Annotated in this window: 45 protein-coding genes and 1 pseudogene (1 of these 46 running past the window's edge); 25 read left to right on the top strand and 21 right to left on the bottom strand. The window is 69.1% G+C overall.

Annotated features, from left to right (window positions below; translation table 11 throughout):
* Both ACLQ23_RS29140 and ACLQ23_RS29145 read right to left on the bottom strand, forming a co-directional pair.
* Positions 1 to 283: hypothetical protein (locus tag ACLQ23_RS29140; RefSeq protein WP_425881382.1), on the bottom strand; the 283-nt coding region annotated here is incomplete at its 3' end.
* Between the two features lie 565 nt (positions 284 to 848).
* Positions 849 to 1,064, bottom strand: coding sequence for a hypothetical protein (locus tag ACLQ23_RS29145; protein ID WP_167944454.1), 216 nt, complete (start codon positions 1,062 to 1,064; stop codon positions 849 to 851).
* Positions 1,065 to 1,665: 601 nt separating this feature from the next.
* On the opposite strand from ACLQ23_RS29145, the gene ACLQ23_RS29150 reads away from it, so the two are divergent.
* Together ACLQ23_RS29150 and ACLQ23_RS29155 are read left to right on the top strand one after the other, a co-directional pair.
* The gene (locus ACLQ23_RS29150; protein WP_245241320.1) at positions 1,666 to 2,331 is read left to right on the top strand and encodes an LmbU family transcriptional regulator; all 666 of its coding nucleotides are present in this window, start codon (positions 1,666 to 1,668) and stop codon (positions 2,329 to 2,331) included.
* Positions 2,328 to 3,617 carry a cation:proton antiporter gene (locus ACLQ23_RS29155; RefSeq protein WP_167944453.1) on the top strand — a complete coding sequence of 430 codons (1,290 nt, stop codon included), beginning with the start codon at positions 2,328 to 2,330 and terminating at the stop codon, positions 3,615 to 3,617. Before ACLQ23_RS29150 ends, ACLQ23_RS29155 begins: the two co-directional genes overlap by 4 nt.
* A 51-nt stretch (positions 3,618 to 3,668) precedes the next feature.
* Here ACLQ23_RS29155 and ACLQ23_RS29160 read toward each other — a convergent pair whose 3' ends face one another.
* The 6 genes from ACLQ23_RS29160 to ACLQ23_RS29185 form a co-directional block, all read right to left on the bottom strand.
* Positions 3,669 to 4,292: a hypothetical protein gene (locus tag ACLQ23_RS29160; RefSeq protein WP_167944452.1), complete on the bottom strand. Its 624-nt coding sequence runs from the start codon at positions 4,290 to 4,292 to the stop codon at positions 3,669 to 3,671.
* A 181-nt stretch (positions 4,293 to 4,473) separates the two neighbouring features.
* Positions 4,474 to 6,177 carry a tryptophan halogenase family protein gene (locus ACLQ23_RS29165; protein ID WP_167944451.1) on the bottom strand — a complete coding sequence of 568 codons (1,704 nt, stop codon included), beginning with the start codon at positions 6,175 to 6,177 and terminating at the stop codon, positions 4,474 to 4,476.
* Positions 6,174 to 7,586: a TfuA-like protein gene (locus tag ACLQ23_RS29170; RefSeq protein ID WP_355597380.1), complete on the bottom strand. Its 1,413-nt coding sequence runs from the start codon at positions 7,584 to 7,586 to the stop codon at positions 6,174 to 6,176. The genes ACLQ23_RS29165 and ACLQ23_RS29170 overlap by 4 nt, the downstream gene beginning before the upstream one ends.
* Positions 7,583 to 8,824, bottom strand: coding sequence for a YcaO-like family protein (locus ACLQ23_RS29175; RefSeq protein ID WP_167944447.1), 1,242 nt, complete (start codon positions 8,822 to 8,824; stop codon positions 7,583 to 7,585). Before ACLQ23_RS29175 ends, ACLQ23_RS29170 begins: the two co-directional genes overlap by 4 nt.
* Positions 8,821 to 9,039, bottom strand: a complete 219-nt coding sequence (locus ACLQ23_RS29180) for a hypothetical protein (RefSeq protein WP_167944446.1) — start codon at positions 9,037 to 9,039, stop codon at positions 8,821 to 8,823. The genes ACLQ23_RS29175 and ACLQ23_RS29180 overlap by 4 nt, the downstream gene beginning before the upstream one ends.
* Complete coding sequence (locus tag ACLQ23_RS29185) at positions 9,036 to 10,220, bottom strand: lanthionine synthetase LanC family protein (protein WP_355597384.1); 1,185 nt, start codon at positions 10,218 to 10,220, stop codon at positions 9,036 to 9,038. The genes ACLQ23_RS29180 and ACLQ23_RS29185 overlap by 4 nt, the downstream gene beginning before the upstream one ends.
* Before the next feature lie 712 nt (positions 10,221 to 10,932).
* Here ACLQ23_RS29185 and ACLQ23_RS29190 point away from each other — a divergent pair.
* From ACLQ23_RS29190 to ACLQ23_RS29265, 16 genes are all read left to right on the top strand, one after another.
* Positions 10,933 to 12,768 (top strand): ABC transporter ATP-binding protein, encoded by a 1,836-nt coding sequence (locus ACLQ23_RS29190; protein ID WP_167944444.1) that lies wholly within the window; start codon positions 10,933 to 10,935, stop codon positions 12,766 to 12,768.
* A 1-nt stretch (position 12,769) separates the two neighbouring features.
* Positions 12,770 to 13,636, top strand: a complete 867-nt coding sequence (locus ACLQ23_RS29195; protein ID WP_167944442.1) for an LLM class flavin-dependent oxidoreductase — start codon at positions 12,770 to 12,772, stop codon at positions 13,634 to 13,636.
* The gene (locus tag ACLQ23_RS29200; protein ID WP_355597387.1) at positions 13,633 to 16,542 is read left to right on the top strand and encodes a lantibiotic dehydratase; all 2,910 of its coding nucleotides are present in this window, start codon (positions 13,633 to 13,635) and stop codon (positions 16,540 to 16,542) included. Before ACLQ23_RS29195 ends, ACLQ23_RS29200 begins: the two co-directional genes overlap by 4 nt.
* Positions 16,539 to 17,054, top strand: coding sequence for a flavin reductase family protein (locus ACLQ23_RS29205; protein WP_053657746.1), 516 nt, complete (start codon positions 16,539 to 16,541; stop codon positions 17,052 to 17,054). Before ACLQ23_RS29200 ends, ACLQ23_RS29205 begins: the two co-directional genes overlap by 4 nt.
* Positions 17,055 to 17,109: 55 nt before the next feature.
* Positions 17,110 to 17,811: an ABC transporter ATP-binding protein gene (locus tag ACLQ23_RS29210; protein WP_053657748.1), complete on the top strand. Its 702-nt coding sequence runs from the start codon at positions 17,110 to 17,112 to the stop codon at positions 17,809 to 17,811.
* A complete protein-coding gene (locus tag ACLQ23_RS29215; RefSeq protein ID WP_167944438.1) occupies positions 17,811 to 20,372 on the top strand; it encodes an ABC transporter permease in 2,562 nt (853 codons plus the stop codon). The genes ACLQ23_RS29210 and ACLQ23_RS29215 overlap by 1 nt, the downstream gene beginning before the upstream one ends.
* A gap of 240 nt (positions 20,373 to 20,612) precedes the next feature.
* Positions 20,613 to 22,538: a RiPP maturation radical SAM C-methyltransferase gene (locus ACLQ23_RS29220; protein WP_355597389.1), complete on the top strand. Its 1,926-nt coding sequence runs from the start codon at positions 20,613 to 20,615 to the stop codon at positions 22,536 to 22,538.
* The gene (locus ACLQ23_RS29225) at positions 22,538 to 23,485 is read left to right on the top strand and encodes a TauD/TfdA family dioxygenase (protein ID WP_053657755.1); all 948 of its coding nucleotides are present in this window, start codon (positions 22,538 to 22,540) and stop codon (positions 23,483 to 23,485) included. The genes ACLQ23_RS29220 and ACLQ23_RS29225 overlap by 1 nt, the downstream gene beginning before the upstream one ends.
* Positions 23,475 to 24,728: an MFS transporter gene (locus ACLQ23_RS29230; RefSeq protein ID WP_231640111.1), complete on the top strand. Its 1,254-nt coding sequence runs from the start codon at positions 23,475 to 23,477 to the stop codon at positions 24,726 to 24,728. Before ACLQ23_RS29225 ends, ACLQ23_RS29230 begins: the two co-directional genes overlap by 11 nt.
* Before the next feature lie 33 nt (positions 24,729 to 24,761).
* On the top strand, positions 24,762 to 24,995 hold the full coding sequence (locus ACLQ23_RS29235) for an MbtH family protein (RefSeq protein ID WP_167944434.1): 234 nt from the start codon (positions 24,762 to 24,764) through the stop codon (positions 24,993 to 24,995).
* Positions 24,992 to 25,240 (top strand): hypothetical protein, encoded by a 249-nt coding sequence (locus ACLQ23_RS29240; protein ID WP_167944423.1) that lies wholly within the window; start codon positions 24,992 to 24,994, stop codon positions 25,238 to 25,240. The genes ACLQ23_RS29235 and ACLQ23_RS29240 overlap by 4 nt, the downstream gene beginning before the upstream one ends.
* Positions 25,241 to 25,267: 27 nt before the next feature.
* A complete protein-coding gene (locus ACLQ23_RS29245; RefSeq protein ID WP_355597392.1) occupies positions 25,268 to 27,844 on the top strand; it encodes a non-ribosomal peptide synthetase in 2,577 nt (858 codons plus the stop codon).
* Positions 27,841 to 34,680 carry an amino acid adenylation domain-containing protein gene (locus ACLQ23_RS29250; RefSeq protein WP_355597394.1) on the top strand — a complete coding sequence of 2,280 codons (6,840 nt, stop codon included), beginning with the start codon at positions 27,841 to 27,843 and terminating at the stop codon, positions 34,678 to 34,680. Before ACLQ23_RS29245 ends, ACLQ23_RS29250 begins: the two co-directional genes overlap by 4 nt.
* A complete protein-coding gene (locus tag ACLQ23_RS29255) occupies positions 34,677 to 38,513 on the top strand; it encodes a non-ribosomal peptide synthetase (RefSeq protein ID WP_355631307.1) in 3,837 nt (1,278 codons plus the stop codon). Before ACLQ23_RS29250 ends, ACLQ23_RS29255 begins: the two co-directional genes overlap by 4 nt.
* Before the next feature lie 368 nt (positions 38,514 to 38,881).
* Entirely contained in the window at positions 38,882 to 39,676 is a 795-nt protein-coding gene (locus ACLQ23_RS29260; RefSeq protein WP_157552730.1) for a Tat pathway signal sequence domain protein, read from the top strand.
* Between the two features lie 249 nt (positions 39,677 to 39,925).
* The gene (locus ACLQ23_RS29265; protein ID WP_053657770.1) at positions 39,926 to 40,333 is read left to right on the top strand and encodes a transposase; all 408 of its coding nucleotides are present in this window, start codon (positions 39,926 to 39,928) and stop codon (positions 40,331 to 40,333) included.
* Between the two features lie 102 nt (positions 40,334 to 40,435).
* On the opposite strand, the gene ACLQ23_RS29270 is transcribed toward ACLQ23_RS29265, so the two are convergent.
* The 3 genes from ACLQ23_RS29270 to ACLQ23_RS29280 all read right to left on the bottom strand — a co-directional run bounded on the left by ACLQ23_RS29270 (position 40,436) and on the right by ACLQ23_RS29280 (position 42,262).
* Positions 40,436 to 40,858, bottom strand: a complete 423-nt coding sequence (locus ACLQ23_RS29270) for a (4Fe-4S)-binding protein (protein WP_425881383.1) — start codon at positions 40,856 to 40,858, stop codon at positions 40,436 to 40,438.
* Between the two features lie 31 nt (positions 40,859 to 40,889).
* Entirely contained in the window at positions 40,890 to 41,195 is a 306-nt protein-coding gene (locus ACLQ23_RS29275; protein WP_425736045.1) for a GNAT family N-acetyltransferase, read from the bottom strand.
* 350 nt (positions 41,196 to 41,545) lie between these two features.
* Complete coding sequence (locus ACLQ23_RS29280; RefSeq protein WP_355631316.1) at positions 41,546 to 42,262, bottom strand: alpha/beta hydrolase family esterase; 717 nt, start codon at positions 42,260 to 42,262, stop codon at positions 41,546 to 41,548.
* Positions 42,263 to 42,369: 107 nt separating this feature from the next.
* Here ACLQ23_RS29280 and ACLQ23_RS29285 point away from each other — a divergent pair, with 107 nt between their 5' ends.
* Complete coding sequence (locus ACLQ23_RS29285; protein WP_355597405.1) at positions 42,370 to 43,524, top strand: sensor histidine kinase; 1,155 nt, start codon at positions 42,370 to 42,372, stop codon at positions 43,522 to 43,524.
* Positions 43,521 to 44,123, top strand: coding sequence for a response regulator transcription factor (locus ACLQ23_RS29290; RefSeq protein ID WP_355597407.1), 603 nt, complete (start codon positions 43,521 to 43,523; stop codon positions 44,121 to 44,123). The genes ACLQ23_RS29285 and ACLQ23_RS29290 overlap by 4 nt, the downstream gene beginning before the upstream one ends.
* Positions 44,124 to 44,373: 250 nt before the next feature.
* Here the strand turns inward: ACLQ23_RS29290 and ACLQ23_RS29295 are convergent, their stop codons facing one another.
* Positions 44,374 to 44,553, bottom strand: coding sequence for a MerR family DNA-binding transcriptional regulator (locus tag ACLQ23_RS29295; RefSeq protein ID WP_425881385.1), 180 nt, complete (start codon positions 44,551 to 44,553; stop codon positions 44,374 to 44,376).
* 273 nt (positions 44,554 to 44,826) lie between these two features.
* Between ACLQ23_RS29295 and ACLQ23_RS29300 the strand changes: the two genes are divergently transcribed.
* Together ACLQ23_RS29300 and ACLQ23_RS29305 are read left to right on the top strand one after the other, a co-directional pair.
* Positions 44,827 to 46,326, top strand: coding sequence for an alpha/beta hydrolase (locus ACLQ23_RS29300; RefSeq protein WP_377674270.1), 1,500 nt, complete (start codon positions 44,827 to 44,829; stop codon positions 46,324 to 46,326).
* A gap of 376 nt (positions 46,327 to 46,702) precedes the next feature.
* Positions 46,703 to 47,353, top strand: a complete 651-nt coding sequence (locus ACLQ23_RS29305; protein WP_425736039.1) for an NAD(P)H-binding protein — start codon at positions 46,703 to 46,705, stop codon at positions 47,351 to 47,353.
* Here ACLQ23_RS29305 and ACLQ23_RS29310 read toward each other — a convergent pair.
* Entirely contained in the window at positions 47,301 to 47,600 is a 300-nt protein-coding gene (locus tag ACLQ23_RS29310) for a hypothetical protein (RefSeq protein WP_425736047.1), read from the bottom strand. The genes ACLQ23_RS29305 and ACLQ23_RS29310 overlap by 53 nt on opposite strands.
* Here ACLQ23_RS29310 and ACLQ23_RS29315 point away from each other — a divergent pair.
* Positions 47,511 to 47,810 carry a hypothetical protein gene (locus ACLQ23_RS29315; protein ID WP_425736048.1) on the top strand — a complete coding sequence of 100 codons (300 nt, stop codon included), beginning with the start codon at positions 47,511 to 47,513 and terminating at the stop codon, positions 47,808 to 47,810. The genes ACLQ23_RS29310 and ACLQ23_RS29315 overlap by 90 nt on opposite strands.
* Before the next feature lie 12 nt (positions 47,811 to 47,822).
* Here ACLQ23_RS29315 and ACLQ23_RS29320 read toward each other — a convergent pair whose 3' ends face one another.
* From ACLQ23_RS29320 to ACLQ23_RS29345, 6 genes are all read right to left on the bottom strand, one after another.
* A complete protein-coding gene (locus ACLQ23_RS29320) occupies positions 47,823 to 48,494 on the bottom strand; it encodes a hydrolase (protein ID WP_425736041.1) in 672 nt (223 codons plus the stop codon).
* A gap of 29 nt (positions 48,495 to 48,523) precedes the next feature.
* On the bottom strand, positions 48,524 to 49,381 hold the full coding sequence (locus tag ACLQ23_RS29325) for an NAD(P)-dependent oxidoreductase (protein ID WP_355597419.1): 858 nt from the start codon (positions 49,379 to 49,381) through the stop codon (positions 48,524 to 48,526).
* A 259-nt stretch (positions 49,382 to 49,640) separates the two neighbouring features.
* Positions 49,641 to 50,306, bottom strand: coding sequence for a GOLPH3/VPS74 family protein (locus ACLQ23_RS29330; protein WP_053659576.1), 666 nt, complete (start codon positions 50,304 to 50,306; stop codon positions 49,641 to 49,643).
* Positions 50,307 to 50,356: 50 nt separating this feature from the next.
* On the bottom strand, positions 50,357 to 51,196 hold the full coding sequence (locus ACLQ23_RS29335) for an alpha/beta fold hydrolase (RefSeq protein WP_355597422.1): 840 nt from the start codon (positions 51,194 to 51,196) through the stop codon (positions 50,357 to 50,359).
* Between the two features lie 72 nt (positions 51,197 to 51,268).
* A complete protein-coding gene (locus ACLQ23_RS29340) occupies positions 51,269 to 51,988 on the bottom strand; it encodes an ABC transporter permease (RefSeq protein WP_053659588.1) in 720 nt (239 codons plus the stop codon).
* Positions 51,989 to 52,004: 16 nt separating this feature from the next.
* Positions 52,005 to 52,901, bottom strand: a complete 897-nt coding sequence (locus tag ACLQ23_RS29345; protein ID WP_053659585.1) for an ABC transporter ATP-binding protein — start codon at positions 52,899 to 52,901, stop codon at positions 52,005 to 52,007.
* Positions 52,902 to 53,240: 339 nt separating this feature from the next.
* Here ACLQ23_RS29345 and ACLQ23_RS29350 point away from each other — a divergent pair, with 339 nt between their 5' ends.
* Positions 53,241 to 55,976, top strand: a complete 2,736-nt coding sequence (locus ACLQ23_RS29350; protein WP_355631324.1) for an AAA family ATPase — start codon at positions 53,241 to 53,243, stop codon at positions 55,974 to 55,976.
* Between the two features lie 455 nt (positions 55,977 to 56,431).
* Positions 56,432 to 56,536 (top strand): annotated as a pseudogene (locus tag ACLQ23_RS29355) (pectate lyase); the annotation flags it as partial.
* Positions 56,537 to 56,676: 140 nt separating this feature from the next.
* Here ACLQ23_RS29355 and ACLQ23_RS29360 read toward each other — a convergent pair.
* The gene (locus ACLQ23_RS29360; protein WP_355597427.1) at positions 56,677 to 56,865 is read right to left on the bottom strand and encodes a hypothetical protein; all 189 of its coding nucleotides are present in this window, start codon (positions 56,863 to 56,865) and stop codon (positions 56,677 to 56,679) included.
* Positions 56,866 to 57,067: 202 nt separating this feature from the next.
* Positions 57,068 to 57,671 carry the 3' portion of an NAD(P)H-binding protein gene (locus ACLQ23_RS29365; protein WP_355597429.1) on the bottom strand. Its footprint extends 47 nt past the window's final position, so the window shows 604 of its 651 coding nt (coding positions 48-651); the start codon falls outside the window, past its right edge; it ends in the stop codon at positions 57,068 to 57,070.

A 57,671-nucleotide genomic window follows, 5' to 3' on the forward strand; every position in this document is an offset into this window, starting at 1 on the left:
GGCCCTCACGGTCGGCGACGCTGAACTCGCGGCCCGGCTCCGGGGCGACCCGGACCAGGGCGTCCACGCCGTGCGCCAGCGCTGGATCCGGGCCGTCCGTGCCGGCGGCCCGGGAGATCACCGCGAGCGCCACCTCGGTCCGCCGGCACCGCTGTTCGTCCAGGCCGGTGGCCTCCGCGTGGGCGGCCAGCGCCCAGTAGAGGGCGTAGTAGCGGGCGTAGTGGCTCAGCGTCGAGACGCCGGGGACCAGGATGTCGACGCCCGCCATGACTGGCGCCTCCACGGCCAACGGGTATCGGCCGGCACGCGCCGTCAGCCCCGGCTCGCCCCAGGCCGGGCCCTCTAAACGGCTATCGAGGATGCGATCACGGTCAGTGTCCCCTCGCTGACATTTCGCCATTGTCGCCCGTCCGGACCGCGTATCACATCCGCCGAGCGGGCGACCACTATGGATGGGGACGGTGCGGCTGCCGGCGGCATCGCCGAGCTGCATGTCCGCGGATGGAGGGAGCCACCGCGAGCATTCGCCGGTCGTCCTGTTGAGGCCGACTGCGGGCAAGGCTTAACTTCGGAACCTACTTTTGAGGTACCAGCGAAGAAGATCCAGATCAGACGTTTTCGGCCGAAGTCAACGGGTTCCTGCTGAACGACCTCGGTGAGCTTCTCGAGGAAGTCGTCGCACCAGCCGCGGGGCAGATACAACTCCCGGTCATGAGCGGTTTCTGCCCCGGCCTTGACAACCGTGCCGTCGCTCCAGTTGATGTCCACGGTGTCGCTAGACTTGCGCGAGCTTGAGAGTCGTGCCGAGCGTAATCGGCGGTGGGGCAATGGTTCGTGTCTCGGACACATTATTTCCCCACGAAGCGTGATTTCTCTTCGCGTTTCGAGCGATCCCCGTCCCGTTGGGCGGGGATATTTGCTGTGCGGGTCAGGGCGTTCGTCGGGGCGGTGAGCGGGAGGACCGCCGTGTCGGTTTCGATGGTCCAGGCGTCGTGGTCACACACGATGATCATGTTGTTGAGCCGCAGGTAGCCTGCGACGCTGTCTGGATCCTGGTCGCGCATCGCCGGGTGGTGCCGACGCAGGCAGCTGTCGTGTCGAATCCTGTCCAGGAGATGGTCCTCTCGGATGTAGAGGGTCTTCTGTCGTCTCGATGACTGCGCCCGGGGGCGGCGGTGTCGGTGGAAGGCTTGCGCACGTACGAATTTGGCGGGCCACCTGCGGCGACCAGCTGAACTCAGGAAATCCATCGATGCGCATCTTGCTCGACATCGTATCGACGGTCTATGGTGGACAGGTGTGCAACTCGTGATCATCTCGGCCGCAGCTAAACGCATTGGGCAAGCGGCGATTCTGAGAGTTGCTTGAATATCACATGTCCACACGCTCATCTACGGGGGGATGGAGCTATGGTCAACTCTTCGCTGCAATGATTGCTGCCGGCGCGGCGCCCCTTTCCCTGGTGCGCTCGTAAACCGCTGTGTGCCAATGACCTCTGTACGACAGCGAGCCGGTAGTTCTTTCGGTCGACAGGCTGCCCACCATGTACTCCGGCCGTGCCGTGCTGCACGGAGCCCCGGAGTGCAGTGGCGCCGTAGCCAGGTCGCCTTACCTTTATTACCGGGTTTCCGGCTGCGTCGTGCACATCGATGACACGGAGGAGTAATGCCGACAGCAGCCCGCCGGAGTTCCGTTTCCAGGCAAGGTGCTACCCATGCTGTTAACCCCGATCTCGCCGTCATGCGCCGGACCTCTCTGCACATACGGGCGAACCTGCCGGTGGAGGAGTGGAAGCGCATCGGCCTGCGGATCGGGGCGATCTCAGAATCGTCAGTCTGGTGGCTCGGTGACTGGCTCGTCTACGGCCAACGCACCTATCCGGACCGCTATCAGCGCGCGATCAAGGAAACCGAGCTCGACTATCAAACCCTGCGCAACTACGCCTGGGTGGCGGGCCGATTCCAGGCCGGCCGGCGCCGGCACACCCTGTCGTTCCAGCACCACGCCGAGGTCGCCGCGCTGCCGCCGCCCGACCAGGACAAGTGGCTCGACAAGGCGGAGCGCCTCAAGTGGTCGAGAAACCAGCTGCGCAACAACCTGCGCGAGGCCCGGGCCAGCGAGGCCGGGACAAGCCGCGCCTCGGCGGTCCGGGTGTCGGTCAACATCCCGCAGGAACAGGCGCAGGCCTGGCAGGAGGCGGCGAAACGTGCCCAGCAGGAGCTGCCTCAGTGGATCGCCAGCGTGCTGACTGAGGAAGCCCAGCGGAACGCCGCAGTCGACTCGGCTCAGCGCGGCGTTGCGGCAGGTGAGGCGATCGAGGCACACGGGTGACGCCGCTGGCGCCGCCCCTTGGCGGCGACCAACTGCTGTGGTTTCTCGTGCAGATCGCGCTGCTGTTGGCGGTGGCGACGCTGCTCGGCCGGCTCGCCATGCGTTGCGGGATGCCCCCGATCGTCGGTGAGCTGTGCACGGGGGTGCTGCTCGGCCCGTCCCTGCTGGGCAGCGTGGCTCCGGGCGTCGCGGAGCGGCTGCTGCCGCGGGGTGCCGAGGCGGCACATCTCGTTGACGCGGTCAGTCAGATCGGCGTGCTACTGCTGGTCGGGCTCGCCGCGACACAGCTCGACTTCACCGTGCTCCGGCGCCGCCGGTCGGCTGCGGTGTGGGTCAGCGGGGCGGGTCTGGTGGTGCCGTTCGTGCTGGGCCTGGCGCTCGGTCACGCATTGCCGGGCGAACTGCTGCCCGCCGGGGTGGACCGCACCGTCTTCGCGCTCTTCCTGAGCGTGGCGATGTGTGTCAGTGCCATCCCGGTCATCGCCAAGACGCTGACCGACATGCGGTTGCTGCATCGCGATGTCGCCCAGCTGGCGCTGATGGCGGGAACGCTCGACGACGTGATGGCCTGGTTCATGCTCTCCGTCGTGGCGGCGATGGCCGCGTCCGCGCTGACAGCCGGGGCGGTGGCGACATCGGTCCTGGTGCTCGTCGCGTTCGTCGCTGTCGCTGTGGTGGTGGGCCTGCCGCTGCTGCGCCGACTGTTGGTGCGGATCCACGCGTCCGACGAGCCTCGGCTACGAATTCCGGCCATCGTCGTGGTAATCATCGTGGGTGCGACGGTCTCGCACGCGCTGGGGCTCGAGGCCGTGTTCGGAGCGTTCCTCGCCGGTGCGCTTGTGGGCCGGGCAGGTGGTTCCGGGGGGCTCGGTGCGCTGCGCACCGTCGTCCTCACGGTCCTCGCGCCGCTGTTCCTCGCGACAGCAGGGCTGCGGGTCGACTTCACGACCCTAGCCGGCGGAAAGATGATCGCCGTCGCGGCGGCAGCGCTCGTCGTCGCGATCGTAGGGAAGTTCGCGGGTGCCTATCTCGGCGCCCGGCTGAGCCGGCTCGGGCTGTGGGAGGGCACCGCACTCGGTGCCGCGATGAACGCCCGCGGGGTGGTGGAGATCGTGATCGCCACGGTCGGACTGCGGCTCGGTATTCTCGACATCCGCTTCTACACGATCATCGTGCTGGTCGCGGTGGTGACCTCGATCATGGCGCCGCCGCTGCTGCGGATCGCCATGCGCCGCATTGAGGAGACCCCTGAGGAGCAACGGCGGGCTGTACTACAGGACGCTTGACTCGGCCGAAAGGGCCACCGGAGATCCGGTGGCCCGTTCGGCATCCGACGGTCAACCCAGGTCGGGTGGGTAGGGAAAGGCGTCGAAGGCCACGTCCAGCTCGTCCGGGGTCAGCCGCGACCAGTGCCGCTCCAGCTTGCGGGCGACCTGCCGGTCCAGGGGAGCGTTAAGGGTCTCCGGTTGCGGCTTCGCGATGCTCTGGACCGCCCACGCCATGCCGGTGAGCTCGTCGATCCTGCCCCAACGTTCCGGGCTAATCTCAAGCATGATCATTGCGCGGTTGTAGGCGTGCCAGGTGTGCCAGTTCATCGGCGGCTCACCGTTGGGCCCGGTGTTCATCATGTGCACGTGATAGCCGTCCGCCATCCGAGGGTCGTAGAGAGTGCCCTCGCCGAGCAGCCTGAAAGCGCGGGCAAGGTCCCGGTCCGTGCGGCACCATCTGGTCAGGATCTCGAGCTGTGCCCTCGACAACACCTGATAGGCGGCCTTCGCCGGCGCGACCCGGGTGTAGAACTTGTCGGGGTAGGTGCCGGCCTGCCGGGTCAGCAGGAAGACGTTGTAGAGCCCTTCCGCCGAGCCACCGAACGCGTCGCCGACGGCTGCATAAGCATCCTGGATCTCCTGGCTCGGATCGTAATAGAAGACCATCTCGTACTCGTACCACAGCTCGTTCATGACCCGGTCTCCGTGCATTCCCGGCACCGGGGGCAGGGGTCGTGGCCGGGCGGTGGCCGAAGCGGGCCCGGCGTCGACGCCGACTAGCCCGGCCGCCGCCACGGTGCCGGCCGCCATCCTGAGTAGCTGCCGTCGGTCCACAAAGAACATCGTTGTCTCCGATCGTGAGAGATGGTTGTGATCAGCCGAACGCGAGACCGGGCCGGGCCCAGCTGTCGGAGTCCTCGAGGAGTTCGTTCAGCAGGCGGGGCTCGGTGTCGAAGGCCGCGAGCGCGTCGGCGTGCGGCAGTGCGTGACGTACCAGGGCCTCGGCGCCGGCCTTGCGGCGCCGCCAGTGCTCCAGCGGCTCGGCTGGCGGGACCAGCCGGGCGGGGACCTTCTGGCCCAGCAGGATGGTATCGATGCCGGCGATGCCGTAGAAGGTCGGTGCGGACCCGTTGGCGAAGCTGAGCGTCAGCTTGTCCCGGAACCGCAGCGGCGCACCGGCCGCGTATACGTCCAGCAGCGGTTGCAGGCCGGAGATGTCGGTCCGTTCCCGGACGTCCTTCCAGAACGGTGTATCCAGGCGGGTGTTGAAGCGGTAGTGCACTGCCAGGAACCAGCGGATCGCGTCCCATCGGTCGGCCATCGCCGTGTTGACCAGGGCCTGCGGCTGCGGATCAGCCCAGGAGGCTGGCAGCGTGGAGACCAGCGCCATGATCGCCCAAGTGATCATCAGCAGGCCGCTGGACTCGAGGGGCTCGACGAAGGCGTAGGAGTTGCCGACACCCATCACGTTGCCGCGCCAGATCTGCTCGTGCCGTCCGGTCCGGAAGCGCACCTGCCGGGGCTCGCTCACCCCGGGGAACCGTCGGGCCAGCTCGTCGGCGGCCGTCTCGTCGGACAGTGCGGCTGAGGAGTACACGTACCCGAGGTGATTGCTCTCCCTGGTCGGGATGCTCCAGCACCACCCGGCATCCATGGTCTTCGCCGTGGTGAACGGGTTGAGATGCCCGCCGTGGTCGACGTTGCCGGTGACCGCCGAGTCGGTGAAGAGGCTGTCGGCAAAGCTGCGATACGGCGTGCCGAGCCCCTTACCGAGCAGAACCGACGGAAAGCCGGTGCAGTCCACGTACATGTCGAAGTTGAGCGTCCGCCCGTCGGCCATCCGCAGGTGATCCACCCAGTCGTCGGCGGAGCGGACCACCTCGGCGATCCGGGAGTCGATGTGCCGGACCCCGTTGGCCAGGGCCAGCTCGGTGAGGTAGGCCACGAAGCGCGCGTTGTCCAGGTGGTATGCGAAGGGCAGATACTTCATCAAGGAGAGGTACTCGCCGTCGCCGAGATCGAAGACCGGGGTTCGGCCCGCCTTCATCAGCAGCGCCTGCACCGACGAGGCATTGATGTCGCCCTGCGCCGCTAGCGAGCCGCGGATGCCGATCGAGTTGGTGTCCCAGTCGAAGGGCGCCTGAAAGCCGTCCGGATCCGGACCCCACTCGAAGCGGATTCCCTGCTTCCAGGTGGGCCGCACCTTCTGGTAGAGCTCGTGCGGGTCGATGCCGAGATAGTGGTGCAGGAAGGACACCATCGCCGGGGTGGTGGACTCGCCGACGCCGATGATCGGTATCGACGTCGACTCCACCAGGGTCACCTCGAGCCAGGGTCGCTTCGCGCGCAGCGCCAGGGCGGTGAGATAACCTGCGGTGCCACCGCCGATGATGCCGATGTGGCGAACTGCCTGCGGGTCGTCGGCACGAGGGCGGGGCATCGTGTCGGCCGTGCGCTCGCTGCCGGCGGACAACCGCCGCACGTTGAGGCCGCGTGAGTCGCTGAGCCAGCCACGCACTCGGGTCGCCCCGTCGGCGTCCATCATGGAGATGAGTAGGTCGAGCTGACCATCGGTCATGTCGCCGGATCCTTTCTCGGTGCCGGGGTCGGCGTGGAGTGCTCGGCTGCGACGGCAGCCAGGAGGCTGGCGAGCAGACGGCCGCGCAGCCGCTTCGCGACGACAAGCGCGGACAACAGGTGCAGACCGGAGTTGAAGCCGGCCTCCTCGGCCAGGTTGCCAAGCTCGGTATCGACCGGTTGCCCGCCCCACCAGGCGTGTTCGCCGACCAACTTGGTGATCTCGTCATCGGTCAACGGGGCCAGGTCGTCCGCGTCGGGCTCCGCGTTGTGACCGGCCGCAGCGCGTGACCATCGCTCGTATTCGTCGTTCCAGCGCAGGTGGTCCAAGGTGAGCCGGGTTGTGCGTTCAACGTGCCGGGAGTAGACCAGCCAGCGCCGCAGCGCCCGCCGCCCGGCCGCGTCGCGGGCCAGTAGTCGGAACTCCTCGGCGCTCTGATGGTTGCGGCTCAGCCAGGCGGCAAAGTCGGCGTCCCCGGTTTGGTGGTGCCGAATCCGCCACCGGGTGATCTCGAGATCGACCTCGGCGGGGGTCGGCTCAATGTGCAGGAGTTGGTCGAGGGTCGCGGCCAGTGCCCGGTCGAGGACCGCTTCGTTCAAGGCCGCGGCATTCGGATGGTGCACCTGCACGAACTCCGCGATCGTGTCGAGGGCGATGCCATGCCCGGACACGGGAACCCGGCGCTCGCGGTCGTAGAGGGCATCAAGGCTGCTGCTGCGGGCCAGTTCGAACGTGGGTAGCCGCGGTGGAGGAGGCGCGGCGGCGAAGCTGCACAGCAGGCTCAGCAGCAGACGGGCATCGTCGGCTTTGACATCCACGGCGGAGTCTCGCCAGAAGTCGGCCAGGCCTGCCAGCTGATCCTGCGGTACGTCCTCGCCCTGCAACCGGCGTAGCACAGCGGGTCGGGAACGGTGTGGGTACGGCAGATCCTTCGCGTGTTTCTCGGCGAGGTCGCGTACCGGAGCTGAAATGACGCCCGCCAGCTCCGCCGCCGCAAGTGTCGCGCGGACATTGACCATTGGTTCGGAGAGGTGAACGTAGTCGCCGTCGTCCTGGTGGTAGACCAAGGCCACCTCGTCATCGTCGATGAGCTCGCCCGAGGCGAACTGGTCGAAGACTTGACCGACGCCGGCCATGCCGAACTGCTCGAGTTCGGCGGCCCGCAGCGCACCCATGCTGGAGGACCCGAAGACGTGCACGCCCCGGTCGAGTACCAGCAGGATCTCCTTGTGCCAGACCGAACGCGACTGGTGGAACTCACCGTCGATGAGCCCGATCGCGGCGGGCGGCTCCGCCAGCCAGGACGCCATGTCACCCTGCCGGGCCGGCGGCAGGAAGGTGGCGGCCGGCAGGATCCGGCGGGCTTCGTTCAACGGCAGGCTGGGGCCGAGGAAGACGACGACTGTCATGCCGCGCCGCCCGCTGTCCGTGCGAACGCCACGGCGCGGTGGCCCGGCGCGAAATTCTCGAAGCGGTAGCCCTCCAGGCCCGGCACCACGACCTTGACGACGTTCACCGGGCACCACGGGACGCTCAGGTCGACGACGACCACCCTCCGCAGGCCGGCGTCGCCCAGCAGGGCGATCAGCCGACGCACGTCTTCCTCGAATGTGTGTGCGGCCCGCGACTGCGGTGCTGCGGCGGCCGGGCGTTGCGCGGCGGCCCGCAGGAAACCGGCCTGCTTGGCACCGGCCCGCCGAGTCAGCTCGCGGTGCCGGTAGAGATCGTCTCGGGAGCCCGCGATGGTGACGGTATGCGCCTGCACGGCCTCGGTGATCGCGCGGATCACGGCAACCTCGGGGTCGAGATGGGCGCCGTAGCCGGTGAAGCGCCCGGCGGTCTGCTCCTCGTCGTCGACGACGGTCGCCCGGAACACCGGCACGCGGGTGTCGACGGTGCAGTCGGTGACCACGATGTCCATGCCGGTCTTCTTGATCCGCTCTAGCAGCTCCTGGACCGTGCGGTGGGCCAGCACGTCCGGGTGGGCCGGCGGCGGGGGCACGCCCCGCTCCCAGCGCTCGGCATGACATGTGGTGGCGTCGCGTTCGATGACTTCCAGCAGGCCGGAATGGATGGCTTCGCTCAGGGTGTTGCCGGAGGCCAGCCCATTCGAGGTGATCTGGAACGAGAAGAGGTCGAAGATCCGGCTCTGCCGGTTACCCATGTGAATCATCGACAGCGGCAGGGCCACCTTCTCGCCAGCGACGATATCCCAGCCGCACACCCACTGGTAGGGCCAGTCGTGGGGAAACGGCGCCGAGCGGGCGAGCGGCAGGTCGGCCGGCTCGGGCACCGGCATCTCGCCGCGGATCTCCTCGTACGTGCGGCGCACGGTCGCCGGCTGCCACAGCACCTCGGCGTGGTGCAGCTCGAGGGCCTCCATCGCCCCTGATACCAGTGCCGCGGGCAGGGTGAGCCCTTTGCCGGAGCCGAGGCTGAGCACCCGTCCGTTGGGCCTGATCGAGAGGGTCACCGGGATGCCGATCCGGTCCAGCCCCGTGATGTTCGCCAGCCGTGTCACTCCCATACGGGGCAGCACCGGCCTGATCCGCTCCAGCGTCACGTCCACCGGCACACTACGCTGCCCGCCGGGCCCGTGACCTTGGGGAGTTTGTCCCGCGTCGAGCAGCTCGGAGAGTGTGGTCACGCTCCGGCCTCCTCGGGCGTGCCGGGATCCGCGCCGCCACGCGCGACGATCAGCCCACGTAGCTCGGCCTCCGGCACTCCGGCCAGGCCCAGCTCGGCGATCAGTGGGCCCCGCCGCTCGGGGTCGGCCAGTTCGCGGGCCAGGCCGGGATCGATCAGCAGGCGGGCGAGCGCCGCGCGAACCACGGCGGGCAGTCCGGCCACGGGATCGGTCATCGCGAGGCCCGGGTCACGGGCCCGCCCAGGAGCCGATCCTCCCAGGCAGCCGGCTGTCCGGTGCTCTCCTGCAACAGGGCCAGCGCCACCCCGAGGTCTCCGTCCAGGAAGGAGGGACGGCGGGTCACACCTTCGGCGGTGAGATAGTGCAGCGGCCCCTGGGCGCGCTCGTAGCGGACGTAGTCGACCCAGTAGGCGCTCAGGCGGTCGGCGCCCGGCAGGTCCCACTGCTGGGCGGCTCGGCGCCCGTACCAGCAGAGGCCTGCGGCGCCGTGGCACAGTCCGGAGTCAACGACCTTGGCGCGGTTGCTCGGCCGGGCGATGACTACGGCGGCCGCCTCGCGGGCCATCGCGTCCGCCTCACCGGAGCCGGTCGCCGTCGCCGCGGCCGCCAGCGCCAAAGAGACGCCGGGATCGCCGTAACACCAGGCGGACCGCGACGGTTCGTAGCGGCTCTCGACGGTGTGCGGGAACAGCGCGTCGCCGAGCTCGCTGCGCTGTCGCATCAGCCAGCTCAACGCGGGCCGCAGCAACCGGGCCGCCTCACCGGCGCTATCCAGCCCGCTGACCGTCACCCGGCTGAGATAGGCGACCAGGCCGGCGTTGCCGTGCGCCATGCCGAGATCGCGCTGGCCGATCGAGTGCGGCTTCATAATCTCACGGAAATCTGTGGCCGCGACCCGGATGAAGATCCCATCGTCGTCGTGCTCGACCCGCCGCTCGATCGCCCGCACCGTCTCGGCCGTCATCTTCTCCGCGACGTCGGCGTTCGGGTGGCCCAGCGCGTAGACGCCCAGGCCGAGTAGGCCGCTGGGCAGGTCGACGGCCTCCCTGGCTGGGAAGTCAACGATCCAGCCGAGGATCATGTCATCGAGCCCGTCGAGGCCCCGGATCGGCAGCCCTGTGCTGTGGGATACCTGCACCGCTGTCCACGCCGCGTGGGCGGCACCACCATAGAGCCACGGCGGCAGGTCACGGTAGTGCCGAAGCAGGTCGATGGCCTCGAAGAAGGTGTCCCGGGCAGCGAACCCGTCGCCGGTCGCGCGCTCGAACTCCAGCCCGGCGAAGGACAGGTCCAGCATGTCTGCGAAATTGGGCCCGTCCTGGATCATCGAGCGCGCGTCGTCATAGATGAGGCGGGCCAGGTCGAAGGTCTCGGACGTGCGATGATTTTCGGGCACGATAATCCTCCCAGCCGTCGGTCGGGCAGGCTCGGTAAAGGGAAACGTCGGCATTGAGACGACGTAGCAAATCGCCACGGGAACGCTTGATGAAATGTGCTACGTACGCCATGAATTGTCAAGTAAATGCGCGACCCCACTCACTGTCGGTTAGACGCAGTGCCTGCTCAAGGCTGTCCTCGTAGCCGGGTTCGTCTCGCCGGCGGGACGGCGAGTTGCCCGGCCCGGTTGCCTCGGAATCCTCGTCGAAACCGTTGTTGCACGTACATGAACGCTTTTCGGTGGCCGGGTATTGCCTTTGGCCTGAGTCGTTTCGTATGGTTCCGCTGTCGCTTCCTAAAGGGCGGCGGCATCGACATTGGGAGGAGGTGAAAGAATGGCTAAAAATGTTGTTGAGGCAATCGACCTTGCGGTCGACGTGGAGGTTTTCTCCGCTCCGAACAGCACCAAGCAGGCTCCGCTGACGATCCAGTCGCCGGAGGCCGGTGGCTGGACCACCACGACCACGTGCTGGAGCTGCACCGCGACCTGCGGTTCAGTGTGTGACGCCTCGACGTGTTCCTGCTGATCGAATACCCGCGTACGGGCCGCTGAGACGGTCTCGTAAGGGATTCGGCTGGGCGGGCGGCGCATCACACGATGCGCCGCCCGCCCATCATGGATTTGCCGGCAGCGGCATCGCAACCATCAGTGCACGTTGGGAAGGACACGCATGGCACTTCGTGACCCGGGTTCGCGGCGCTCGATGCCGGCGAACATTGCCGGCGCATTGCAGCTCAGCTGGCTGGCCAGCCGGTCGCTGTTCAGCTTCGTCCTCATTGTCCTGCCGGTGCTGGAGGGTCTGCTCGGGGTCGGACTGCTGCTGATCTTCCGGGGCGGGGCCGGCGTTTTCCTGACCAGCACCAGCATGGCCCGGCCGTCATTGGGGCCGCTGCTGCCCTGGCTGGTTGGCGCAGTGTTGGTCACTGTGCTGGTGCAGTTCCTCAACAACCTGAGATACACCTTGGAAGAGCTGCTGCTGGAGCGGGTCCGGCAGTTCAGCGCCGTTCGCATGCATCAGGCCATCGGCTCGCTCGAACTGGCCGACTTCGATGACCCGATCGTGCACGACCGGATCAGCCGCGCCGAGACGACAGCCGACTACAAGCCGCGCCAAGTCGTACGCGGGGTGACCGGCCTGGTCGCCTCCATCTTCCAGATCCTCGCCGTCGCCGCGCTGCTGGTGGTGCTGGAGCCGCTGCTACTACCGATTATGCTGATCGCGGCCGCGCCCATCATGTTGATCTCGTCTGCGCTGGCCGGCGACAGATTCAGTTACTTCCAGAACATCACCCCGTTGGAGCGGCGCCGCCGGTATCTGGGCCAGCTCATCATCGGCCGTCAGCCCGCCGCTGAGGGCCGATCGTTCCGGCTGACCGGCCACTTCGCGGAGCAATACCGGCAGTTGTCGGTCGAGCGCTATGCCGAGCTTCGGCAGATGATGGCCCGGCAGTGGCGCAAGCACGCGCTCAGTCAGATCACCGTCGGACTCGTGCTGTCCGTCGCGATCGCGACTCTCGCCTGGTTTTACACCACCCGTTCGATGGACACGGCCACCCTGCTGACCACGATCTTCGCCTTGAGCCGGCTGGCTGCCGCCGTCGGCGGGTTGGGCGGCCCGATCGCCGAACTGTCCGAGGCTGGTCTCTTCCTCGGCGATCAGCAGGCCTTCTACGACCAGGTCGAGCAGGCGAAGACCAGCCGGAACAGCGAGCAGCGCCCGGAGCCCCTGCGCCGGCTTGAGGTCCGTGACGTGACGTTCGCCTATCCCGGTGGCGACCGGACCGCCCTGGACGGCGTCTCCCTCACGATCCGTGCGGGAGAGCTCATCGCTTTCGTCGGGCCGAACGGTTCCGGCAAGACGACCCTGGCCAAGATCCTGGCCTTCCTGTACGAGCCGGCGGACGGCACGGTGCGCTGGAACGACGTCGACACCGGCGACCTGGACCGTGAGGGTCTGCGCGACCGGGTCACCGCTGTGTTCCAGGACCACATGACGTATCACTTCTCGATCGCCGACAATGTCGGGCTCGGCGACATCGGACGCGACCGCGACAACGGCCGGCTGCGCGAATCGCTGGCCGCCGCCGGAGCAGACGACCTCGTCGGCAGTCTTCGACAAGGCATTGACACCGCGCTCGGGCCCGAGTTCGGCGACGGCACGTCACTGTCCGGCGGCGAGCTTCAGCGCCTGGCCATCGCCCGCGCCGTCTACCGCGACCGCGAACTGGTGATCATGGACGAGCCGACCTCCGCGCTCGACGCGCACGCCGACCACGCGTTGCTGAGAGGTCTCCGCGAGGTGCTGCGTGGCAAGACCAGCATCCTGGTGTCGCACCGCTTCTCGAACGTCCGCGACGCCGACCAGATCTTCGTTTTCGACGCCGGCCGGATCGTCGAACGCGGCACGCACGACAGCCTGATGGCGGCGGGCGGTCTCTACGCGGAGATGTACACGCTGCAGGCCAGCGCCTACCAGGTGACGCCGACGGCGGGAACGGTGTCGTGACATGACAAAAGCCCCGTTGGGAGTCCTGGAATATCTGGACCTGTCCTGCGGCACGGCCGTGGCGGACAAGCACCGCACCGCCTTCGCCGGGGCAATGGCGGCCGAAGCGATCGGATACCGGCGGATCTGGGTGCCGGAGCACCACGGCCCCGGCTCGGCCAGCACCAATCCCCTGCCGATCGTCGCGGTGCTGGGCAGCCACACCACCCGGGCTCGGGTCGGCACCGCGGTCAGCCTGCTGCGGCTCCGGGACCCGTCGTTGACAGCCGAGGACTTTGTGACCGCCGCCGCGTTCTGCGGCCCCCGGCTCGACGTCGGCATCGGGCGCGGGGCGAGCGCGGAGTTCCTCAGTCGGCTAGCCAAGGACGACCAGCAGCTTGACCGCGCGGTCGAGGACCTGCTCAGCACGCTAGCGACGGGCAGCGAGGTCACCGGGCCGCTGACCGAGCCGTACGAACTGTGGATGCATGGCGCGGGCGGAGGTTCGGCCGGTACGGCTGCCGACGCCGGGGCCAACTACTGCCACGGCCTGTTCCTCAACCCCGATCTCGATACCTGCATGCGCGCGCTGGAGAAGTACCGGGCCAGAGGTTCCTCCGGAAGCACGGCGGTCGCCGTCGCGGTGGCCGCGAATGCTGATCCCCGGCGAGCCCTCGTCGACGCGGACCGGCAGCCGTATGCGGTGACCACCGGCACGGCGGCGGACTGCGCCGAGACCATCGCCAACGTTCTGCGGCTGACCGGCGCGGACGAAGTGATCCTGATCGAGACGTCGAGCCGGCGGGACGACCACCTGCGGGCGCTTCGTGAGATCTACGACCTGGTTTCCGCCAGGCCCGAAACCACGGAACGGAGCCCGCGACGATGACCACCGATTTCGCCATGGCGCGGATCCCCCTGCTCAGCGTCGAGGAGGCCGCTGACCTGCTCGCCCGTGACGACACTGGCGGTGACCTGGTCCGGTCCGTCGTCGACCTGGCGTGGAGTTCGCCGGAGGGCATACCGGGCGAGCAACCGCCCCGGCCGCACGAGACCACGATGCGCTACATCGCCAGGATGGGCGGCCGCGCCACCCCGTTCGGGCTGCTCGCCGGCACGCGGCACGTCAAGGTCGGCGCGGACCGGCGCATAGAGCTCGGCCCGCGGGAGCGGCACCGGGCGGGGATCCGGGTGGATTTCGAGCTGCTCGAACGCTTGGTCGCCGAGGCGATCGCCGTGGCGGACCCCGACCGTCGGCCGTTACGCCGCAACCGCACCCTGCGGCGGCAGGCCGGTGGCTTGCGCTACATGAAGGCAGGGGACGCGACCGCCGACATGATGAGCGTGCGGGGCACCGCGGCCATCGACACCGTGCTCGACATCGTCGGCGAGAAGACTCTGCTGGCCGGCGAACTGCTGGATGCACTCGAGGGTCGCTTCCCCGGGACGTCGCGCGCCGCGCTGCGATCCTTCGTCGATCGTGCGGTGCAGAGCGAACTGCTCACCACTGCCATCGATCTTGTGCGCCCGGGTGACGAACCATTCGACCTCGCCCTGTCGACCCTGGATCGGATCGGTGACCAGCTCCGCGCCGGTGCCCTGGCAGGGCTCGGTGCTGAGGTGCGCACCCTGCGCCGGATCGAGCCCGCACTCGGAGGCCGTCTGGAGGCCGCCTTCCGGCGCTTCGTCGAGGAGGTCCCGTCGCTGGCGGACGTGCCACCGAACCGGCGTTTCCATCTCGACCTGGAGATGGACCTCGCGGCCGCGACGCTCGATCGGCGCACGGTGCAGGACCTGACCGACGTGGTCCGGCGGGTCGAGAAGCTATTCGGCAGGCAGGTGCTGCTGACCGAGTTCCGCAAGGCGTTCCGGCGCCGCTACGAGGACGCCGAGGTGCCACTGCTCGAAGCGCTGGACCTCGAGAACGGCGTGCTGCAGCCCGGCGACCGCAACGTCTCGCCGCTGGCGCAGCAGGCCGAAGTGACGATGCAGCATTCCCGTCCTCTGGTCGAGGTGCCCCGGGAACTGCTCCGGTTGTTCGGCGAGTGGGCCCAGCACGGCGGCGAGATCGACATCTCCCAGCTGCCGGGTGTGCCTCGGACGACCAGCCGCGGGCTGCTCGCGTCCTTGCTCGACAACCACGAGGGCCGCTTCGACAGCATGCTCACGGCCGGCTACCAGCGGACGTCGCTGGCGCTGATCGCCCGGTTCGTGGTCGGGCGCGAGGAGACGACCGAGGCGGTGCGCGCCTGGTCCGAGGCGACTGCCGAGGATGCCGACGATCCAGATGCGCCACTGCATGCCGAGCTGGTCTACTCGCCGGGCGGTCGGGTGAGCAACGCCCTGGTGCGGCCGCGGGTCTTCCGGCACGACGTCGCCCTCGGCGGCGGCGGCGACGGATCACTTTCGCTGGACCGGCTGCGGCTTCGCCTGGATGGCGAAACGCTGCGGCTGCGCGACAGCGTCACCGGGCGGGACGTCATCCTTGAGATGAACGCCGCCCACAACGTGACCGCGCCGGGCCTCGATCCGATCTACAGTTTCCTCGGCATGATGGTGTCACCGGGCGCCGTGGGCTGGTCCTGGGGCGCGCTGAGCCCTCAGCCGCACCTACCCCGGGTCGTCTGCGGCCGGGTGATCGTCGCACCGGAGATCTGGGCGCTGACCGGTGCGGCCGTCAAGGAGGTGCTGGTCTCGGACGACCCGTCCGCGGAGCTGCGCCGCCGGTTGCCCGGTCTGGGGAAGCGGCGCTTCGTCGGTGTCGGGGAGGACGACCGCCTGCTGCCCGTCGACGTCGACTCGGCCCGATCGATCGCGCTGGCGCTGACCCGGCCGGCAAAGAACGAACGCGTGGAGCTGACCGAGCTGCCGCACATCGAGAGCCCGACGGCCGTCGGACCGACCGGGCGGCACGTGTGCGAGGTGACCATCCCGCTGCGCCGGGAGGAGAAGCTGCCGCGACGCCGGCTGCCGGTGGCACCTTTCGACCCGCGGGCCGGGCTCGCCTGGGTGTACTTCAAGCTCTACTGCGGATCGTCGGCTGCCGACGCGGTGCTCGCCCGGATCGCCAGGCACGTCGAGCGGCTCGGCGAGGCCGGCCTGATCGACGACTGGTTCTTCCTGCGCTACCTCGACGAAGGCTTTCACCTGCGGGTCCGGATGCGCCCGGCCGGGCCGGAGCACCGGCCGGGCGTGTTGACCGCGATGGACGCCTTCGCCACCGCGCTGCGCGCCGAAGGACTGATCACCCGAGCCGTGATGGACGAGTACATCCCCGAGGTGGCCCGCTACGGCGGACACTCCTCGCTGCGCAAGGCCGAGGCGCTGTTCACCGCCGACAGCGCAGCGGTGGCCCGGCTGGTGGCTTCGGGTACGCCCGAACAGCTCCGCCTCTACCAGAGCGTCGCCGACATCCTCGCCTGGACCGGCAGGCTTACCAGCACCCTCGATCAGCAGCACGACTTCCTGTGCCGCTGCCGCGACGGTCTCGGCCTGGAATACGGCGGCACCCGCAACGTGCGCGGCAGATTCTTCCGGAGACATCGGGCCGACCTGGATGCCTACCTCGCCTCGGCCACCGTAGACGGGGTGACGTTACTGCGGCTGACCGACCTGATCGCCACCAGTGGCGGGTCGCTGCCGATGCCCATTGCCGCCTCCGTGCTGCACATGCACTGCAACCGCTTGTTCATGGTGGATGGCCGGCGCCTCGAATTCCTCGCCTACGACCTCGCCGACCGCAAGGTGCTGGAACGCCGGGCCCGATCCGTTGACACGGCGGGAGCGCAGCAGTGACCACGACCCCGGTGACTGCGACGGGCAGCGCCCAGACCTACCGCAACTTCATGCGCGGCTTCCCGACCGGGGTCGCCGTCGTGACCGCGCTGGACGGCCGAAGACAGCCGGTCGGCTTCACGTGTTCGTCGCTGAGCGGGCTGTCGCTCGAGCCGCCGATGCTCCTCGTCTGCATCAGCAATGTGAGCACCACTCTCGCGCAGATCCGCGTGGGTGGAATCTTTGCCGTAAATCTGCTGAGTCAACGGGGCCGGTCCGCCGCTGATCAGTTCTCCGCACCCGGCCATGATCGATTTGCCGGCACCGCCTGGCGCCCGACCGCCACATTGGCGCTGCCGTGGCTGGTGGAGGCCGCGCACGCGGTTAGTGAATGCCGCGTCGTTCGGATGGTCGAAGCGGGCGATCACACCATTGTGGTCGGCTCCGTCGAGGCGGTCACGACCGTTGATGACGACCCGACACCGCTTTTGCACTGTTTCGGACGGTATAAGGTGTGGCCTAAATCGGCGTAGCCTTGGAGGAAGATCAGTGCAGACCGTCGTCCCTTCCGCCCTTGTCGGCACGGACATGTGCAAGCGCTTTGGATCAGGCGAATCCACAGTCCACGCATTACGGGAGGTGAATGTCGATTTCCCCTCGGGCGTCTTCACCGCGGTGATGGGACCGTCCGGCTCCGGGAAGTCCACCCTGCTGCATTGTCTCGCCGGGCTCGACAGCCTGACCTCCGGCTCGGTCCGGATCGCGGATATCGACATCACCGGTCTCGGTGACACCGAGTTGACCAAGCTGCGCCGCGACAAGGTGGGCTTCATCTTCCAGTCGTTCAACCTGCTACCGGCCCTGACCGCGCGGCAGAACATCCTGCTGCCGCTCGGCCTGGCAGGGCGCAAGGCGGACCAGGAGTGGTTCGACCGGGTGGTCGGCGTGTTGGGGCTCGCCGACCGGCTCGGGCACCGGCCGGCCCAGCTTTCCGGCGGCCAGCAGGTCCGGGTGGCCACCGCGCGGGCCTTGGTGACCCGGCCGGCGGTCGTCTTCGCCGACGAGCCCACCGGCAGCCTCGACACCAGGTCGGGCGCCGAGGTCCTGGGCTTCCTGCGGACGTCGGTCCGTGAGCTCGGGCAAACCGTCATCATGGTCACCCACGATCCGGTCGCGGCCAGCTACGCCGACCGGGTGTTTTTCCTGGTCGACGGCGCCGTCGTCGTCGAGCTGACGCAGCCCACCGCCGAGCTGATGTCGGACACCCTGAAGAAGCTGGAGCAGCGCTGATGTTCGGGCTTGCATGGGCCAATGTCACCTACCGGGTGTCGCGGCTGCTGCTGCCCGGCCTCGCCGTGGCGCTCGGCGTCGGCTTCGTGTCCGGCACCCTGATGGTCACCGACACCATGCGGCAGGTGTTGCTCGACCAGCTCAGCAGCACTCCGGCCACGCTGAGCGTTGTGGTCGAGCGCAAGACGGACGACCTGGCCGGCAGCGCCAAGACGGTGCCGGCGGCGTTGCTCGAGCAGGTCGGCAGGATCGACGGGGTCGCGGCGGCGCGCGGGCAACTCTGGGGACCCGTCGCCGCGAACGGCCCGGACGGGCGGCGCCTGGCCGCTTCCCCGAATCGCTCCATAGTCATCGGCATCGCCGACGAGCCTCGGCTGCGGGACGTCACCTTCGTCTCGGGACAGGCGCCGAGCGGCCCCACCGACATCGCGCTCGACTCCGACACCGCCGTCGCACAGCGGATCGACGTGGGTCAGCAGCTCAAGGTCGGCGGATCCGGCGGGGGCGAGGAACGCACGTACACGGTCACCGGGCTCATCGACGTGAGCGACCGCCGCGCCGAGTTTGGCGACTCCGCGGTGGTGGGTCTGCTGGACAGCGCAGCCGCCGCCGTGCTCAGAGCGACCGCGTACGGACGCATCGAAGCCCTCGCCGTCGCGGGATTGAGTCAGGAGCAACTGCGCAACCGTGTGGCCCAGCAGGTCGGCGACCAGTATTCGGTGCGTACCGGCGAGGCCGTGCGCGCGCAGGAGGCCAGCGACGCCGCGCGGGATCTTGACTCCTTCACCAACGCGCTGATGTTGTTTGCCGGGGTCTCGCTGCTCATCGCCGGCATCGTCGCCTACAACACCTTCTCCGTCGTCGTGGCCCAGCGTCTGCGGGAGACGGCTCTGCTGCGCTGCGTCGGAGCGACCCGGCGGCAGGTCTTCGCCGGCAACCTGACCGAGTCCTCGGTGCTCGGACTGCTCGCCTCCGTGGTCGGCCTGATCTTCGGCTTCGGCGCGGCGCTGCTGATGCTGCGGTTCTTCGGCGGTAACGACGGCATCGACACCGGCGGCGCGCCGATCCAGTTCGAGCCGCGCACCGCGGTGGTCGCCCTGCTGGTCGGCCCGCTGGTCGCGACGCTGGCGGCCCTGGTCCCAACGGTACGAGCGGCCAGGGCTCGCCCGATCTCCGCGTTGCGGGACGCCGCGACCGGGCCGGTCCGGGGCGCCGGGCGGCGGCGCCTGGTCGCCAGCGTGTTCGCCACGCTCGCCCTCGTGCTGCTCGCCGGTGGGGTCGTCGCGGCCCGCGTCGCCGACGAGCCGGGGCGACCGCCGCTCTATGCCGTCCTGGCCGGCGCGCTGTTGCTCACCGCGGCGGTGCTGATCGCCGCACCGCTGGCGATTCCCCGGCTGGGTGTGCTCGCCACCCGGATCCTGGGCCCGCTCGCCGGTCACCCCGGCCGGCTGGCGGCGGAGAACGCCCGGCGCAACCCGGAGCGGACGGCGACCACGGCGGCAGCGCTCTGCATCGGCCTGACCCTCGTCACAGTGGTCAGCACGATCGCCGCGGCCGCCACCACCTCCGTCGAAAGCAGCTTCGCGCGCAACTTTCCGTTCGCCTACACCTTGCGGTTGGACGGCGCGAATACGGGCGCTGCCCAGGTCATGACCGATCTGCAGGGCCGCTCCGAGGTCGGCGCCGTCGTCGGCGTGCGTGGCCCGAGCGCCGCCACCGAGGTGACCGTCAAGGGTCGGGAGCTGCGGATGAAAGGCGTCGACGACACCATTGGGCTCGCCGCGCCCGACGCGGTGGCGAAAGGCACGCTGCGCGGCTTCGGCGTCGGCAAGGTGGCGCTCGACGAGGCCCTCGCCGATCAGCTCAAGGTGACGGTGGGGGACCGGCTTGACGCCAAGGCAGCCGGCGGGCAGGCAGACCTGCAGCTGACCGTGGTGGCGTTGTTGGACAACATGTCCCCGCTGGGCCCATTCGCCGTGGCGGCCGGGGATCTTGCCCGCGTCGCGCCGCAGGTGCCGGTCTCAGCGGTACAGCTGACCAGGGCAAAGGGCGTCACCGACGCCGCTCTGCAACAGGCGGTTACCGACGCGGTCGCCGGTCACCCCGAGGTGACACCGGTCAGTAGCGCCCAGAGCGTCAAGCAGTGGAGCGACGCGGTGGGGACGCTGCGCAGCCTGCTCATGTCCCTGCTCGGCTTGTCGGTGCTGATCTCCTTCTTCAGCGTGGCCAACGCCCTGTCGCTGTCGATCGTAGAACGCACCCGGGAGTCCGCGCTGCTGCGGGCGCTCGGTCTGACCCGACGGCAGCTCAGCCGTACGCTGATGGCGGAGGGAGTCTTCGTCGTCGCTCTGGGTGCCGCCGCGGGCATTACGCTCGGTGTCGGCTTCGGCTGGGCGGTGGCTGCGGCGATGGGCTGGAGCGCCGCGGCGGTCTTCTCCTTCCCGGGTCTGCAGATCGCGATGTTCGCCGTGCTGGCCATCGTCGTGGGCCTGGGCGCCACGCTGGTCCCGGCCCGCCGCGCGGCCCGCCTGCCGATCGTTCGGTCGCTCGCTCGGGAGTAGCCGCTGAGCCCCGCCCGCGTCGGGTGCGTCCCGCCGGCGGGACGCACCCGACGCGGGCGGGGCTCAGGTTTTTTGTGGTTAATACATGCCTCTATAAGCCCGGCAGAATTTCCTTGCCGGCGCCGCGAGCGGCGTGGCAGGATCTTTTTAAGAGAGATATGTCCACGCCGATCGTCGCGTGACCTCCGCCGCTAATCAGAAAGCGATGACAGGAGTGGGTTTGTGCTGCGCATCGCATTGGTGAACGTTCCATTCGCGAGCTGGGATCGGCCGTCGTTTGCGCTGAGCCAGCTGGCCGGCCTGCTCCAGCGGGAATTCGGCGAACACGTGGTCGTCGACGTGCATTATCTGAATCAGGACGTCGCGACAGAGCTGGGTGCCCTGACCTACGAGGCGATCTCGCTCACCCATGATCACGTCGACACCGGTCTCGGCGACTGGCTGTTCCGGTCGATCGCCTTTCCTGGCGCCCCGGACAACATTGACGAATATTTCAGTCGCTATTACAAAGGTGGTCGGTGGGCCGAATTCCGCGATCGGATCCGGCGATACCGCGACACGCTGCCGAGCTTCCTTTCCGGTCTGGTGGATCGCTACCGGCTGCCCGACGCGGACATCGTCGGTTTCAGCTCGATGTTCGCCCAGCACGTGTCGAGCATGGCGCTGGCCCAACTGGTCAAGGACCGCAACCCCGGCACGATCACCCTGCTGGGCGGCGCCAACTGCGAGGCGCCGATGGGCGCCGTGATCGCCGAGCGCGTGCCGCAGATCGACTACGTCTTCTCCGGCCCGGCGCTCGAGACCTTTCCCGATTTCGTACGCTGCGTGCTTGAGGACAAGCTCGAAGCCGCCGACGCCCTCCCGGGGATCGTTTCGCGCCGCAACTGCGATCAACCGCAATATCGCAAGGCGGTCGGCCGCAACCGCGACATCGACGAGGTGCTGCGTCCCGAGTACGACGACTTCCTCAGCGCGCTGGACGAGCACCCCGAACTCGCCCGCACCGGCAACGCCACGCCGACGCTCTACTTCGAGACCTCCCGCGGCTGCTGGTGGGGGGAGCGCTCGCACTGCACCTTCTGCGGGCTGAACGGCCAGAGCATGTCCTACCGCTCAATGCGGGCCGATCTCGCGATCGAACAATTCAACTGGCTGTTCGAGTTCGCTCCCCGGTTCACCTCGCTGTCCTGCACCGACAACATCCTCCCGCGCAGCTACGCGAAAGACGTCTTCCCGCAGCTGACGCCGCCGGCCGGTGTCTCCATCTTCTACGAGGTGAAGCTGCCGGTGAGCCGCCGTGACCTGACGTGTCTGGCGCAGGGCGGGGTGACGGTGGTGCAGCCCGGCATCGAGGCGCTGGCCACCAGCACTCTGAAACTGATGGGCAAGGGCACTACCTCGTTCCAGAACCTGCAGTTTCTCAAGACGTGCCTCGATCTCGGCATCGACCCGCAGTGGAACCTGCTGATCGGATTCCCAAACGAGGACCCCGCCACCCTCGAACAGTACGAGAAGGACATCCCGAAGCTGGTGCACCTCCGGCCGCCCTACGACGTCTTCATGGTGCGCTTCGACCGGTTCAGCCCGTACTACGTCAAGCGTGAGGCCCTCGGCCTCGACCTGCACCCGATGGACTACTACCCGCTGATTTATCCGTTCCCGCCTGAGGCGCTCGCCGACCTGGCCTACTTCTTCGCCGACCACAGCCTGGGCACGTACATGCTCAACGCGCTGGAGTGGCACGACCGGCTGCGCGCCCGGGTCGCCGCCTGGCGCGGCGCGTGGCCGGAGGGGGCCGGGTCCCCGGAGTTGCGTCTGCTCGGCTCGGCCCGGGACGGCTGGCGGATCCTGGACTCCCGCTGGGGCTCGGCCAAGGTCGAGAGCATCGACCAGGAGACCTGCCGGCTGTTGCGCCGGCTGGGCTCGCCGGCCCGGCCCGACCAACTCGTCGACGACTTCGGTGGGCAGGCCGCGCTCGACCGGATGGTGACCTGGCTCGACGAGCGTCAGATGCTCTTCGAGGAGAGCGGGCGCCTGCTGAGCCTCGTGCTCACCGAAGGTGAGGACGTGGAGGCCGAGACCGCGGACGAGACCGCCACAGACATCGCCCGGCCATTGCTCCCCGTCCTGAACACGACGGTGGGCGTGTCACGAGGAGGCGCATGATGGCCCAGCAGACGCTGCCCGCCCTGATCGAAGGATCCGGGGATCTCGTCAGCCACGCCCACGGCGACGCGTCCGAGGTCCGGAAGCTGCTCCACAAACACGGTGCTGTCCTCTTCCGTGGATTTGACGTCGGGGGGGCCGAGGGCCTTGAGTCGTTGGTCCGCACGCTCTCCGGGGAACCCCTGACCTACGTGGAGCGGTCGTCACCGCGCAGCGTCATCCATGGCAACATCTACACCTCGACCGACTACCCGCCGCAGGAAGAGATCTTCCTGCACAACGAGAACTCGTATCAGGCGGTATGGCCGCTCACGCTCTACTTCCACTGCGTCGAGCCGCCCCTGTCCCAAGGCGCCACCCCGCTGGCCGACACCCGCCGGATCCTCGCGTCGATCAATCCGGCGGTGCTCGACGAGTTCCGCCGGCGTCGGTGGATGGTGGTCCGAAACTTCGCTGCGGAGATCGGCCTGCCCTGGCAGACCGTCTTCAACAATGGCAACCGTGACGAGGTCCTGGACTACTGCAAGCGCAACGGCATCGAGGCGCAGTGGTTGGGCGATGACCACCTGCGCACAACGGCCGTGCGCGACGCCGTCCACCGACATCCCGTCACCGGCGAGGAGATCTGGTTCAACCACTGTGTGGCGTTCCACGTCAGCACGCTGCCCGAGGAGGCCCGGCTGGCGCTGCTGGAGATGTTCGGTGCCGACAACCTGCCAGCGAACACCTACTACGGCGACGGCGCTCCCATCCCGCAGGACGTCCTGGACCACCTGCGGTCCTGCTACCGCGGCGCGTCGGTGCGTTTCGACTACTGGCGTGACGATGTACTGATGGTCGACAACATGCTGGCTTCGCACGGCCGTGAGCCATACACGGGCCCTCGGCGGATAGCCGTGGCGATGGCGGAGCCGTCCTGCGAGGACGGTGACCCGCGTGAATGGTGAGGCCGAGAGCGCCATCCGGCCGGCCCGGATCACCCGGGACTTCGCAGTCTTCTGGTCGGTGCAGGGCCTGTCCGAGCTCGGCAACGGATTCGCGCTGGTCGCCCTCCCGCTGCTGGTGCTCAAGCTGACCGGCTCGGTCGTCCAGATGGGCCTGCTGACCGCCACGGCGGGTCTCGCCTCGCTGGGCACCGGCCTGATCGCCGGCGCCCTGGTCGACCATCTCGATCGGCGCCGGATGATGATGCTCTGCGAGGCCGCCCGGCTGGTGCTCTACGGGCTCATCCCGGTCGTCTGGCTGGTCAGCCCCCAGCTCTGGCTGCTCTATGTCGTGATGGCCGCGACCGCCGCGTTCAACCTTATCTTCCAGACCGCCTACGTCACGGCGATCCCCGCGCTCGTCGACCGGGAGCAGATCACCACGGCCAACAGTCGGCTGGAGACCACGAACGCGACCGCGTACATCGTCGGCCCGATGCTGGCCGGCGCGGTGACCGGGCTCTTCGGGCCGACCACGGCTATCGCGGTGAACGCGGCCACCTTCGGCGTCTCCTGGTTCGGGCTCGCGCTGATCAGGCTGCAGCCGAAACCGGCCAGCCCAGCCACAGCGATCGGCTGGCGCGACATGCGCGACGGCTTCCTCTCCGGCGCCCGGTTCCTCGCCCGACACCCGGTGCTGCGACCGCTGACCCTGCTGCTGACGATCATCACCTTCATGAGCCTCGGCATGGTCGACGTGCTCATCTATCACGTCAGCCACGACCTCGGCGGCAGCGAACGTCTCGTCGGATACGTGCTCGGCGTGACCGGCATCGGCACGATCGCGGGCGCCGGGCTGAGCGCCTGGCTGCGCCGTCGGGTCGGCTTCGGCTGGTGCTGGCTCGGCTCCTACGCGCTCTGCGGCCTCACGGTCGCCGCGCTCGGCATGTCGACCGGCGTCGTCGCTGCGGCGGCGCTGGCGTTCGGGTACTCGTTCGGCATGGCGCTCGCCGGGGTCTGCTCGGTGTCGCTGCGCCAGCAAGTCACCCCGCCGGAAATCCTCGGCCGCGTCACCTCGGCCTTCTGGACCCTGCACAGTGCCCTGGCCCCGCTCGGCGCCGCCGTTCTCACGCTGGCGGTGAGTCACGTCGGGGTGCGCACCCCGCTGCTCGTGGTCGGCGCGATCTTCCTCGTCCTGGTGGTGGCAGGGCTGCGCACTCCGATCTCCCAGGCCTACCCCGAACGCGTGCCGGTCACCGCCGGATGAGCCGAGCAGATCCCTATTAAGAAGGAGCGATCGATGGACGCGGCAGACGACACCGACAGCCGATCCTACCGGGTGGTGGTCAACGACGAGGAGCAGTTCTCGATCTGGCCGGTCGACCGGGAGAGCCCGGCCGGCTGGACGGGCACGGGCAAGACCGGATCGCGCGCCGAGTGCCTCCGGCACATCGGCGAGGTCTGGACGGACCTGCGCCCGCTGAGCCTCCGCCGACGGATGGAGCAGGACGAGGCCGCAGAGGCGTCCCGATGAGCCCGTACAGCCGGGCCTACCGGCTCGGCGAGCTGCGCGCCTTCGACGGCTGGGCCGAGCCGGCCGGCACCGGGCTTACCGACGACGACGTCGTCTACCTGCGCGACGACCTCACCGTCGTACGCACACCGGTTCTGACCGACCCGCAGCTGATCTGGGACTCGGCGGACCCGCGATGGCAGGACTTCTGCATCACCCGGCTGCGCTTCGACCGGCCGGCGGACCTGCGACCAACGCGCGACTGACAGCTGCGGCAGACCATGGAGGGCACAGTGCCGAAAGAGCAGATCCGGCCGGCATCCGCGGCCTACTGGCGGGAGACGCTCGGCGACGCAACCGCAGTCGACCTGTGGACGGACGTGCCGCACCCGCCCGTGCAGTCCCACCGGGGCGCCACCCACCACTTGCGCCTCGGCGCCGACCTGGCGCAGCGGTTGCGCAGCCTCGGCCAGCAGGTGGAGGCCGACCTGCCGGCGGTCCTGCTCGCCGGGCTGCTCGTCCTACTCGGCCGCTACCAGGGCCGGACCGACGCACTGGTGGGACTCACGACCGGCGGTGCGAACACGGTCGTGCTCCGCGCCGGGCTTGCCGGCCCTCTCCGCCCGCGCGAGTTGGTCGCCCGGGTAGCCGCCGGCACTGCCGCCGCGCGTACCCATGAAGTGCCTTTCGAGGACCTGGTGGACCTGCTGGCCGGCGCCGACGACCCGAGCCGGCATCCGATCTGCCAGGTCGGTTTCGAAGCTGTGCCCGGCCCGGTCCAGAACGACCCGGTCGCCATCTTCGACCTCAAATGGACCATCCACGACGACACGCGCGACCTGCCGTGCGCCGTTCAGTACGCCACCGACCTGTGGCTGCCGGCCACCGTCGAGCGACTCGCCCAGGCATGGCTGCAGGTGCTGCACGCGATGGCCATGAACCCGGACGGGCCCCTTGACGACCTCGGCCTGGTCACCCCGGCCGAACTTGCCCGCCTCAACCGATGGAACGACACAGCGCGGCCGCTTCCGGGCACGTGCACCGTCGACGGCCTGGTCCAGCGCTGGGCGTTGCGGACCCCCGACCGGGTCGCCCTCACGGAGGGCACCACTGGTCTGACCTACGCCGAGCTCGTCGGGCAGGCCGCCCAGGTGGCCCAAACCCTGATCGGGGTGGGCGTCGGCCCGGACAGCCAAGTCGGCCTGCACCTGCCACGCGGCGCGGATCTGGTGGTCGGCATGCTCGGCGTGCTCAAGGCGGGCGGATCTTATCTCGTGCTCGACCCCTCGCACCCCGCCGAGCGTCTCGACTTCATGGTGCGCGACTGCCGGGTCACCGCCGTACTGACCGGAACGGACGTCCCGCCCTGGCTGCCGGCCACCGGCGTGCCCGCGATTGCTCTCGCGTCGACTGCCCGCCGGTCCGTCACCTCCGCGGCGGAGCCGCGCTCGCTGCCCGGCGCGCTCGCGGCGGTCATGTACACCTCCGGGTCGACCGGGCGGCCCAAAGGCGTTGGCGTCGAACACCGGGGAATAGTTCGGCTCATCACCGAGACCGACTACGTGACGATCGGACCGGACGACCTCCTGGTCCACCTGGGCGATCCGTCGTTCGACATCACGCTCTTCGAAGTCTGGGGCGCGCTCTGCAACGGTGCCCGGGTCGAGGTGCTCCCCGGCGGCGAGCAACTCGGGCCCGAGGAGGTACTCGCGCTGCTCGGCAGGCTGCGCCCGACCGTCCTGGCACTGACCAGCACGCTGTTCAACCGCGTCGTCGACCTCGATGCCGGAGCCTTCGGTGGCCTGCGTTATCTGTTCGTGGTCGGCGAAGTGATGGATCCGGGCCGCAGCCGGCAGGTCCTGCGGGACGGGCCGCCCGGCCACCTGATCAACGGCTACGGGCCGACCGAGAACACCACCTTCTCGACCTGCCATCGGATCACCGACCTGCCCGAGCGCGGCGGCGTGCCAATCGGCCGGCCCATTGCCAACACCACCCTGCACGTGGTGGACCAGCAACTGCGCCTGGTGCCGATCGGATTCCCCGGCGAGCTTTATGTCGGCGGCGCCGGCCTGGCCCGCGGCTATCTCGACCGGCCCGCGCTGACCGCGGAACGCTTCGTCCCTGATCCCTTCGGCGCTGTGCCCGGCCTGCGGCTCTATCGCACCGGAGACCTCGTCCGGTGGCGCGCGGACGGGGCCATGGAATTCCTCGGGCGGATCGACCAGCAGGTGAAGGTGCGCGGATACCGGATCGAGACGGGCGAGATCGAGGCCGCCCTGCTCGCCACCGGCACCTTCCGCGAGTGCGTCGTCCGGCTGGTCCAGGTGAGCGGCGACAACCGGCTGGTCGCCTACCTGGTCGGCCGGGAAGGGCAGCAGATCAGTGTTGACGACCTGTTGGCCCAGCTGCGCCGGCGGCTGCCCGCCTTCATGCTCCCCAACCACTTCATCGCCCTCGACCGGCTGCCCACCACCGTCAGCGGCAAGCTCGACGTCCGGGCGCTGCCCGGCGTGCCCGCCAGCCTCCAAGTGTCGCCGGTGGGCAGAGTCGCGCCCCGCAACCCGCTCGAGCGCCAGGTATGGGAGATCTGGGCCGAACTTCTCGGAGTGCGCGAGTTCGGGGTGCACGACAACTTCTTCCTCCTCGGCGGCCACTCGTTGCTCGCGATCGTGGTGGTCACCGAGATCGGCAGTCAGTTCGGTGTCGACGTACCGGCCCGGGTGATCTTCGAGACCCGGACCGTCGCCGGGCTCGCGGCCGAAATCGAGCAGCGCCGCCGTGAGCGTCCCGGCAGTCCGCCCGACGAGGTCGACGACCTTGTCCAGCGCATCGAGCGAATCTCCCGGCAGGAAGGGACCGTGTTGTGAGCGCTGTGTCCGACCAGATCCGCGACCTGCCTCCCGGACAGCGGGCACAGCTGCGGCAGCGGCTGTGGGAGCGGGGCCTGCCGCCCATCGGCCTCGGCGCGGACGATGGGGACGCCCCGGCATCGTTCACCCAACGCCGCATGCTGTTCCTGCACCACCTCGACCCGGCCAGCCACGCCTACCACAGCCCCACGGCCTACCGGATCACCGGCGACCTCGAAGTGGCCGCGCTCGCGCTGACGCTCGACGACGTCCAGGCCCGGCACGAGGTCCTGCGGGTCGCCCTGCCGGTGCACGAGGGCCGACCCGTCCAGCGGGTCGCTCTGCCCGGCCCCCGGCCGCTGCCCGTCCTCGATCTCAGCGGCCTGCCCGTCGAACTGCGGTACGACGAGGCCGAGCGGCTCGCGCAGACCGAGCCGGGCGATCCGTTCGACCTGGCTGCGGGACCGCTGCTGCGCTATCGGTTACTGCGCCTCGCACCGCGGGAGGCACTGCTGCTCGTCACCTTCCACCACGCCGTGTTCGACGGCTGGTCGATCAGCGTCTTCACCAGGGATCTCGCCCGCTGCTACGAGGCGCGGGTGACCGGCACGAAGGCCGACCTGCCGCTGCTGCCGGTGACCTACCGCGAATACGCCTGCTGGCAGGAGGACTGGGCGGCCGGTGACGATGCGACGCGTCAGCTCGACTACTGGCAGCAGCAGCTCGCGGATGCCCCGGAGGCCCTGACACTGCCCACCGACCGGCCACGTCCGGCGGTCGCGGGACATCAGGGCGCAAGCGTGACCGGCACCGTGCCGTCGACGGTCCGCGACCGGCTGGTCGCCCTGGCCGGACGGTCCGGCGGCACGCTGTTCATGGTGCTGCTCGCCGCATTGCAGGTGGTGCTCGCCCGGTACAGCGGCCAGAACGACGTCGTGGTCGGCACGCCGGTCGCCAACCGGCGCCACCGCGCCCTGCACGAGCTGATCGGCTTCTTCGCAAACTCTGTCGCGCTGCGCACCCGGATCCGTGCCGACGAGCCGTTCAAGGACCTTCTCGAGCGGGTGCGCCAGACCTGCCTCGACGCCTACGAGCACCAGGACGTGCCGCTCGACCTGGTCGCCCGCCGGCTGCACCCGGAGCGGGACCTGAGCCGCAACCCGATCTATCAGGTCAACTGCACCATGCATAACACCCCCGATCCCGTACGTACGATGGCCGGCCTGCAGGTCGTCATGCTCGACATCGACGACCACGCCGCCCGCTTCGACCTGGACCTCAACGTCGTCGAGGAGCCGGACGGCCTACGCTGCCTGCTCATCTACGCCACCGACCTTTTCGACGCGGCGACCGCCGAGCGCCTCACCCGCTCCCTGCTGCTGGTCCTCGATGCGGTCGGCGCGGACCCCACCACCCGTGTCGGCGACCTTCCGTTGCTGGACGGCGCGGAGCGCGACAGACTGCTGCGCGACGAAAACGCGAGCCTTCGGGAACGGCCCGCCGACCCGCGCGTGCACCGGCTGTTCGAGGAGCAGAAGCGGCTGTGTCCCGAGGCGGTCGCCGTCTCCGATCCCTGCGGCCGGATGACCTACGCCGAGCTGGACGGCCGCGCGAATCGCATCGCTCACTCGTTGCGAGAGCAGGGGGTGCGCCGTGGTCACATCGTCGCCGTCCTGCTCACTCCGTCGACGGAACTGGTCGCCACCCTGCTCGGCGTGCTCAAGGCCGGCGCCGCCTACCTGCCGATGAACCCAGCCGACCCCACGGCCCGGCTGATCCACCTGCTGGGGGACAGCGCCGCGACCCTGCTGATCACCGAGGCCGTCCGGCAGCAGATCACCGACATCCCCGTCCTGTACGTGGAAAGCCTGACCGGCACCACCGCCGACCCGCCCCGGGTGGACGGCCACGCGGACGATCCGATGTACCTCATCTACACATCCGGGTCGACGGGCGGCCCGAAGGGAACGCTGGTGTCGCACCGCAGCGTCGCCAACTATCTGCTCTGGACGGTGGAGACGTTCGCGGCAGCGGGTCACGGCGGCGGCACCCTGCTGCACTCCTCGGTCGCTGTCGACCTGACCGTCACCAGCCTCTTCGCCCCCCTGCTGGCCGGGCAGCGGATCATCGTGCCGCACGCCGGAGAGGCGCCCGGTGCAGCGCTGGCCGACTCCGCGCGTACTGACCGCGACCTGACCTTCGTCAAGCTGACTCCGGCCCACCTGCGCCTACTCGAAGACGTCCCTGGCGCCCAGAACCGCCGAGAGCAGTGGACCCGCGCGTTGGTCATAGGCGGCGAGGAACTGCGCGAAGGCCAGCTGGCCGGCTGGCATCCGGACGCCGCCGGGCTACGGCTGATCAACGAGTACGGCCCGACCGAGACCGCGGTCGCCTGCGCCGCGTACGAGGTGGGCCCGGCCCCAGCGCCCTCGGGCCGGGTGCCGATCGGTACCCCGATCGCCAATACCAGGCTCTACGTGCTGGACGAGAGCCTGCAGCCGGTACCGGTCGGCGCCACGGGCGAGCTCTACGTCGGCGGCGCCGGAGTCTCCTACGGCTACTGGAACCGCGCCGCTCTGACCGCCGATCGGTTCCGGCCCGACCCGTACGGCGGCCTACCCGGCAGCCGCCTCTATCGCACCGGCGACCTCGTGCGCCGCCGCAGCGATGGCAACCTGGAATACCTCGGCCGCGCGGACGACCAGGTGAAGATCCGCGGCCACCGGGTCGAACCAGGGGAGATCGCCCGGCTCGCCGAGGAACACCCGGCCGTGCGGCGATGCGTGATCGAGGTGGACCGCGCCGTCTCTGGTACGGCACAACTCGTCGCTATCGTTGCCGTCGACGGCAACGTCGCAGACGCCGGGCACCGCGACGAACGGCTCGCGCAATGGCGCAGCCTCTATGACGAGGACGTCTACGCCGATCTGTCCGCCGGCGCGGACCCCGCATTCCACCTTGCCGGCTGGATCAGCAGCTACACGGGCGAGCCGATCGACCCGGCCGAGATGGCGGCCTGGCTCGACGAGACGGTCGCCCGGCTCGCGGCGTTACGTCCGCGCCGGATCCTCGAGATCGGCTTCGGTACCGGCATGCTGTTGGCTCGACTGGCCCCCGGATCCGAGCACTACCGAGGCGTCGACCTCTCAGCCGCCGCAGTCGACTACGTCCGCCGGTCTGTCCCGGGAGCGGGGGACGCCCACGTCGAGCTGTCCGCCGCACCCGCCCACCTCGGCGTCCCTGCCGGGCAGAGTTTCGACACGGTCGTTCTCAACTCCGTCGTCCAGTACTTCCCGTCCGAGCGGTATCTCGCCGAGATCCTCGAGCAGGCGGTCTCTGCGGTGGCCCCGGGCGGCCACGTCTTCGTCGGCGACGTGCGCAACCTGGCCCTGCTGCGCGCGTTCCGCACCTCGGTCGCTGCCCGGCGCGCCCTGGCCGGCACGACCGTCGGCCGGCTGCGAGCCGACGTGCAGCGCCAGCTCGACGCCGAGGAGGAACTGTGCCTCGACCCCCGCTTCTTCACCGGCCTGCCGACCATCCTGCCTCGGATCAGCGCCGTGCGCGTCATGCCCAAACGCGGCGGGACCAGCAACGAGCTCATCCGCTACCGCTACGACGTCGTCCTCGAGATCGACGGACCGGCGCCGGCGCCGAGCGAGGTTCTCGACTGGAGCGCCGACGGCCTTAGCCTGACCGCTCTCGAGTCCCGCCTGACCGGCGAACGGCCCGCCCGGCTGGTTGTCGCCGGCGTGCCCAACGCCCGGTTGGACGGCGACCTGGCACTGCTGGACGCGCTCGCCGGCGCCTCCGGTGACACACCGCTCACCAACCTCACCTTCGGCGATCCGGGGCAGCCCGGTCATGATCCGGAACAGCTGTGGCAGCTCGCCGGCCGGGTGCCCTACCAGGTCGAGCTGAGCTGGGCCCGGGGCCGGACCGACGGCGCCTTCGACGTGCTGCTGACCCGAGTCGACCAGCTCGGCCCCACAAGCCCCGAGTTTTCCGCACCGACGCCGCAGCGCCTAGCGAACGATCCGCTGTGGCATGCCGCAGCCGTCGCCGCGTTGCCGGCGATCGAAGCGCACCTGCGCGCCCACCTGCCCGCTCCGCTGGTTCCGTCACGCTACGTCCCGCTCGCCGAGCTGCCGCTGACCCAGGGCGGCAAGCTCGACCACACGGCCCTGCGTCATCTGGTCGAGGCCGGTACCGACGGCGCAGCCGGTAGCCCGCAGGCCGCGGGGCGCAGGCCGATGAGCGACACGGAACGCCGGATCGCGGAGATCTGGACCGAACTACTGGCTCGCGAGGCGATCCGCCCAGACGACGACTTTTTCGACCTCGGCGGCCACTCCCTGCTGACCTTCAAGCTCGTGTTCCGGCTGCGCCGAGAGTTCACCGTCGAGGTCCCGATCCGGGCACCGTTCGAATTCTCCACGCTCGCCGCCCTCGCCCGGCTAGTCGACGAGCTCATCCAGCAGGAGGCGGAACCCAGGCCCCCGGCCCTGGAACGCGTTGCCCGCACCGGGTCGATGCCCGCATCCTTTGCCCAGGAAAGGCTCTGGTTCGTGCATCAACTCCATCACGGCAGCGTTCAATACAATTTCCCGGTCTTCCTGCGGCTGCGCGGCAAGCTCGATGTGGCCGCCCTGACAGCCGCCCTCGACGAGGTCACCGGCCGCCACGAGGTGCTGCGCACCGTGCTGGTCTCCGAGGACGGCGGCCCCCGCCAAGTGATCCTGCCGCACCGCCACGACGATCTGCCCGTGGTTGACCTCTCCGGCCTGCCGCCGACCGAGTGCGCCGCCGAAACCCGACGGCTCGGGCGCGACCAGTACGCCCAGCCGTTCGACCTCGCGCGCCCACCGGTGGTCCGAACCGCCCTGGCCCGGGTCGGCCCGGCCGAGCACGTCCTGCTCCTGACCATGCACCACATCGCGGTCGACGGTTGGTCGGCAGGGCTGTTGCTCGACGAACTGGCCGAGGCATACGCCGCCGCCCTCGACGGCCGGCCGTCGCGCCTGCCCGAACTGCCGGTCCAGTACGCCGACTACGCGGTCTGGCAGCGCCGCTGCGCTGCGGAGGGCCAGTGGGACAGCCAGCGCGACTACTGGCGGGAGCGCCTCGACGGCATCCTGGAGCTGCCCGGCCTGCCCACCGACCAACCCAGGCCCGCGCATGCCGCCCACGCCGGGGGCCTGCTGCCGTTCCGGATCCCGGCCAACACCACCGAGGCGCTCCGCAAGCTGTGCGGCCAGGAGGAGGCCACCCTGTTCATGGGGCTGCTGAGCGTGCTGCACGTGCTGGTAGCCCACCGCACCGGCCGGCAGGACGTCGCCGTCGGCTCGGATGTCGCCAGCCGCTCGGACACCGCCACCGAGCGGCTGATCGGTTTCTTCGTCAACCAGATCGTGCTGCGCGGCGATCTCAGCGGCCGGCCGACCTGGCGCGAGCTGCTGCGCCGCACCAGGAGCAGTACGCTCGACGCCTACGCCCATCAGGACCTGCCGTACGAGGAAGTCGTCAAGCTGCTCAACCCGCGGCGCAGCGGCAACCCCAACCCGCTGTTCCAGATCAAGATCGTGCTGGATAGCACGGCGGAGTCGGCGGCCACCCTGCCCGGACTGGAGGTCGAGCCGGCCGGCCTGGATGTGATCGACACCAGCCGGTTCGACCTCGTGCTGCTGCTCAAGGCCGACGCCGAGGGCATCGAGGGCACCTGGGACTACGACGCGGAACTGTTCAACCCCGGCACGGTCGAGGCGCTACGCGACGAATATCTGGCGCTGCTCACCGCCCTGATCGAGCGCGCCGACGAGCCGGTCGGGGACAACCCGGCACCCCGGCGGCGCAAGGGATTCAAGCGGCTCGCACCGACCGCGATCACCCTCGCCTCCGCAGAGGCCGTCACGCGCTGCCCGATCGGCGACGGGTCTGCGCTGCCGCTCGTGCTGAGCCCGACGCGCGACGACGTCGACCTGGCCGACTGGGCGGCCGCCCACCGTGACTCGCTGGAGTCGACGCTGCGCGAGGCGGGAGCGTTGCTGTTCCGCGGCTTCGACATCGTGCGGCCACCTCAGCTGGAACGCTTCGCGATGGTCTTCGTCGACGAGCTGTTCGGCGACAACGGCGAACATCCCCGGGCCGCGCTGAGCGGCAACGTGTACACGCCGGTCTTCTTCCCGCCGGAGGAGAAGCTGCTGTGGCACAACGAGAACTCTTTCAACGACGAAGCCCCGGCCAAAATTTGGTTTTGCTGTCAGCAACCCGCCGAGACCGGCGGGGAGACCCCGATCGTCGACAGCCGCGCGGTCTACCGGCGCCTCGACGCCGACCTGCGCGAGGAGTTCCTCCGCAAGGGGGTGCGCTATGTACGCAGCTACGGCACGGGCCTCGGGCTGGACTGGCGCACCGTGTTCCGCACCGACAGCCGCGACGAGGTCGCCGCCCGGTGCGCGACGCAGGGATTGGAGTACGAGTGGCGCGGTGACCGGCTGCGGACCACGGCGACCCGCCCGGCAGCCGTTCGGCACCCCGTCACCGGAGAGTGGTCCTGGTTCAACCAGGTGCAGCACTGGCATCTGGCCTGCCTGCCGGCCGCCGCCCGTACCTCGCTGCTAGCCACCATGGGGCCGGACGAACTGCCCCGCAGCTGCGAGTTCGGCGACGGCAGCCCGATCCCGGACGCCGCGATGGTCGAGATCTGCCGCGTCTATCGGGAGCTCGAGGTCACCTTCGGGTGGCAGCGCGGCGACGTGCTGATGGTCGATAACTTCCTGGTCGCGCACGCCCGCAACGCGTTCCGGGGCGACCGTGCGCTGCTGGTGGCGATGGGTGACATGGTGGGGGTCCGATGAACCAGGTGCGGGGATTCCGGCTGTCGGTGCAACAACAACACATCTGGCAGCTACGCGAAGACGGCGAGGCAACCTGGGCCCAGACCCTGCTGCTGGTGACCGGTCCGCTGGACACCGGCCGGCTGAGCGCAGCCCTGGCCGAGGTGACCAACCGTCACGCGATCCTGCGCACCTCGTACCGCCGCGTGCCGGGGGTGCGCTCGGCCGTCCAGGTCGTCGCCGAGCCGGGAGCCGCACCGCCAGAGCACCGGTTCGAGGACCTTGCCCACCTGGGCGAAGCCGAACGCCAGGAGCGCCTGCTCGCCGTCGCCGAGCAGGAACGGGGCAACGCCGACGTTGTGCTGGCAAGCGTGCTCTTCGCGCTGGCCCCCGGCCGGCACGCGCTGCTGCTGACGGTCAGTCCACTGAGCGCGGATGCGGAGACGATGCGACTGCTGGTGGCAGCCCTCGCCGGCGCCTACCGCAGCGAGAAGCCGGACGAAGAGCCGGTCGCATACGCCGAGGTCGTCGAGTGGCAGCACCAGGCCGGTCTGGACGGCCCAGTGCCGGAGGCCGATGCGCTGCTGGCCGCCGCAAACGAGCCGGCGGCCACCCGGTCCTTGCCGCTGCAACGCGCCGGCGGCGACCGGTCGGCGGGCAGCAGGCGGATCGGGCAGGAACTGGCCGGGACGGCACTGCACGCCTACGCCCGATCGCGTGGGATCGCCCCGCGCAGCGTGCTACTGGCGGTCTGGCAGGCGTTGCTCGCCCGGGTCACCGCGGCGAGCGACGTCGTGGTCGGCGCCAGCCTCGGCGGACGCGGCTACGAGGAGCTGGCGGAGTGCCTCGGCCACTTCGCCAAGTGGGTGCCGATCGTCGGTCACGTTCGGCCCGGCGTCAGCCTGTCCACCCTCACCACCGAGCTCGACCGGCAGCTGACCCGCGCCGACGACCTTGAGGAGAACCTACTGGCCTCCTACGCGGCCGGCGCCACCGGCTGGGCCACCGCATTCGACTGCCGTCCCGAGCCCAAACCCTTGACGGCCGGCGCCGTCACGTTCGTCGTCACCTGGTCCGACGTGTCGGCCGAGCCGTACGGCGTGAAGCTGGAATGCCTGCTCAGCGGCGACACCGTCCGCACGGTGTGGCACTACCGCGCCGACCGGTTCGACCCCGGCTACATCCGTAGTCTTGCGGAGCAGTACGACACCCTGCTGGCCGGTCTGCTGGCCGACCCGGCAGCTCCGGTCAGCACCGTGACCTGCCTCGACCCCGGCACCCGCGACGAACTGCTCCACAGCTTCAACGACACCGGCCGGGATCTGCCCGTCGCCTGTCTCCACGAACTCGTCGAAGCCCAGGCAGGGCGCACCCCGGACGCCGTCGCGGTCCTCGACCCGGCCAGGACACTGACCTACCGGCAGCTCGACGAACTCGCGGACCGGATCGCGCACGGGCTGCGCACCGACGGCGTCGGCCCTGAGGACCGCGTCGGCGTGTGCCTGCCGCACTCCGTGGAGCTGGTGGCGGTCATCCTTGGCGTGCTGAAGGCCGGCGCTGCCTACGTCCCCCTTGACCCGGCGCAGCCATGGCGGCGGATCCAGGCCCTGGTGAGGGAGGCACAGTGCCGTATCGTGGTCACCGGTGACCCGTCACCCGCGATCGAGCAGGACGGCACGGCTGAGCGCCGCACCACGGAACAGCTCGCCGCCCACGGCCAGGGAAAACGCCGCCGGGTGTGGCCGGAACAACTCGCCTACGTCATGTTCACCTCGGGCTCGACCGGCAGCCCCAAGGGCGTCCTGGTCCCGCATCGGGCGGTCGTGAACTACCTCGCCTGGGCCGCCGCGACCTACACCGGCGGCGGCTCCGGCGCGCTCGTGCACTCGTCGATAGCCTTCGATCTGACGGTTACCAGCCTCTTCCTGCCCCTGATCACCGGCCGGTCGGCCGACCTCGACGACGGCCGGCGCGACGTCCTGGCGCTGTTCCGCGAGCTGACCACCCGCACCGGCATCCACCTGCTCAAACTCACTCCATCGCACCTGGCCGTGGCCAGCCGGGTACTCGCGCCCGGGGATTTGGCCGGCACCGCCGACTGTCTCGTCCTCGGCGGCGAGCAGCTCACCGGTGAGGCCGTGCGACCCTGGCGCCGGGACGCCCCGGCGACCCGCGTGTTCAACGAGTACGGCCCGACCGAGGCGGCTGTCGGCTGCTGCGTCCACGAGGTCGTCGGTGAGCCCGCCGCAGGCGCCGTGCTGCCCATCGGCCGGCCCATCGCCAACACTCAGCTGTACGTGCTCGACGCCGAACTGGAGCCGGTCGCGATCGGTGTCGTCGGCGAGATCTACCTCGGTGGCCGTTCGCTGGCCCGCGGCTACCTGGGCCAGCCGGACTTGACCGCGGACCGGTTCGTGCCGGACCCGTTCTCCCCGGTGCGCGGGCAGCGGCTCTACCGTACCGGCGACCTCGCCTGCCACGGCCCCGACGGCGAGGTGCGCTTCCTCAACCGGGACGACGAGCAGCTGAAGATCCGCGGCTCTCGGGTTGAGCCCGCCGAGATCCGGGCGGTTCTGCACAGCCACCCCGCCGTCGCCGACGCCGCGGTGGTCGGCGGCCCGGACGGCCGGCTGACCGCCTATTTGGTGTCGGCCGACCCGGACAGCGCCGACCTGGACCTGAGGGCCTTCGTCACCGACCGGCTGCCCGCCTTCATGGTCCCGGACAGCTTCTTGTGGATCGACTCGATCCCGCTGACCGCCAACGGCAAGCTCGACCGCGGCCGGCTGACCGGCCGGCCGACTCCGGCCCGCAAGCCAATCTCGGTGCCCACCGACGCCGTCGAACTGACCGTGGTCCGACTGATCGAGGAGCTGCTGGACCGGGCGCCGGTCGGGATGGACGAGGACTTCTTCGAGCTCGGCGGTCACTCGCTGCTCGCCGTGCGTCTCATCGCGCGGATCAACGCCGCCTGCCACACCGACCTGCCGGTCGCGGTGTTCTTCGACCAGTCCGCCGAGCGACCGGCGACCGCCGCTCACCTGGCCCGTGCCGTCCGCTCCGGGGGGATGACGGGGGAGCAGCCGATGGTGATGCTGCGCGACGGCACGGGCACGCCTCTGTTCTGCGTACACCCGGCCGGCGGCGATATCGTCGGCTTCCGCGATCTGTCGCTCAGCGGTGTCTTGCGGCGCCCGCTCTACGGAATGCAGGCCCCACCACCGGAGCAGCAGGCCGATCAGAGCGTCGACTTCCTGGCCGGGCACTACCTGTCCGCGTTACGCGAGACACAGCCTACCGGCCCCTATCTGTTGATGGGCTGGTCGATGGGCGGGCTGGTGGCCTACGAGTTGGCCCGGCGGCTGACCGCGGCGGGGGAGCAGGTCGCAATGCTTGCCATGGTCGAGACGTACCCCGGTGAGGTGCTCCCCGACGACGTCTCCGGGGAGGCCGCGCGTCACCTCGCCGGGGAACTGGGCCGGCTGCCACTGAACCTCGACGAGCTCGGCGTGCTGCTCCCGGGCGACGAGGCAACCGAACAAGTGCTCGCGACCGCCTCCACCGCTGGTCTGGTCTCCTCCGACCGAGAGCACGCAGACCTCGAACGGCGTGTGCGTCTCAACCACTTGCACGTACGGGCAGCGGCCGGCTACCGCCCCGGTCCCTACGACGGACCGGTGACCCTGGTACAGGCGAGCCACACCACCCCCGAACTGCGGCGCGACGCCCTGGCTGTCTGGCGGCGAATCTGCACCGGCCCGGTGGTCGTCCACGAGTTGCCCGGCGAGCATTTCACGCTGCTGCGCAGACCCGCCGTGGACGATCTCGCCAAGATCCTTGAGTCGGCGGCGTGACCACCCTGCAGCGCTGCGGCGCCCGGCACGTGCGCGACGTCGTCCTGTGCGAGCCGACTCATTTCCGCGCGGCGTACGAGATCAATCCCTACGAGTCGGTTGGATCCAATGAGGACGCGAAACCACGTGCGAGCTTCCGGCATCCTGAGCGTGCGGGGGAGGCCGAACTTGCGGCTCCGGGGTGCGCCGCACCATCTGGCCCTGCCCGGCTGGGTGGACGGCGTCGCGGGCGTCGGCGGCACCCCGTGAGCTGCGAATCTTCCACCGGCTGTCGGTATCGGCGGTGGAGAGCGCCGTCCTGGCCGAGGTTTTCGCGGACGCCGTAGTGCAATCGACACTGCAAATACAAGGAGAGAAGGAGCACGGTAATGGGACAACACTTGACTCGGCGCGGCCTGCTGCGCGCTTCCCTGGTGTCCGCCACAGCAGTGGGCGCAGGGCTGGCCGTCGGTGCCGCGTCCGCCTCCGCCGGCGAGCGCCATCCCGGGCCGCCGGAGATCCCAGACGTGCCGGGTATGCATGGTGACCCGTTTAACAACGAATTCTGGTACCAGTACGACGAAGCGTTCCTCTACCACCCGTCAGTGACCGTCAAGGCGGCGCTGACGGCGATAACCGAGGAACTGGGCTCGGTGCAGGCCGCGTTCGCGTTGGCCTGGCAGGAGCACCGCGCGAACGGCACCTTCCCGGACGGGTTTGTGGCGGAGTTCCTGCCGGTCAAAGAGCCGTTGACGGTCGTCGCGGACGCCCAGTTCGATGTGATGCACCGGTTTTTCGGCCGGAACGCCGCGAAGCTGCGGTCGGCGTTCGCCGACTTCGGCCAGGGCGTGCTCTACGATCCGCGCCGTTATCCCGGCCAGCGCGTACACATGATGGACTACCCGGGCGGCACCGAGCCGCCGGGCGCCTACCACGTCTGGCACTCCATCATCCGGGCCCAGACCCTGTTGGGCATCGCCCCGAAGCGGTGGAACGCCGTCGACCGCCTCGTCGGTCTCGCCTGGGCGGCGCAATCCATCGCGAAGCCGGTCACCGATGCCACCGACAACCAGCCGCTGCCGCGGGTTGTGCTCGCCCGGCAGACCGCCGCGTGGTTGCGCCGTAGCCCGGAGGAGATGGATACCGAGTTCGACAACTTCCCGTACCCGACCGGAGTCAGCTGACGTGACGGCGCCCGGGTCGGGGAAGGGCGCGGGCGCGTCGGTGCTGCCCGGCGACCCCGGTGGGGACCTACGAAAACAACCACCGCGACTCCCTTGAGCTTGTTGTTCAAACTCGGCCTCCGGGGCTTATGGTGATGCTGGCTGGCCGTCGCGACGAGCTGGGCTGCGGGCCATCAACCGGCTGCACCGGTTGCTGCTGGAGCTTTCCCCGGCGGGGCAAAGCAGTTCCTGTCCGCACGGCAGGCACGTGTGCTGATCGCGACCATCAGACCCCGTGACATCGTGGGCAAGGTTGAGGGCGTCGACAAAAAGATCAAGACTGCGGAGAAGGACCTCAAGGAACTGGTGGTCGCCCGCGGCCGCACATTGACGGACCTGCACGGGATCGGCCCCTCAGGTGCGGCTCGGCTGTTGGCAGACGTCGGCGACGTCCGCCGGTTCGCCGACCGCGACCGGTTCGCGTCCTGGAACGGCACCGCCCTGCTGGACGCGTCCTCCGGCGACCAGAAACGTCACCGGCCTCTCCCGCGCCGGCAACCGGACGCTGCACATCATGGCCGACCCCTGCAACGGCGCCGGTGCGATGCGCCGCGCCTCCCCACCTGCCGGGTGTCAGACCATCGGGTTGCCGCCGACGGTCGCCGCAGGGGGAGGTGAGGTTCTGGACGACATCCCAGTGCTCGACGCTATGACCATTGTCGAGCCGGAAGGTGTCAACGATGACTTCCTCGCTCTTTTGGCTTAGGGGGGGGCGTCGGGTCAGAATCGTGGCGTCTGACCGCAGGGCCCCGCGTGGTCGCAGTACGGCTGCAGACCGCTCTGCCCGCACCCACACAGGACGGTCCTCGTCTCGGCGCGTGGGCCTTCCGGCGTGTCCACGCTCAACTTGCCCCGAACGACCAACTGTCCCACGGAGTTGCGTGTGATCCGCGAGGGTTCATCCGGGATCTCCGCCCCGCCGTCGACAAGTTCGTATTGCAGCGCACCCGAGGGGCAGCGCCGTACCACTTCGGCCAGACGATCGGCCTCGGCGCCGTCGGGCCGGATCCACGGGCGCCGGCCTGTGTCGAAGACCTCCGGTAAGCCCTGGACGCATTCGGCGGCGTGCAAGCAGCGCCTGCCCTCGAAGGTCACGGTGATCGACCTTCCGTCGTACGACTTCCTCTCGGTCCCACTGCTCATACCGACCTCCGTCGCTGCCGTGCCCAACTGTTCAGTCACTGACTCTGCTGCGGGACTGGTACACAAGATCCTCGTACTCGGGATGCCGGGCGATCCATCCCGCGAAGAACGGGCAGGTGGCCAGGACGCGCAGGTTCGCGGCACGCGCCTCGTCGAGGGCGGTGCGGGCCAGTGCTGACCCGACCCCCTTGCCCTCGTACTCCGGCGAGACCTCGGTGTGCACGAACGCGACGAGTTCCGCGGTACGGATGTACTGCGCGACGCCCGCGACCCTGGACTCCCCGTCGACCCGGGCCTCGTACTGCTTGGCCTCGGGAACGTCCTTCACTTCCACCATCACGTGTCCTCCATACGTCTTCGGGCTCGATCTGAGTCTGGAGCTTTGCGTCCCCCGGCCTCAGGCAGTGCATCGATTCGTCGATGCCCGCAGTGCGCCGGGGTGCGGGCCGACCGGATGTCGACCCCCAACCGAGTGGGTTGCTGCGCCGCCTACCTTAGATCTCCTTGGGAGACCACCCACCTGCCGCTGGCGTTCCAGCGCATGACGCCGGTGTGGCCCATTGCCAGTCGTCGACGTCGAGCAGCATGACCCGGACGGCGCTTTTGGACCAGGCGATGCCGCTGCGGTGCCGGTTGCGGGCGCGGTCGTGCGCTGCTGGCGGCGTGCCGCCAGTTCCCTCGTGGTCCTCAGACCATGGGGAGTCGCTCGGCGAACCTCCAGACGATCTCACTGGCGTCGGGGCCCGCGTGATCGGTGTAGCGGCCGTCGCCGTCAGGGCCCGGCCAGGCGTGCCCCATGTCCTCGACGCGGTACGACTCGACGACCGACAAGCCGTCCGGCGCGGTGATCGTCGTGTGCGTGTACGCGTGCCGACCCGCAGTGGCGGGCACCGAGACGGTCTCCTCGGTCAGGTCGAGGCTGTTGTTGGGCGGCCCGTCGTCGACGAGGTCGCTCACGATGGTCCAGTGTTCAACGAGTCGGGTGGCGACCAGGGGCGGCACGACCTCGTCGCGCTCGCCCTGAATGACCAGCAGTGGCACCCGCCGGGCGTGTTCGCCCATCTGGGCCCGCGCCTGACGTGCCGTGTCCAGCGGCGGTATCGAGTCCGGGTCGTCGGGGTCCACCTGATCGAGGCCGTATTCGCCGCCGGCGACCGAGGTCGCGGTGGCGAAGACGTCGGGGTAGGTCACGGCAAGGATGATCGCGGTCCCCGCGCCCGACGAGGCGCCGGCCACGTGTACCCGCGCGGGATCCGCGCGGTATCTCTCGACCACCTGCCGGGCGACACCGGCCAGCAGCGCAGGCTCCCCGGCACGCACCTGGAAGGAGAGGTCTTTGACAGCGTGGAAGTCGCCGTAGGTGAGGTTCAGCCGGTCGACCTCGATGACAGATGTGGTGGACATGTACCCATGACAGCGCGGACGCAGCCGGCCCGTCAGTGGCGTGGTGTCACGGCCGCTTGTGACGTGGTGTCACTGGTCGTGGCCGCTGGCCGCCGGATAATGGGAGGGTGACCGCACGAACGACGGGCTTCACCCAGTCGACGCAGGGGAGGCTGCGCCGGCTCAACCTAGCCACGTCGCTGCCGCCCGTGGTGTTCGCCTCGGTGGTCCTGCTCTACATCGACACGCGTACCTGGTGGCACGTCGTCGTCCTGCTGCCGGGGGCGGTGGCAGCCCTTGTGGCCTTCGAACGGTGGACGGCCCGCGACCTGTCCCGGTTCGTGCTGCCCTGCGTGATCGTGGCGGGCGCGGTGTGGCCGGTTGGGGTTCTTGTCACCGATACTCCGAACGCGTTCTGGGGTATCGGCGCCGTGGGCTCCCTCGCACTGCACGAGGTCCGGCGGCGTCGAGGGCTGGCGGTGGCCGGGCTGTTCTCCTACGTCGCCGTGGTCGGTGCGGCGCGGCTGTTGGTGGAGCGGGACGACATCGGCGACGTACTGGGTGCCTATGTCCTCGTGCCGACCTTCTTCACCGTCGGGTTGACGGTCCTGACGTTGGTGGGCGAGCGGTTCTACGACCTCATCCGGGAGCTCGAGCAAACTCGGGATCGGGAGGCGGAGCTGGCGGTGGTGCGGGAGCGCGTGCGGTTCGCGAGCGACCTGCACGACATCCAGGGCCATACCCTGCACGTGGTCAAGCTGAAGATCGCGCTGACGCAGCGACTGCTGCTCCGCGACGCCGAGCGGGCGGAGAAGGAGTTGCAGGAGACGTATGCGCTGGTCAGTGACACCATCGCGCAGACCAAGGAACTCGCGTACGCCCAGCGGCGGCTCAACCTCACCGCGGAGATCGAGAACGCGAAGAACCTGTTCGAGGCCGCCGGTATCCGGGTCCGGGTGACCCGGGAGGCCGAGGTCGACGCCCGCGCCAGTGAACTGCTCGGGCAGGTGCTGCGCGAGACGACCACCAACATCCTCCGCCACGCGCAGGCCACCCAGGTCCAGATCATCCTCGCCGAGTCGGGCATCTCCATCGTCAACGACGGGGTGACCACCACCACGCCCCCCGAGCTCAGGGGACTGGCGACACTCAGGCAGCGGGTGGCGGGCGACGGAGGCGAGTTGACCGTGGACCAGACGGACGAGCGGTTCCTGACGGCGGCGGTCTTCCGACCCGCTCGTGCTGGTGTGGCCCCACCGACCGCGGGGGAGGACGACCGATGACGACGATCGTGCTGGCTGACGACGAGGTCCTGCTGCGTACGGCCCTGGCCGCGCTACTGCCGATGGAAGGCGACATCACCGTTCTCGCTGAGGCCGAGAACGGAGAGAAGGCCGTCGAGGCCACCCTGCGGCACCGGCCCGAGGTGCTGGTCATCGACCTGGAGATGCCTGGCATGGACGGTCTCGACGCGGTCGCGCAGATCCGTCAAGCGCGACCGGAGCAGGTGATCCTCATGCTGACCCGGCACGCCCGCCCCGGCGTGCTGCGCAAGGCGTTGCGGCTCGGCGTCCAAGGCTTCGTCAGCAAGTCCGCCGAGCCGGCCCACATCACCTTTGTCATCGCCACCCTGCACGCGGGTAAACGCTGGATCGACCCGGATGTCTCCGCGCTGGCCGTCACCGAGGACAACCCCCTCACCGACCGTGAAGCCGACGTGCTGCGGGTCACCGGCGAGGGCTACTCGGTCGCCGACATCGCCGCCCGGCTCCACCTCGCCCCGGGCACCGTCCGCAACTACCTCTCCAACGCCATGCGCAAGACCCAGACCCGGACCCGCCACGAAGCGGCCCGCTACGCCCGCGGACACGACTGGCTGTGAGAGCGGCCTCCGGCCCACCTACCATCACGCCGACCGCCGCGGGATCTGGTACGCGGCGCGCTCGGCCTGCACGGCGCCACCACCCGCAACGTTGATCGCCGGATGGTGAACGGGTGACGGCCGCCCGGCCGGCGGGGTCCGCTACACCCACCTCGTGCAGATGCAGCAGGGTGCCGGCCTTGGGCTACCAGCGGGACGCCTCGCAGATGAAGCCGGGGGCGAGCCGCAACCGGAGCACGTTGTCGCCCCATCAGGGCGCGCACCCGGGCGGCGGTGATCTCGTGGATCCCGACGGCAGCCAGAGGGCGTGCAGCAGGTCGACGAAGGCGCAGGCCGACCTCGGGCCGCGCAGGCCGGTGAGCAGGCCCTGCTCCTCGTAGCAGCGCAGGAACCGCACGCTGATTCCGGTGCGAGCGGCGAGTGCACCGATCCGGACGGGTGGCGGTCATCGCCGCCTCCCCGTTCCTAGCTGACGTCCACGGGAGAGCCAGCCTACTGACGTGTCGGAACGCGGCCAGTGCCGCCACGTCACACGTGGCGATGACGTGGCAGCACTGACGCGCGACCGCGAGGGCCGCTGTCATTGAGGCATGTCCGCCCCGGCGGCGGATGGAGGCCCGACATGGTGTGTGACCTGGTTGAGCCAAAAGGCGCGGCGTCGCATCCCGGTAGGCCACCAAATCGAAGAACAGGAGACCTGGACGTGTATCGAAGGCATGGCATCGCCCTGATCGGGATACTCGGCATGATCGGTGCCTTGGCCGCGGTCATCCCGGCGACGGCCGGGGAGTCGACGGCCGGGAGACCGACGGTGGGGTTGCAGTGGGCGGCGTGCCCGCAGGACGTGGTGGTGCCGCCTGCGGTACAGGGGCAGGTGCAGTGCGCGAAGGTGCCGGTTCCGCTGGACTACCGCGACCCCGACGGCACCCAGATCGAGATCATGGTGTCGCGGATCGCGAGCACGAAGCCGGAGAAGCGGCGCGGTGTGCTGATGTTCAACCCCGGCGGGCCGGGCGGCACCGGGCTGGATCAGCCGGGTTTCCTGGTCGGCCAAGGGCTGCCGGCCAGCGTCATGGATGCCTACGATCTGATCGGCATGGACACCCGGGGCGTCGGGCACTCGGCGCCGGTGAGCTGCGGCTTCGTCCTCGGCGACGCCTATTGGGCCAACATTCCGCCGTACGCGGTCGACGACGCGGACGTGACCCGGCAGGCGGAGATCGCCGAGGAGGTCGCCGCCCGGTGCGCGGAGAACGACACCGACGGGCGGCTGCGGCATTTGACGACCGCCAACATGGCCCGTGACCTGGACCGGATCCGGGCCGCGCTCGGTGAAGAGAAGGCCAGCTTCTACGGGGCGTCCTACGGCTCTGCGTTGGGTGCGGCGTACGCCTCGATGTTCCCCAGGAGCACCGATCGGATCGTGTTGGACAGCAACATCGGCGATACCCACCTCGACCGGGACGGCCTGCGGCGGTACGCGCTCGGCATGGAGCAGACGTTCCCCGACTTCGCGACCTGGGCGGCGGCGCGACACGACTCCTACGGCCTGGGTCGCACTCCACAGCAGGTGCGCAGGACCTACCTGACCCTCGCCGAACGGTTCGACCGGACACCGGCGCCCGACGGGCTCACCGGCGCCTTCTTCCGGGGCATCACGTTCGCCTACCTCTACAACGAGAGGCAGTACGGGAACCTCGCGCGGACCTGGCAGTCGTACCTGGATCCCGGCCAGGCACCGTCGCAGGCGCAGACGGCGGCGGCGCCCAGCCCGAACGACAACGCCTTCACCGTGTTCCTCGCCGTGACCTGCAATGACGTCCAGTGGCCCAAGGACGTCGCGACCTATCGGCGGGCCGTCGCAGAGGACCGCAAGCGGTACCCGCTCTTCGGTGCGGCCAGCGCCAACATCACCCCGTGCGCCTACTGGAAGTACGAGCCGTCCGAGCCGCCCGTCGCGATCAGTGACAAGGGGGCGCGCAACGTGCTGGTCCTGCAGAACCGGCAGGACCCGGTCACCCCGTTGGCGGGGGGCAAGCTGCTGCGCGAGAAGTTCGGGCAGCGCGCCCGGCTGGTGACCGCCAACCAGAGCGGGCACGGCGTCTACGTGCTGAGCGGCAACGCCTGCGCGCTGAACCTCACCACGTCGTACCTCGTGGAGGGAACGATGCCGGCCAGGGACACGACCTGTCGGGGCGACTGACCCGGATCAGGAGTGACCCGAGGGCGCGGAACACGAGGTGTTCCGCGCCCTCGGCGGGGTCGTGGTCTGAACCGACCTGGGATCCGCGACGCTCCAAGGAGCATCAAGCCTTGCCCCGCAGGGTGCTCAAGTACTTTCCTGGGCGTTTCCGATCTCAGCCAGCGCCACGAGTTTCACGCCTGGCTCACCACGGTCGAGCGCGGTATGGGCATCCAGTTCATCTTTTGCGACGACCGCCGATCGCCTGGACCGGCGGTCAGCGCAAGCTCCCCTCGCAGTACGTCTTCCGCGGCACCTGCGCCACCCGCAGGAAGGCTGGGACGAGCGACGCCCGGCGGCACACTGACCGAGCCGATCAGAAGGACTGGGGCACGCAATGAAGGTATTCATCATCGGAGTCAGCGGATCCATCGGAGGGCTGCTCGCGCGGAACCTGATCGATCGCGGCGATAAGGTCTCCGGCCTGGTACGTCGTGATGAGCAGAGAGCCGATCTCGCCGCGCGGGGCATCGATGCGCGAGTTGCCGACCTCGCGGACATCACCTCTGGCTCCCTGGCATCCATGCTCAGAGGGATCGACGCCGTCGTGTACACCGCCGGGTCGAACGGAGGCGCCAGGGAGGTCACGGCGGCCATCGATGGTGACGGCGTGGTGAAGGCCCTCGAAGCGACGCGTATCGCCCGAGTGAAGCGCTTCACGTTGGTATCGGTGCTTCCCGAGGCCGGGCGGGGCCAGGGAGTCGACGAGGGCGTGGAGTTCTACTTCGCGGTGAAGAAGCTCATCGACGTCGCCGTGTCTGAAAGTGGTCTCGACTGGCTGATCCTCAGGCCGTCGGCGCTTGTCGACCACGCCGGAATCGGGGCGATAGCCCTCGGTCCGGCGCAGCCGCACGACGAGATCTCCCGCGAGGACGTCGCCGCCACCCTGGCGGAACTGCTCCATGAGCCCCGGATCCGCCGGCGGATCCTCGAGCTCACTCAGGGCTCGACGCCGATTGCCACAGCGGTTCAGACGAACATCCGCTGACCGGCCCGCGGCGGCGCGGATGGCTGTCGCTCGGCGCGTGACGGCCGTAGCTTCCGTCACGCGCCGAGCGGGCGTCGTTCTCAGTCGTACGGGTGGATGCGGCACCAGGTCCACCACGTCGGCACGCGGCGACGAGCTCATCGCCATACCTTCTCAAATGGCCCGCAAACAGCGGGCAGACCGGAACGATGGCGACATCCGTGCGAATGCTGTCCGCGAGCACTTCGCGGACCAGCAGCCCAGCCAGGCACCGTCCACCGAACTTCCGGCCTACTTCGATGTGGAAGACGATTCGCTCGCCATCCACCTTGGGGGAGTCGACGAAGTCCACCCGGCCGGCGGGTCATCCCTCAGCGAGGTGAACGGTGTAGGTGCCGACCGGGCGATCTTTACTGAGCCTTACCCAGCGACCACCACCACGCCCGGAACGCCACAACGCACCAACCACCAGGCTTGATGAAAGACGGGACTAGGAGAACAGGTCACCTGCGGATTGCCCTGCTTCACGCTTGCGGCGGAAGTAGTCGTTGATGATGGTCCGGTACCGGTCAGCGTCCGAGCGGGCCCAGTTCCGCATGAGTTCACAACCGAACGCCAGCGAGGTGATCGGCTGCGCCCCGGCCTGAAGCATGCGGTCGATGGCTGCGTGGTGGGTGACCGCTGAAACGCCTCCAACGGCATCGATCACGGGGTAGATCTCATAGCCCTCCAAGAGCATGTCCAGGGTTGGGAACGCGAGGCAGACCTCTGTCCACAGGCCGGCCATCACGATCTTCTTGCGTCCAGTGGCCACGATCGCAGCCCGAAAGTCCGCATCCTCCCAGGAATTGACACCTGTCCGGTCGATTTCAGTGATGCCGGGTAGTTCACGGGTGATCTCGTCGACCGTCGGCTTGTGCACGCCCATTCCCACCGCCACGGTGGTCACGACCGTCGGAATCTCATAAGCTCGCGCCAGTTGCGCCAGCGTCACCACACCGAGGTTGATCTCCTCCCGGCTGGCGGAACCGACTGTGGCGTACTGGCCTTCCTGGTAGTCGATGAACGCAATGGCGCAGTTTTGCGGTGTCAAGAGGTGGTCGGAACCGGGATCGCGAATCGGTTCAGGATTGATCTTCTTGCTTGTCGGGATAGTAGTCATACGTCATCTCCTCTGGTGGGTCTGCTGGCCTAAGACCGGATGCTGGCGGCGCGCGAGGTGGTCTTGCGCGTCAGGTCCACGAAGTCGGGTTCGAAATTCGGATCGACGTTGACCGCTTCCCACAGTCGCTGTCGGCCCGCGGTGGAGATCGGCAGCAACCTGGCCGGGTCCTCGACGACAGACACCAGCGTGTCGTCGTCCTCCGCAGAGCGACGTAGCGGACGAGGGTTGGCGACGTCCAGAGCACGCTCCACGACCGCTCTCATAGGCCCAGCCGCCATCAACTCCAACGAGGTCTCATAGTCGCGTCCGAGGATGTCCGCGAGGTCCAGCGCCTCGCGTAGTCCCGCCTCCGCGGCCATGATGGCTACGTTGGTGATCAGTTTGTAGTCCACGCCCGCACCGAACTCACCCACGTGCCGGGATCTGCCGAGACCATCGAGTACCGACTTCACCCGCTCGAAATCGTCGGCCGATCCGCCGACCAGGAACGTGATCGCCCGCTCGCGCGCGTACTTCACACCGCCAACGATGGGCGAGTCGAGCACGGCCACTCCGCTGGGCGCCGCCGCGCGGACCTGGTCGACGATTGCTCGGGTGGTGGTCGAGCAGATCAGCACTGATGCACCAGGCTGGGCGCCGGCGAGTATTCCATCGTCACCCAGGTAGGCGGTCGGGATGTCATTCGACATCACGAGGCCGAAGATCACATCAGCGCCCCGCGCCGCTTCTGCGGCCGACGCGACCGCGGTCGTCCCCATGCGCCTAGCTGCTTCGAGCCGGGGGTCCGAGATATCAGATACTCGCACTTGATGTCCGGCAGCGAGGAGATGAGGCGCCAACTGCTCGCCCATGTCGCCGAATCCCACGATTGCGATCGTTGCCATGCATTTAGCTCCTATTCAATAGATCCGTGCCCACGGGTGAGGTGTGGCAGGTCATGGGTCGGCCAGACCGTTGAACTGCGTAGTGAACGTCATGGAACTCCCCGTGGCCGGACATCCCGCACCCGTGAACTGCAGCACCGGGACCGACCGCGACCACGAGTACCAGCAGGACGCCGGAGGCGATCCAGGGCCCTTGCCGCCGCCGGCGAGGCCGGTCCGACCGCGGTCGCTCGGACCTCGAGCGCCTGGTCCAGGGCGGTCATGCAGCGTTCCTTTCGCCGGTCGGCGCTCGCCTGGTGGTAGTCGCCACGCTGGCGGCACTGACGGCAACGATCGCCGCCGCGGTGCGAGTCACCGCGGAGAAGACGGCCTCTGATCCCCAATGGCCGCGTCCGATCTCGCTGGCTCGGCTCACCGTTGCCGATGTCCAAGGCAGCGGCGGCCGCAGCGAAGGCACGGCGCCGCTGGCGAAGAGCAGCCCGATGATCGCCGCAGTGCGGGGATCCGGGGCTTCGCCGTCCGCCAGGACCCGGCGGATCCGCGCTCGCAGCTGCGCCGCCTCACGATGTAGCAGGCCGCGGTCCACGAGCCGGTCGAGCACCACCCACCACAGATCGGTGCCGAGCGCGACGAGCAACGGCCGCACCCGCTGGGGCTTCTCGGCGACGGTGTCGTAGGCCGACTGCAGCAGCGGGTCGGGCAGCGGACCCTCGCCCGACTGGGTGACCCGCGGGCCGTCCAGCACCCCGGAGTTGTCGATCTGGATCCGACCGAGCAGGGCAAGCTCGGTGAGCACCGCGCCGCCAAGCGCGTCGTGCAGGGCGCCCGCTGTCTGGATGGCAACGCCGTCGTCGTCCATCAAGAGCAGCATGAGGTCGTCGACGATGAGCAGGTCGTCCCGTACCAACGTCAGCTTCTCGCCCATATCTCGTTCCTTTCTCGTAGTTCTCTCCGCGCGGTGTCCCTTCCGTCAGCTCAGGCGAGGAAGGTGCGCAGGGCGGCGTTGACCTCGTCGGCGTGGGTCCAGAGCAACCCGTGTGGGGCGCCTTCGATCTCGACGTACTCGGCGTCGGGCAGGCCCTGGCGAAAGCGCCGGGCGGTAGCGTCGATCGGGAGGATGGTGTCGGCGGTGCCGTGCAGGATCAGGGCCGGCTTGCCGCTGGCACGGACCGCCTCGACGTCGGCGCGGAAGTCCTCGATCCAAGAAGACACGACGGCGTAGGCCGCCACCGGCGCGCTGGAGACGGCGACGTTCCAACTGCCGGTGACAGCCTCCTGGCTGATCCGGCTGCCAAGGTTCTCGTCGAGGTTGTAGAAGTCCGAGAAGAACTGCGTGTACCAGGCGTAGCGGTCACCCTTCGCCGCGGCCTCGATCCCGTCGAACACCTTCCGCGGCAGGCCGTCGGGGTTGTCATCCTGCTCGACCAGGAACGGTTCGAGTGAGGCGAGGAATGCCAACTTCGCCACCCGCTGATGGCCGTACCGCGAGACATAGCGGGCCAGTTCACCGGTGCCCATCGAGAACCCGACCAGGACGACGTCGCGCAGGTCGAGCGTCTCCAGCACGGTGTTCAGGTCGGCCGCGAACGTGTCGTAGTCGTAGCCGGAACCTACCTTCGACGAGCGCCCGAAGCCACGACGGTCGTAGGTGATCACCCGGTATCCGGCAGCAAGCAGTTCACGCGTCTGAAGCTCCCAGCTGTGGCCGTTCAGCGGATACCCGTGGATGAGGACAATCGGCTGACCTGCGCCCTGATCCTCGTAGTACAGCTCGATCGGGGTGCTGTTCTCGGTCCCGACGGCGATGAATCCCATGATCGTTTCCCTCCTGTTGTCGCATACCGGCTGTTGGTGTCGGTGTTGGACGTCGTTGTCGTGGCCCGACGCCTATCGACGGGGCTCCCAGCGGAACATCCGCGCGGCCAATACGATCGCCACCACCATCCAGCCCAGGGTCGGCGCCAGCAGGAGGATGGAGTCGGCGAGTGGGACCCCGCCGTTCCAGGCGTTGACGACCAGCTCGGTGGCCGAGCCGCCGGGCAGTATCCGTTTCAGCAGCGCAAGGCTCTCGGTGCCGGTGATCCCGACCCAACTGGCCACGGCGACCACAGCCAGACTGAGCGGAAGCGTGGTGACCTGCGCGTGCTCCGGGGAGTTCGTGACCCCGGCAGTGGCGATCGCGAACGCGAGCATCATCACCAACGTCGCGGCCAGGGCCGCCGCCACCAGTGCGGGGTTGGCGGGGGTTCGGCCCACGCCGGCGAACACGACGAGGATCACCGTCACCTGGACGGTCGCGATGACGCTGATCGGGAGCACCAGACCGGTCAGGATCGTCGCGTCACTGGCGGCGGTGGACCTGAGCCGCTTGAGGAAGAGGTTCTGCCGGCGAGCTGCCAGGGTGGTCACCGTGGTGGCGTAGAGACCGAACGCGGCGATGGTGAAGATGAGCACTGCCGCGACGTAGCCGAGGCTGCCGATCCGGCTGAACGTGTCGCGGTAACTGATGAAGAAGATGCTCACCGCCACGGGCACGATCAAGCTATTGATCAGCACGGCACGGTTTCGGAGGAGCTGGATGAGCTCGCCCTGCGCGATGGGGAACATGGGCAATCCTTCGAGGTCAGGAGGGTACGGACTCGGTGCCGACGGCGCGGAAGACATCGTCCAGCCGGGTCGGTGCGGCGGACAGTCCCGCCAGCTCGACCATGTGAGCGTCCGCCCAGTCGAGCAGCGTCTTGAGGTCCCGCTGAAGGTCGAACGTGTCGATCGTGTAGGAACCGTCGGCCGTCGGAGCGGGTCGCAGCGGCAGCGCCGGGGCACCGGGTGGCAGCGAGAACCGGATGGATGCCGGCAGGGTCTGAGTCAGCTCGGGCAGCGTGCCCTGGCGGCGGAAGACGCCCTGGTGCATCAGGCCGATGCGGTCGGCCCGCTGCTGCGCCTCCTCCAGGTAGTGCGTGGTGAGCACGACCGTGGCGCCGTCCTCGCGTAACTGCCGAACGGTCTCCCACAGGGCGTCCCGTGACTGGATGTCCAGCCCGGTGGTGGGTTCGTCCAGGATGATCAGCTCCGGCCGCCCGTACACGGCGGTGGCGAAGTCCAATCGCCGCTTCTCTCCGCCGGAAAGCTGCGCCACCCGGGTGTCGGCCCGGTGGGCGAGATCGACCAGATCGAGCACCCTCGCCACGGTGTCCTGACGTTCGGAGAGCCGGCCGATCAGCCGGACCGACTCGGCAACGGTGAGGTCGGCGGCGAAGCCGCTCTCCTGCAGCATGATCCCCATCCTGGGACGTACCGCGCGCCGGTCGGTGGGACTCCTGCCGAAGACACGCACCGTGCCCGCCGACACCGTCCGGTGGCCCTCGATGACCTCGAGGGTCGAGGTCTTGCCGGCTCCGTTGGTGCCGAGGAGTGCGTAGAGCTCCCCGCGGGCGACCTGGAACGAGAGGTCCTTGACGGCGTGGAACTCGCCGTAGGTGACATTCAGTTGGTCGACTTCGATGACTGGGTTGACGGGCATCTCGGATCCTTTCGTCTTCGGCACAAGACTTCCGTCACTGGCGGCGCCATCGCATCGGTGTGAACGCCTTAGCTCGCACCGTCAGCTCACCGTGTCGGGTGCGAGCTGGTCGCTGGCGGTGCGAGTAGCAGGCGAGGGGCGGCCGGTACGCGGTTGACCAGCGATGAAAGCCGTGGGCCTGGGGCCCGCCTCGACCTGCGGCATCCGCTTCGTCAGCCGCTTCGTGTGGAGGTCACGGGCTTGCTGCGGCGATCAAGATCAGAAATAATTGCGGTTCGCGTCGGTGAGAACTACCTAACTCTGGCCCGACGGACCTCAACCAGCCTCGGATGGAACGAAATGACCGACCTTCTCGGCCGGCGCGCGGAGCGCATCGCCATCGAGCACCTGCTCGCCCAGGTTCAAGCCGGACGCAGCGGGAAGCTGGTGGTGTGCGGGGAAGCGGGCATCGGGAAGACCGCGATCCTGGAGTACACCCGTGGCGTCGCGGTCGGATCGGGGTTCCGGGTGGAGCACTCGGTCGGAGCGGAGTCCGAGGAGCTGTTCGCGTTCGCCGGTCTGCATCAGCTGTGCAGGCCGCTGCTGGACCGCGCGGCTCCGCTGCCCGAGCCGCAGCAGGCCGCCCTCGGCGTGGCGTTCGGCCTACGCGACGGGCCTGCGCCGGACCGGTTCCTGGTCGGGCTGGCCACCCTCAACCTGCTGGCCGAGGTCGCCGAGGACGGGCCGCTGTTGTGCCTCGTCGACGATGCGCAATGGCTGGACGAGGCTTCCGGGCAGGTGCTGGCGTTCGTGGCACGTCGGTTGGCAGCCGAGCAGGTGGCGCTGGTGTTCGCGCTACGCGACGCCAGCACCAGTCACCCGTTCTCCGGATTGCCTGAGCTGAGCCTGGGCGGACTCGGTGAGCCCGACGCCCGGATGCTGCTGACGGCCGCGGTCCGCGCACCGCTGGACGGCCGGGTACGCGATCGGATCGTCGCCGAAGCGCGCGGCAACCCGCTGGCGCTGCTGGAACTCCCCCGCAGTACGCGGCCCACCCAGCTGGCCGGCGGGTTCGAGCTGCCCGACACCCTCAGCGTCCCGTATCGCGTCGAGGACGAATTCCGGCGCCGCTCCGACGATCTGCCCCCCGACACCCAACTGCTACTGCTGGTCGCCGCCGCCGAGCCGACCGGCGACGTGACGCTGCTGTGGCGCGCCGCCGCCGAGCTGAGGATCGCCCGCGAGGCGGCCGCACCCGCAGAAGCCGCCGGACTGCTCGAGATCGATACCAGGGTGCGGTTTTGTCATCCGTTGGCGCGTTCGGCGATCTACCGAGCCACCACGCCGCCCGACCACCGCCGCGCCCACGGTGCCCTGGCCGCCGCCATCGACCCGCAGACCAACCCGGACCGGCGCGCCTGGCACCGCGCACAAGCGGTCCTGGGCACCGACGAGGAAGCCGCCGCGGAGCTGGAGCGCTCGGCGGACCGGGCGCGGGCCCGTGGCGGGCTCGCCGCCGCAGCCGCATTCCTGCAGCGCGCGGCAGCCCTCACCCCCGATCACGCCACCCGTGCTCGGCGGATGCTGGGAGCCGCCCGCGCCAAGCACGAGGCCGGCGCGTCCGACAGCGCGCTGGACCTGCTCACGATGGCACCGCTCGAGCCGCTGGATTCCCTGCAACGCGCGCATCTCGACCTATTGCGAGCCCAGATCGCCTTCCACCTGACCCGAGGCACCGAGGTGCCGGGCATGCTGATGGATGCCGCCAAGGCACTCGCCCCGTTGGACGCTGCGCTGTCCCGCGAGACCTACCTACATGCGCTGGATGCGGCGATCATCAACGGAGGGGGTGACGCGGCGCGCATCGCCGAAGCGGCCTTGGCCGCCCCCGCACCCGGGACGCCGACGCGACCGGTGGACCTGCTCCTCGACGGGCTCACGACGACCTTGAGCAAGGGCTGTGCGGCGGGAGTGCCAGGTCTACGGCTCGCGTTGGAAGCGTTCCGCGACGGCCCGCAGGCGGAATCTGTGCAGTGCAGCCAGAGCGACCGGTGGCTGTGGCTTGCCGGCCGCAACGCCGTGGCGATCCTCGACGACGAGCTGCTCCATGTGCTGGCCAGCCGCAACGTCCAGCTCGCTCGTGAGGCCGGCGCGCTGGCGACGCTCCCCGCCGCACTGAACTTCCTGTCCATCACATCGGTCCTGACGGGCGATCTCGCCCGCGCCGACGAGCTGGCCACCGAGGCCACGGTGATCACACAGGCCACCGGGGGCGTGCCGTTGCGCCATGCTCGCGTCATTCTCCACGCCTGGCGTGGTGACCAAGCCGAGACCACCGCGCTCGACGCCACCGTCGCCAGCGATGACACCTACCCCGACGAGGGCGCGGAGGTCTCCCTGGCTCAGTACGCGATGGCAGTGCTCCACAACGGGTTGGGCAACTACTCGGTCGCGCAGGAAGCGGCGACGAGGGCGTGCAGGTCTGACGAACCGTCGATCAGCAGCGCGTGCCTACCCGAGCTCATCGAGGCTTCCGTCCGTGCCGGCGAGCCGGCACGAGCAGCGCTCGCACTTGAGCAGTTCACCTCACTCGCAGTTGCGTGCGGCACCACGTGGGCGCTGGGCCTGGCCGCGCGCTCACGAGCGCTGACCAGCGCAGGGCCTGATGCCGAGGAGCACTACCGCGAAGCGATCGAACGGCTCGGAAAGTCCCGGATGGCCGGCGACGCGGCTCGTGCTCGGCTCGTCTACGGCGAGTGGCTGCGCCGCGAAGGGCGGCGCCAGGACGCGCGCGACCAACTCCACACCGCCCATCAACTGCTGTCGGACATGGGCGCGGGCGCATTCGCCGAGCGGGCCGCCCGCGAACTCCGCGCCACCGGCGAACACCCACGAAAGCGCACCGCCCACCCGACCGACGCCCTCACCCCACACGAGGTGCACATCGCCCGGCTGGTAGCCACCGGGGCTACCTCCCGGGAGATCGGCGCACAACTGTTCCTCAGTCCCCGCACCATCGAAGCCCACCTGCGCAACATCTTCCGCAAACTCGGCATCACCTCCCGCCGGCAACTCAAAGATGTGCGGCTGCCCTGAGCGGGCCGGCACCCCGCCGCCGTCTGCGAGATTCACAAGCGTCAGCTGGGACGGGTGAAAGGTGCCGTCAGTGGCGAGCCCAAGCCAGGGGCACGAGCGGTCGCGATGCTCGCATCGTCCTCTTCCCGTACAGGGCAGCGACGGCGACGCCCTCGGCGGCTCGGCGTACGATCTGGATACGCTCGATGCTCAACCCGTCGACGGCCAACTGCTCGCTCCACCAGGCGCTGCGCGACCGCGGCTACAGTGGGGATCGAGTGAAGACCGATCCAGATCGCCGTTGACGTGACGTCTACGCGGCGCCGGCATCCGAACGTCCCGCGCAGAGTACGCGAACGTAGGCACGGAGCATTTTGCCGGGATAGTTCTCCGACAGGTCGAGGTGGGGCACAGGACCGCCTCCCGGAACGTTCGCGCACATCTTCCACACGGCGATCACGATTTGCTCCCGCCCCGGCGGCAGCGTTGCCAGCATCCCGTACGCGTACCAGCTCGACACTGCCTGCAATGTGAAGTCCATCGTCACCGCAGGTGCCGGGGCCGGTCGGATCAGCGTCTGATCCGGTGCGTTCCGCAATCCAGGCACCAGCAGGGTCGGGCCGTTCCGAGATCTCGGGACGGCCCGACCCGCGTCCGCAGCCCAGCGTCCAGTGGTTGCCGCGTCTGGCTGGCCGTTCCCGCCCAGCCAGACGCCGGCGCCTCAGTCCGCTCCCTCGGTGTCGGTCAACCGGTCGGTCGGCGCCTGCGCCACCGGGTGACCGGTGTCGTCGACCAGCCCTGGCGCCATGCTGCCGCCGTGGACGTCCTGTACCGCCCGGGCGCCACGGGCCGCCTCGTCCTGCGGCACCTCGGTCTGCTGCCCGTCACGCTGCTCGTCCCGCTCGGTCATGGGGATCCCTTCCTCGGTCCTGACCAGCGGCGGTACCCGCATGAGCGACCGGGAAGCGGATCAACGACCGTCCTTCGTCCAACTCGCCACCGCGGGGAGCAAGGCCCGCACGGCGGCGATCAACCAGGTGCACGTGGCGTCGACCTTTTCGCTGGAGCGGCCGAGCTGCGCGGCGGTGGGTTCTGGCGCGGTACAGGGGCCGTCAAGGGAGGTTCGCGCTGACGGCGATGGCGATCGGCGTTGATCCTTGAGTGAGTTCGAGGATCTGACGCCGGATCCGTGGTTCGTGGAGCAGCGCTGCTAGCGTGGCGGCGACGTCCTCGCGCGCGATCTCGTCGTGCGGCTGGGCTGGGCCGAGGGACACGCTGCCGGTTCCCGGCCGGTCAAGCAGCATCGACGGCCGCAGGATCAGCCAGTCGAGGTGGCTCTGGCTCACCACGACATCGACGATCTTTTTGACCGCGAAGTAGAATTCCTCGTCGTCGCTGAGGTCCTGGTCGCGCCCGGCCTCGGGCATCACGGACACCAGTGTGAAGCGGTGCACCCCCGCCAGAGTTGTGGCCTCAAGAACTCTGATGACGCCTTCGCCGTCGATCGCTGCCGTGACATCCCTGGCGCCGCCGTTCGATCCCGCTGTGTACACGACTGCATCGACCCCACGGAGCATCGATCCCAGGGAGTCCACGCTCATGTCCGCGAGCTGACCTACGAATGCGTGGACGCCCCGCCTCATGAGCTCGAACTTCTGCTCGTCCCGACGCACCAAGCCGGATACGGTGTCGCCGCGCTTGGACAGGTCATCGGCG

Origin of the sequence: Micromonospora sp. DT41 (assembly GCF_049841715.1) — a bacterium.
Lineage (GTDB): Bacteria > Actinomycetota > Actinomycetes > Mycobacteriales > Micromonosporaceae > Micromonospora > Micromonospora profundi.

Excerpts from the sequence above, each read along its gene's own strand:
- ACLQ23_RS29150 (WP_245241320.1), top strand. The coding sequence starts at position 1,666 with ATGCCGACAGCAGCCCGCCGGAGTTCCGTTTCCAGGCAAGGTGCTACC.
- ACLQ23_RS29315 (WP_425736048.1), top strand. The coding sequence starts at position 47,511 with ATGGCCCGCAAACAGCGGGCAGACCGGAACGATGGCGACATCCGTGCG.
- ACLQ23_RS29240 (WP_167944423.1), top strand. The coding sequence starts at position 24,992 with ATGAGCCCGTACAGCCGGGCCTACCGGCTCGGCGAGCTGCGCGCCTTC.
- ACLQ23_RS29170 (WP_355597380.1), bottom strand. The coding sequence starts at position 7,586 with ATGACAGTCGTCGTCTTCCTCGGCCCCAGCCTGCCGTTGAACGAAGCC.
- ACLQ23_RS29180 (WP_167944446.1), bottom strand. The coding sequence starts at position 9,039 with ATGACCGATCCCGTGGCCGGACTGCCCGCCGTGGTTCGCGCGGCGCTC.
- ACLQ23_RS29270 (WP_425881383.1), bottom strand. The coding sequence starts at position 40,858 with ATGAGCAGTGGGACCGAGAGGAAGTCGTACGACGGAAGGTCGATCACC.
- ACLQ23_RS29225 (WP_053657755.1), top strand. The coding sequence starts at position 22,538 with ATGGCCCAGCAGACGCTGCCCGCCCTGATCGAAGGATCCGGGGATCTC.
- ACLQ23_RS29305 (WP_425736039.1), top strand. The coding sequence starts at position 46,703 with ATGAAGGTATTCATCATCGGAGTCAGCGGATCCATCGGAGGGCTGCTC.
- ACLQ23_RS29360 (WP_355597427.1), bottom strand. The coding sequence starts at position 56,865 with ATGACCGAGCGGGACGAGCAGCGTGACGGGCAGCAGACCGAGGTGCCG.
- ACLQ23_RS29325 (WP_355597419.1), bottom strand. The coding sequence starts at position 49,381 with ATGGCAACGATCGCAATCGTGGGATTCGGCGACATGGGCGAGCAGTTG.
- ACLQ23_RS29275 (WP_425736045.1), bottom strand. The coding sequence starts at position 41,195 with ATGGTGGAAGTGAAGGACGTTCCCGAGGCCAAGCAGTACGAGGCCCGG.
- ACLQ23_RS29190 (WP_167944444.1), top strand. The coding sequence starts at position 10,933 with ATGGCACTTCGTGACCCGGGTTCGCGGCGCTCGATGCCGGCGAACATT.
- ACLQ23_RS29340 (WP_053659588.1), bottom strand. The coding sequence starts at position 51,988 with ATGTTCCCCATCGCGCAGGGCGAGCTCATCCAGCTCCTCCGAAACCGT.
- ACLQ23_RS29280 (WP_355631316.1), bottom strand. The coding sequence starts at position 42,262 with ATGTCCACCACATCTGTCATCGAGGTCGACCGGCTGAACCTCACCTAC.
- ACLQ23_RS29320 (WP_425736041.1), bottom strand. The coding sequence starts at position 48,494 with ATGACTACTATCCCGACAAGCAAGAAGATCAATCCTGAACCGATTCGC.
- ACLQ23_RS29210 (WP_053657748.1), top strand. The coding sequence starts at position 17,110 with ATGTGCAAGCGCTTTGGATCAGGCGAATCCACAGTCCACGCATTACGG.
- ACLQ23_RS29235 (WP_167944434.1), top strand. The coding sequence starts at position 24,762 with ATGGACGCGGCAGACGACACCGACAGCCGATCCTACCGGGTGGTGGTC.
- ACLQ23_RS29260 (WP_157552730.1), top strand. The coding sequence starts at position 38,882 with ATGGGACAACACTTGACTCGGCGCGGCCTGCTGCGCGCTTCCCTGGTG.
- ACLQ23_RS29160 (WP_167944452.1), bottom strand. The coding sequence starts at position 4,292 with ATGAACGAGCTGTGGTACGAGTACGAGATGGTCTTCTATTACGATCCG.
- ACLQ23_RS29345 (WP_053659585.1), bottom strand. The coding sequence starts at position 52,901 with ATGCCCGTCAACCCAGTCATCGAAGTCGACCAACTGAATGTCACCTAC.
- ACLQ23_RS29290 (WP_355597407.1), top strand. The coding sequence starts at position 43,521 with ATGACGACGATCGTGCTGGCTGACGACGAGGTCCTGCTGCGTACGGCC.
- ACLQ23_RS29195 (WP_167944442.1), top strand. The coding sequence starts at position 12,770 with ATGACAAAAGCCCCGTTGGGAGTCCTGGAATATCTGGACCTGTCCTGC.
- ACLQ23_RS29255 (WP_355631307.1), top strand. The coding sequence starts at position 34,677 with ATGAACCAGGTGCGGGGATTCCGGCTGTCGGTGCAACAACAACACATC.
- ACLQ23_RS29350 (WP_355631324.1), top strand. The coding sequence starts at position 53,241 with ATGACCGACCTTCTCGGCCGGCGCGCGGAGCGCATCGCCATCGAGCAC.
- ACLQ23_RS29330 (WP_053659576.1), bottom strand. The coding sequence starts at position 50,306 with ATGGGCGAGAAGCTGACGTTGGTACGGGACGACCTGCTCATCGTCGAC.
- ACLQ23_RS29145 (WP_167944454.1), bottom strand. The coding sequence starts at position 1,064 with ATGCGCGACCAGGATCCAGACAGCGTCGCAGGCTACCTGCGGCTCAAC.
- ACLQ23_RS29165 (WP_167944451.1), bottom strand. The coding sequence starts at position 6,177 with ATGACCGATGGTCAGCTCGACCTACTCATCTCCATGATGGACGCCGAC.
- ACLQ23_RS29215 (WP_167944438.1), top strand. The coding sequence starts at position 17,811 with ATGTTCGGGCTTGCATGGGCCAATGTCACCTACCGGGTGTCGCGGCTG.
- ACLQ23_RS29200 (WP_355597387.1), top strand. The coding sequence starts at position 13,633 with ATGACCACCGATTTCGCCATGGCGCGGATCCCCCTGCTCAGCGTCGAG.
- ACLQ23_RS29335 (WP_355597422.1), bottom strand. The coding sequence starts at position 51,196 with ATGGGATTCATCGCCGTCGGGACCGAGAACAGCACCCCGATCGAGCTG.